The organism is Luteimonas sp. Soil_C_16 (assembly GCF_057657295.1).
Genome location: NZ_JBDGIS010000003.1, coordinates 394,319 through 449,040 on the forward strand (window position 1 = coordinate 394,319; position 54,722 = coordinate 449,040).

57 protein-coding genes and 1 tRNA gene (2 of these 58 running past the window's edge) are annotated in these 54,722 nt (G+C 68.5%); 25 read left to right on the forward strand and 33 right to left on the reverse strand.

Features of this window, described 5'->3' with window-relative positions; genetic code table 11:
- The 3 genes from AC3A5T_RS08280 to AC3A5T_RS08290 all read right to left on the reverse strand — a co-directional run.
- Positions 1–18, reverse strand: the beginning of a protein-coding gene (locus AC3A5T_RS08280) for an ABC1 kinase family protein (protein WP_487628143.1). 1,659 nt of this gene lie to the left of the window's left edge; only the first 18 of its 1,677 coding nucleotides appear in the window; its start codon is at positions 16–18; its stop codon lies off the left edge, out of view.
- A gap of 145 nt (positions 19–163) precedes the next feature.
- A complete protein-coding gene (locus AC3A5T_RS08285; protein ID WP_487628144.1) occupies positions 164–2,038 on the reverse strand; it encodes an ABC transporter ATP-binding protein in 1,875 nt (624 codons plus the stop codon).
- 42 nt (positions 2,039–2,080) lie between these two features.
- On the reverse strand, positions 2,081–2,725 hold the full coding sequence (locus AC3A5T_RS08290; protein WP_332077003.1) for a trimeric intracellular cation channel family protein: 645 nt from the start codon (positions 2,723–2,725) through the stop codon (positions 2,081–2,083).
- 148 nt (positions 2,726–2,873) lie between these two features.
- On the opposite strand from AC3A5T_RS08290, the gene AC3A5T_RS08295 reads away from it, so the two are divergent.
- A complete protein-coding gene (locus AC3A5T_RS08295) occupies positions 2,874–4,391 on the forward strand; it encodes a fumarate hydratase (protein WP_487628201.1) in 1,518 nt (505 codons plus the stop codon).
- Between the two features lie 55 nt (positions 4,392–4,446).
- Here the strand turns inward: AC3A5T_RS08295 and AC3A5T_RS08300 are convergent, their stop codons facing one another.
- From AC3A5T_RS08300 to AC3A5T_RS08320, 5 genes are all read right to left on the reverse strand, one after another.
- Positions 4,447–4,809, reverse strand: a complete 363-nt coding sequence (locus AC3A5T_RS08300) for a hypothetical protein (protein ID WP_487628145.1) — start codon at positions 4,807–4,809, stop codon at positions 4,447–4,449.
- A 29-nt stretch (positions 4,810–4,838) separates the two neighbouring features.
- A complete protein-coding gene (locus AC3A5T_RS08305; RefSeq protein WP_487628146.1) occupies positions 4,839–5,960 on the reverse strand; it encodes a sterol desaturase family protein in 1,122 nt (373 codons plus the stop codon).
- A gap of 101 nt (positions 5,961–6,061) precedes the next feature.
- On the reverse strand, positions 6,062–7,216 hold the full coding sequence (locus tag AC3A5T_RS08310) for a phospholipase A (protein WP_487628147.1): 1,155 nt from the start codon (positions 7,214–7,216) through the stop codon (positions 6,062–6,064).
- Positions 7,217–7,218: 2 nt separating this feature from the next.
- Positions 7,219–8,382 carry a mechanosensitive ion channel family protein gene (locus AC3A5T_RS08315; protein WP_487628148.1) on the reverse strand — a complete coding sequence of 388 codons (1,164 nt, stop codon included), beginning with the start codon at positions 8,380–8,382 and terminating at the stop codon, positions 7,219–7,221.
- 76 nt (positions 8,383–8,458) lie between these two features.
- Entirely contained in the window at positions 8,459–8,959 is a 501-nt protein-coding gene (locus AC3A5T_RS08320; RefSeq protein WP_487628149.1) for a DUF456 domain-containing protein, read from the reverse strand.
- 273 nt (positions 8,960–9,232) lie between these two features.
- Here AC3A5T_RS08320 and AC3A5T_RS08325 point away from each other — a divergent pair, with 273 nt between their 5' ends.
- Positions 9,233–9,442 carry a cold-shock protein gene (locus AC3A5T_RS08325; protein ID WP_487628150.1) on the forward strand — a complete coding sequence of 70 codons (210 nt, stop codon included), beginning with the start codon at positions 9,233–9,235 and terminating at the stop codon, positions 9,440–9,442.
- 68 nt (positions 9,443–9,510) lie between these two features.
- Here AC3A5T_RS08325 and AC3A5T_RS08330 read toward each other — a convergent pair whose 3' ends face one another.
- Together AC3A5T_RS08330 and AC3A5T_RS08335 are read right to left on the reverse strand one after the other, a co-directional pair.
- Entirely contained in the window at positions 9,511–9,996 is a 486-nt protein-coding gene (locus tag AC3A5T_RS08330) for a peptidoglycan-associated outer membrane lipoprotein precursor (protein ID WP_332077009.1), read from the reverse strand.
- Positions 9,997–10,153: 157 nt separating this feature from the next.
- The gene (locus tag AC3A5T_RS08335; protein ID WP_487628151.1) at positions 10,154–10,615 is read right to left on the reverse strand and encodes a hypothetical protein; all 462 of its coding nucleotides are present in this window, start codon (positions 10,613–10,615) and stop codon (positions 10,154–10,156) included.
- Positions 10,616–10,694: 79 nt separating this feature from the next.
- Between AC3A5T_RS08335 and AC3A5T_RS08340 the strand changes: the two genes are divergently transcribed.
- Entirely contained in the window at positions 10,695–11,498 is an 804-nt protein-coding gene (locus tag AC3A5T_RS08340) for a tRNA threonylcarbamoyladenosine dehydratase (RefSeq protein ID WP_487628152.1), read from the forward strand.
- 9 nt (positions 11,499–11,507) lie between these two features.
- Here AC3A5T_RS08340 and AC3A5T_RS08345 read toward each other — a convergent pair whose 3' ends face one another.
- Both AC3A5T_RS08345 and AC3A5T_RS08350 read right to left on the reverse strand, forming a co-directional pair.
- A complete protein-coding gene (locus AC3A5T_RS08345; RefSeq protein ID WP_487628153.1) occupies positions 11,508–12,275 on the reverse strand; it encodes a TatD family hydrolase in 768 nt (255 codons plus the stop codon).
- A gap of 8 nt (positions 12,276–12,283) precedes the next feature.
- Positions 12,284–12,523: a DUF6116 family protein gene (locus AC3A5T_RS08350; RefSeq protein ID WP_332077013.1), complete on the reverse strand. Its 240-nt coding sequence runs from the start codon at positions 12,521–12,523 to the stop codon at positions 12,284–12,286.
- A gap of 173 nt (positions 12,524–12,696) precedes the next feature.
- Here AC3A5T_RS08350 and AC3A5T_RS08355 point away from each other — a divergent pair, with 173 nt between their 5' ends.
- From AC3A5T_RS08355 to AC3A5T_RS08375, 5 genes are all read left to right on the forward strand, one after another.
- Positions 12,697–13,503 carry a glycine zipper 2TM domain-containing protein gene (locus AC3A5T_RS08355; protein WP_332077014.1) on the forward strand — a complete coding sequence of 269 codons (807 nt, stop codon included), beginning with the start codon at positions 12,697–12,699 and terminating at the stop codon, positions 13,501–13,503.
- 129 nt (positions 13,504–13,632) lie between these two features.
- A complete protein-coding gene (locus AC3A5T_RS08360; RefSeq protein WP_487628154.1) occupies positions 13,633–14,796 on the forward strand; it encodes an acyl-CoA dehydrogenase family protein in 1,164 nt (387 codons plus the stop codon).
- 39 nt (positions 14,797–14,835) lie between these two features.
- The gene (locus AC3A5T_RS08365; RefSeq protein ID WP_487628155.1) at positions 14,836–15,420 is read left to right on the forward strand and encodes a GNAT family N-acetyltransferase; all 585 of its coding nucleotides are present in this window, start codon (positions 14,836–14,838) and stop codon (positions 15,418–15,420) included.
- Positions 15,417–16,061 carry a glutathione S-transferase family protein gene (locus AC3A5T_RS08370; RefSeq protein ID WP_487628156.1) on the forward strand — a complete coding sequence of 215 codons (645 nt, stop codon included), beginning with the start codon at positions 15,417–15,419 and terminating at the stop codon, positions 16,059–16,061. Before AC3A5T_RS08365 ends, AC3A5T_RS08370 begins: the two co-directional genes overlap by 4 nt.
- Before the next feature lie 10 nt (positions 16,062–16,071).
- Positions 16,072–18,342, forward strand: a complete 2,271-nt coding sequence (locus AC3A5T_RS08375) for a thiamine pyrophosphate-dependent enzyme (protein ID WP_487628157.1) — start codon at positions 16,072–16,074, stop codon at positions 18,340–18,342.
- An 83-nt stretch (positions 18,343–18,425) separates the two neighbouring features.
- On the opposite strand, the gene AC3A5T_RS08380 is transcribed toward AC3A5T_RS08375, so the two are convergent.
- Positions 18,426–18,926: an OmpA family protein gene (locus tag AC3A5T_RS08380; protein ID WP_487628158.1), complete on the reverse strand. Its 501-nt coding sequence runs from the start codon at positions 18,924–18,926 to the stop codon at positions 18,426–18,428.
- 171 nt (positions 18,927–19,097) lie between these two features.
- Positions 19,098–19,958: a CAF17-like 4Fe-4S cluster assembly/insertion protein YgfZ gene (ygfZ, locus tag AC3A5T_RS08385; protein ID WP_487628159.1), complete on the reverse strand. Its 861-nt coding sequence runs from the start codon at positions 19,956–19,958 to the stop codon at positions 19,098–19,100.
- Positions 19,959–20,043: 85 nt separating this feature from the next.
- Here ygfZ and AC3A5T_RS08390 point away from each other — a divergent pair, with 85 nt between their 5' ends.
- The 9 genes from AC3A5T_RS08390 (at position 20,044) to lolD (ending at position 26,557) form a co-directional block, all read left to right on the forward strand.
- Complete coding sequence (locus AC3A5T_RS08390) at positions 20,044–20,151, forward strand: DUF1674 domain-containing protein (RefSeq protein ID WP_487628202.1); 108 nt, start codon at positions 20,044–20,046, stop codon at positions 20,149–20,151.
- An 81-nt stretch (positions 20,152–20,232) separates the two neighbouring features.
- Entirely contained in the window at positions 20,233–20,628 is a 396-nt protein-coding gene (sdhC, locus tag AC3A5T_RS08395) for a succinate dehydrogenase, cytochrome b556 subunit (protein ID WP_332077022.1), read from the forward strand.
- A complete protein-coding gene (gene sdhD, locus AC3A5T_RS08400) occupies positions 20,625–21,044 on the forward strand; it encodes a succinate dehydrogenase, hydrophobic membrane anchor protein (RefSeq protein WP_232135772.1) in 420 nt (139 codons plus the stop codon). The genes sdhC and sdhD overlap by 4 nt, the downstream gene beginning before the upstream one ends.
- A 7-nt stretch (positions 21,045–21,051) precedes the next feature.
- Positions 21,052–22,842: a succinate dehydrogenase flavoprotein subunit gene (gene sdhA / locus AC3A5T_RS08405; RefSeq protein WP_487628160.1), complete on the forward strand. Its 1,791-nt coding sequence runs from the start codon at positions 21,052–21,054 to the stop codon at positions 22,840–22,842.
- A gap of 14 nt (positions 22,843–22,856) precedes the next feature.
- Entirely contained in the window at positions 22,857–23,639 is a 783-nt protein-coding gene (locus AC3A5T_RS08410) for a succinate dehydrogenase iron-sulfur subunit (protein WP_487628161.1), read from the forward strand.
- Positions 23,640–23,846: 207 nt separating this feature from the next.
- On the forward strand, positions 23,847–24,104 hold the full coding sequence (locus AC3A5T_RS08415; protein WP_332077025.1) for an FAD assembly factor SdhE: 258 nt from the start codon (positions 23,847–23,849) through the stop codon (positions 24,102–24,104).
- Positions 24,105–24,108: 4 nt separating this feature from the next.
- Positions 24,109–24,522, forward strand: a complete 414-nt coding sequence (locus AC3A5T_RS08420; RefSeq protein WP_332077026.1) for a hypothetical protein — start codon at positions 24,109–24,111, stop codon at positions 24,520–24,522.
- A 69-nt stretch (positions 24,523–24,591) separates the two neighbouring features.
- Positions 24,592–25,833: a lipoprotein-releasing ABC transporter permease subunit gene (locus tag AC3A5T_RS08425; RefSeq protein ID WP_232150128.1), complete on the forward strand. Its 1,242-nt coding sequence runs from the start codon at positions 24,592–24,594 to the stop codon at positions 25,831–25,833.
- On the forward strand, positions 25,826–26,557 hold the full coding sequence (gene lolD, locus AC3A5T_RS08430) for a lipoprotein-releasing ABC transporter ATP-binding protein LolD (RefSeq protein ID WP_332077027.1): 732 nt from the start codon (positions 25,826–25,828) through the stop codon (positions 26,555–26,557). The genes AC3A5T_RS08425 and lolD overlap by 8 nt, the downstream gene beginning before the upstream one ends.
- A gap of 113 nt (positions 26,558–26,670) precedes the next feature.
- On the opposite strand, the gene AC3A5T_RS08435 is transcribed toward lolD, so the two are convergent.
- From AC3A5T_RS08435 to AC3A5T_RS08465, 7 genes are all read right to left on the reverse strand, one after another.
- Positions 26,671–27,537 (reverse strand): DMT family transporter, encoded by an 867-nt coding sequence (locus tag AC3A5T_RS08435; protein ID WP_487628203.1) that lies wholly within the window; start codon positions 27,535–27,537, stop codon positions 26,671–26,673.
- Positions 27,538–27,596: 59 nt separating this feature from the next.
- Positions 27,597–28,628, reverse strand: a complete 1,032-nt coding sequence (gene murB, locus AC3A5T_RS08440; RefSeq protein ID WP_487628162.1) for a UDP-N-acetylmuramate dehydrogenase — start codon at positions 28,626–28,628, stop codon at positions 27,597–27,599.
- An 8-nt stretch (positions 28,629–28,636) separates the two neighbouring features.
- On the reverse strand, positions 28,637–29,689 hold the full coding sequence (locus AC3A5T_RS08445; RefSeq protein WP_487628163.1) for a quinone-dependent dihydroorotate dehydrogenase: 1,053 nt from the start codon (positions 29,687–29,689) through the stop codon (positions 28,637–28,639).
- Positions 29,689–29,979 carry a DUF4190 domain-containing protein gene (locus tag AC3A5T_RS08450; RefSeq protein WP_332077030.1) on the reverse strand — a complete coding sequence of 97 codons (291 nt, stop codon included), beginning with the start codon at positions 29,977–29,979 and terminating at the stop codon, positions 29,689–29,691. Before AC3A5T_RS08450 ends, AC3A5T_RS08445 begins: the two co-directional genes overlap by 1 nt.
- 201 nt (positions 29,980–30,180) lie before the next feature.
- Positions 30,181–31,716: an L-piperidine-6-carboxylate dehydrogenase gene (gene amaB / locus AC3A5T_RS08455; RefSeq protein ID WP_487628164.1), complete on the reverse strand. Its 1,536-nt coding sequence runs from the start codon at positions 31,714–31,716 to the stop codon at positions 30,181–30,183.
- A gap of 102 nt (positions 31,717–31,818) precedes the next feature.
- Positions 31,819–31,895: transfer RNA gene (locus tag AC3A5T_RS08460), tRNA-Arg, on the reverse strand.
- Between the two features lie 71 nt (positions 31,896–31,966).
- The gene (locus tag AC3A5T_RS08465) at positions 31,967–33,805 is read right to left on the reverse strand and encodes a sensor domain-containing diguanylate cyclase (protein ID WP_487628165.1); all 1,839 of its coding nucleotides are present in this window, start codon (positions 33,803–33,805) and stop codon (positions 31,967–31,969) included.
- A gap of 178 nt (positions 33,806–33,983) precedes the next feature.
- Here AC3A5T_RS08465 and AC3A5T_RS08470 point away from each other — a divergent pair, with 178 nt between their 5' ends.
- Both AC3A5T_RS08470 and AC3A5T_RS08475 read left to right on the forward strand, forming a co-directional pair.
- Positions 33,984–35,504, forward strand: a complete 1,521-nt coding sequence (locus AC3A5T_RS08470; RefSeq protein WP_487628166.1) for a calcineurin-like phosphoesterase C-terminal domain-containing protein — start codon at positions 33,984–33,986, stop codon at positions 35,502–35,504.
- Positions 35,501–36,085 (forward strand): YdeI/OmpD-associated family protein, encoded by a 585-nt coding sequence (locus AC3A5T_RS08475; protein WP_487628167.1) that lies wholly within the window; start codon positions 35,501–35,503, stop codon positions 36,083–36,085. The genes AC3A5T_RS08470 and AC3A5T_RS08475 overlap by 4 nt, the downstream gene beginning before the upstream one ends.
- Before the next feature lie 399 nt (positions 36,086–36,484).
- Here the strand turns inward: AC3A5T_RS08475 and AC3A5T_RS08480 are convergent, their stop codons facing one another.
- From AC3A5T_RS08480 to AC3A5T_RS08510, 7 genes are all read right to left on the reverse strand, one after another.
- Complete coding sequence (locus tag AC3A5T_RS08480; RefSeq protein WP_487628168.1) at positions 36,485–37,354, reverse strand: C13 family peptidase; 870 nt, start codon at positions 37,352–37,354, stop codon at positions 36,485–36,487.
- A 25-nt stretch (positions 37,355–37,379) separates the two neighbouring features.
- The gene (gene mtnC, locus AC3A5T_RS08485) at positions 37,380–38,069 is read right to left on the reverse strand and encodes an acireductone synthase (RefSeq protein WP_487628169.1); all 690 of its coding nucleotides are present in this window, start codon (positions 38,067–38,069) and stop codon (positions 37,380–37,382) included.
- An 89-nt stretch (positions 38,070–38,158) separates the two neighbouring features.
- Complete coding sequence (locus AC3A5T_RS08490) at positions 38,159–38,713, reverse strand: 1,2-dihydroxy-3-keto-5-methylthiopentene dioxygenase (protein WP_332077037.1); 555 nt, start codon at positions 38,711–38,713, stop codon at positions 38,159–38,161.
- Between the two features lie 109 nt (positions 38,714–38,822).
- Complete coding sequence (locus AC3A5T_RS08495; RefSeq protein ID WP_487628170.1) at positions 38,823–39,470, reverse strand: methylthioribulose 1-phosphate dehydratase; 648 nt, start codon at positions 39,468–39,470, stop codon at positions 38,823–38,825.
- Positions 39,471–39,499: 29 nt separating this feature from the next.
- Complete coding sequence (locus tag AC3A5T_RS08500) at positions 39,500–39,748, reverse strand: hypothetical protein (protein WP_487628171.1); 249 nt, start codon at positions 39,746–39,748, stop codon at positions 39,500–39,502.
- Entirely contained in the window at positions 39,745–41,055 is a 1,311-nt protein-coding gene (locus AC3A5T_RS08505) for an amino acid permease (protein ID WP_487628172.1), read from the reverse strand. The genes AC3A5T_RS08500 and AC3A5T_RS08505 overlap by 4 nt, the downstream gene beginning before the upstream one ends.
- Before the next feature lie 96 nt (positions 41,056–41,151).
- Positions 41,152–42,663, reverse strand: a complete 1,512-nt coding sequence (locus AC3A5T_RS08510) for an amino acid permease (protein ID WP_487628173.1) — start codon at positions 42,661–42,663, stop codon at positions 41,152–41,154.
- Between the two features lie 198 nt (positions 42,664–42,861).
- On the opposite strand from AC3A5T_RS08510, the gene AC3A5T_RS08515 reads away from it, so the two are divergent.
- Entirely contained in the window at positions 42,862–43,458 is a 597-nt protein-coding gene (locus AC3A5T_RS08515) for an NUDIX hydrolase (protein ID WP_487628174.1), read from the forward strand.
- Between the two features lie 58 nt (positions 43,459–43,516).
- On the opposite strand, the gene serA is transcribed toward AC3A5T_RS08515, so the two are convergent.
- Positions 43,517–44,749, reverse strand: coding sequence for a phosphoglycerate dehydrogenase (gene serA / locus AC3A5T_RS08520; RefSeq protein WP_487628175.1), 1,233 nt, complete (start codon positions 44,747–44,749; stop codon positions 43,517–43,519).
- A gap of 131 nt (positions 44,750–44,880) precedes the next feature.
- Here serA and AC3A5T_RS08525 point away from each other — a divergent pair, with 131 nt between their 5' ends.
- The 3 genes from AC3A5T_RS08525 (at position 44,881) to AC3A5T_RS08535 (ending at position 48,448) form a co-directional block, all read left to right on the forward strand.
- Complete coding sequence (locus AC3A5T_RS08525) at positions 44,881–46,266, forward strand: FAD-binding oxidoreductase (protein WP_487628176.1); 1,386 nt, start codon at positions 44,881–44,883, stop codon at positions 46,264–46,266.
- A 74-nt stretch (positions 46,267–46,340) separates the two neighbouring features.
- The gene (locus tag AC3A5T_RS08530; RefSeq protein ID WP_332077701.1) at positions 46,341–46,640 is read left to right on the forward strand and encodes a DUF2388 domain-containing protein; all 300 of its coding nucleotides are present in this window, start codon (positions 46,341–46,343) and stop codon (positions 46,638–46,640) included.
- Complete coding sequence (locus AC3A5T_RS08535; protein ID WP_487628204.1) at positions 46,640–48,448, forward strand: DUF7844 domain-containing protein; 1,809 nt, start codon at positions 46,640–46,642, stop codon at positions 48,446–48,448. Before AC3A5T_RS08530 ends, AC3A5T_RS08535 begins: the two co-directional genes overlap by 1 nt.
- Positions 48,449–48,615: 167 nt before the next feature.
- Here the strand turns inward: AC3A5T_RS08535 and efpL are convergent, their stop codons facing one another.
- The 4 genes from efpL to AC3A5T_RS08555 form a co-directional block, all read right to left on the reverse strand.
- Positions 48,616–49,182, reverse strand: coding sequence for an elongation factor P-like protein EfpL (efpL, locus tag AC3A5T_RS08540; protein ID WP_232135741.1), 567 nt, complete (start codon positions 49,180–49,182; stop codon positions 48,616–48,618).
- Positions 49,179–49,760: an aspartyl protease family protein gene (locus AC3A5T_RS08545; RefSeq protein WP_487628177.1), complete on the reverse strand. Its 582-nt coding sequence runs from the start codon at positions 49,758–49,760 to the stop codon at positions 49,179–49,181. Before AC3A5T_RS08545 ends, efpL begins: the two co-directional genes overlap by 4 nt.
- Positions 49,760–50,530, reverse strand: a complete 771-nt coding sequence (locus tag AC3A5T_RS08550; protein WP_332077047.1) for an SDR family oxidoreductase — start codon at positions 50,528–50,530, stop codon at positions 49,760–49,762. Before AC3A5T_RS08550 ends, AC3A5T_RS08545 begins: the two co-directional genes overlap by 1 nt.
- 79 nt (positions 50,531–50,609) lie before the next feature.
- Positions 50,610–53,168, reverse strand: a complete 2,559-nt coding sequence (locus tag AC3A5T_RS08555) for a sensor domain-containing protein (protein WP_487628178.1) — start codon at positions 53,166–53,168, stop codon at positions 50,610–50,612.
- Between the two features lie 349 nt (positions 53,169–53,517).
- Here AC3A5T_RS08555 and AC3A5T_RS08560 point away from each other — a divergent pair, with 349 nt between their 5' ends.
- Positions 53,518–53,763: a FeoA family protein gene (locus AC3A5T_RS08560; RefSeq protein WP_487628179.1), complete on the forward strand. Its 246-nt coding sequence runs from the start codon at positions 53,518–53,520 to the stop codon at positions 53,761–53,763.
- On the forward strand, positions 53,760–54,722 hold the 5' portion of the coding sequence (feoB, locus tag AC3A5T_RS08565; protein ID WP_487628180.1) for a ferrous iron transporter B. The gene runs 894 nt beyond the window's last position; the window shows 963 of its 1,857 coding nt (coding positions 1–963); the start codon lies at positions 53,760–53,762; the stop codon falls past the right edge of the window. The genes AC3A5T_RS08560 and feoB overlap by 4 nt, the downstream gene beginning before the upstream one ends.

The window sequence follows — 54,722 nt, forward strand, 5'->3', positions numbered from 1 at the left end:
GCGGCTGGTGTCGGTCATTCGGTGCACTCCATTGGTCACCGGCAGCGTACGCAAGCCGGCGTCAACGGTGACTCACGGCCGCGGCGACTGTGTGAGCGCACGCGCCCGACGGGGCATCGCCCGGAACGCCCAATCGCGCGCGAGCGCGCGCCCACAGTCGCCGTCAGCGATATCCGGCGGCCTGCAGTTCGAACAGCTCTGCGTAGCGCCCGCCCTGCGTCATCAGCTCGGCATGCGTGCCGCTGGCTTCGATGCGGCCCTGTTCGAGCACGAGGATGCGATCGGCCATGCGCACGCTGGAGAAGCGGTGCGAGATCAACACGGCGGTGCGATCTTCCGACAGTTCCTTGAAGCGGCGGAACACTTCGAACTCGCTGCGCGCATCCAGCGCGGCAGTGGGTTCGTCGAGGATCATCACCTGCGCCTCGCGCATGTAGGCGCGGGCGATCGCGATCTTCTGCCACTGGCCGCCCGACAGATCGACGCCGGTCTTGAAGCGCCGGCCGATCAGCTGGTCGTAGCCGCCCGGCAGGCCGGCGATCAGCTCGTCGGCCATCGAACGGCGCGCGGCGTCCTGGATGCGCGCATCGTCGCCCATCGCTTCGATGCGACCGACGCCGATGTTCTCGCCGGCGGTCAGGTGATAGCGCACGAAGTCCTGGAAGATCACACCGGTGTTCGCGCGCAGCGCGTCGAGGTCGTAGTCGCGCAGGTCGCGGCCGTCGAGCAGGATCCGGCCCTCGTCGGGGTCGTAAAGACGCGCCAGCAGTTTGACCAGCGTGGTCTTGCCCGCGCCGTTCTCGCCGACCAGCGCCAGCACCTCACCCGCCTGCAGGGTGAAATCGAGATGCCGCACCGCCCAGCGTTCCGCGCCGGGATAGCGGAAGCCGACGTTCTCGAACACGAAGCCTTCGCGGATCGGCTGCGGGAACGGCACCGGGTCGATGGGGGAGGTGATCTCCGGTTCGATCGCGAAGAACGAGAACAGGTCGTCGAGATACAACGCCTGCCCGGCGACCTGCGAGAAGCCGACCAGCAGGCTTTCCAGCAACTGGCGCAGGCGGCGGAAACTGCCGGCGAGGAAGGTCAGATCGCCGATCGTGAAATCGCCGCGCACCGTGCGCCAGGCGATGTAGGCGTAGGCGACGTAGTAACCCAGCGTGCCGAGCGCGGCCAGCAGCGTGCCCCAGATCGCGCGTCGCCTTGCCAGCGAGCGGTTGGCCAGGAAGAAGCCGTCGGCGAGCGTGCGGTAGCGGTCGATCAGAAACCGGTGCAGACCGAAGATCTTGACCTCTTTCGCGGTCTCCAGACTCGCGCCGGTCTGGCGCACGTATTCCAGCTGGCGGCGTTCGGGCGTCCACTGGAAGTTGAGCGTGTAGCCGAGCGCATTGAAATGCGACTCGCCGATGAAGGCCGGGATCAGCGCGATCGCCAGCAGCAGGATCAGCCACGGCGCGTAGACCATCAGGCCGATCGCGAAACTCACGACCGTGATCGCGTCCTGCACCTGGCCGAACAGCTGGCCCATCAGGTTCATGCGCCCCATCGTCTGCCGGCGCGCGCGGTCGAGCTTGTCCTGCAGCTCGGGATCCTCGAAGTCTTCGAGATCGAGCGTCGCCGCGTGTTCCATCAGCCGCACGCTGGTCGCGTTGGTGAACAGCTCCGACAGCAGATTGTCGGCGTAGCTCACCATGCGGCCGAGCAGATCGGAGCCGATCGCCAGGCCGAATTCCAGCGCCAGCAGCCAGGCGAGATGGTCCAGCGCGCCACTGCGCCAGGCCGAGGCCAGATCGTCGAAGGCCACGCCCGCGCCGACGACGCGGATCGCCTCGTCGATGATCAGCTTGCCGATGTACAGCATCACCACCGGCAGAAACGCGCGGATCAGGCGCAGGCCGAGGCTGGTCAGCGTCAGGCCCGGACTGGTCTGCCAGATCAGCTTCAGGAACGGCCGCAGATTGCGCATCGCGTCGAAGCGTTCGCGCAGGCTCGGGCGTTGCGCGCTCGCGGCGGCGCGCTTGGGGGGGGATGTCGACATGGCCGATATCGTATGCGCGCGCGTGACAGACCGCTGCGACGGTCAGCGCATCGCGTCGGGCGGTTCGCCTTCGCCGCCGGACTGCAGCGCCACCGGCAGTTGCCAGCCGAAGCGCAGCGCCATCATCCGCAGGCCGAAACACAGCAGCGCGCCGGCGATCGCGCAGGGGGCGGGCGGCCACTGCAGCCAGTGTCCGATGGCGACCACGGCCGCGCCGGCCAGCGCCGCAACCGCATAGAGCTCGGCGCGCAGTACCAGCGGCACCTGCGCCATCAGCACGTCGCGGGCGATGCCGCCGCCGATGCCGGTCAACATGCCCAGCGCGGCGGCCATCGGCGGGTCGATGCCGAAATCCAGCGCCTTCTGCGTGCCGACGACGGCGAACAGCGCGAGCCCCATCGCATCGAACATCCGCACCGGCTGCTGCAGCCGCTCGATCAGCGGCGCCCAGACGAAGGTGATCAGGCCGGCGGCCAGCGTGATCGCCGGATAGCGCCAGTCGCTGAGGGCGGCAACCGGGGTGGCGCCGATCAGCACGTCGCGGGTCATGCCGCCCGCGGTCGCGGCGGCGAAGGCGAGCACCAGCACGCCGAACAGGTCCAGCCGGCGACGCACGCCGAGCATCGCGCCACTGAGGGCGAAGACGAAGGTGCCGACCAGATCCAGCACGAGTACGAGGATGTCCATGCGCACAGTGTGCGCGGCGCGCGCCGGACCTGCAGCCCCGGCCGGGACGTGCCTGCGGGCCGATGGCCTAGAATGGGCGGGTTTTCCGCCAGCCTTCGAGCCAGCCGTGACCGCCAGCCATTCCGCATCCCCGGTGTCGTCGACACCCGTGTCGATCCGCCAGGACGACTTCATCCAGTCCGTCGCCGATGCCCTCCAGTACATCAGCTACTACCACCCGGTCGACTACATCAAGAACCTCGCCGCCGCCTACGAGCGCGAGGCCTCGCCGGCCGCGAAGTACGCGATCGCGCAGATCCTGATCAATTCGCGCATGTGCGCCGAGGGCCACCGGCCGATCTGCCAGGACACCGGCATCGTCACCGTGTTCCTCGAAGTCGGCATGTCGGTGCGCTGGGACGACGCGACGATGGGCGTCGAGGACATGGTCCACGAGGGCGTGCGCCGCGCGTACAACCATCCGGACAACAAGCTGCGCGCCTCGGTGCTGGCCGATCCCGCCGGCAAACGCGTCAATACCAAGGACAACACGCCGGGCGTGGTCAACGTCAAGATCGTGCCGGGCAACACGGTAGACGTGATCGTCGCGGCCAAGGGCGGCGGCTCGGAGGCGAAGTCGAAGTTCGCGATGCTCAATCCGTCCGATTCGATCGTCGATTGGGTGCTCAAGACCGTGCCGACGATGGGCGCCGGCTGGTGCCCACCCGGCATGCTCGGCATCGGCATCGGCGGCACCGCCGAGAAGGCGATGCTGCTGGCCAAGGAAGCGCTGATGGAGCCGATCGACATCGTCGAGCTGCAGGCCCGCGGCGCGTCGAACCGCGCCGAGGAACTGCGCCTCGAGCTCTACGACAAGGTCAACGCGCTCGGGATCGGCGCGCAGGGCCTGGGCGGCCTGACGACCGTGCTCGACATCAAGGTCAAGGATTTCCCGACCCACGCGGCCAACCTGCCGGTCGCGCTGATCCCGAACTGTGCGGCCACGCGCCATGCGCATTTCACCCTCGACGGCAGCGGCCCGGTGATGCTCGATCCGCCGTCGCTCGCCGACTGGCCGGAGCTGACCTACAACCCGACCGGCGCGCGACGCGTCGATCTCGACACGATCACGCCGGAAGCGGTCACCACCTTCAAGCCGGGCGAGGTGCTGCTGCTGAGCGGCAAGCTGCTGACCGGCCGCGACGCCGCGCACAAGCGCATGGTCGAAATGCTCGACCGCGGCGAGACGCTGCCGGTCGATCTCAAGGGCCGCTTCATCTATTACGTTGGCCCGGTCGATCCGGTGCGCGACGAAGTCGTCGGCCCCGCGGGCCCGACCACCGCGACACGCATGGACAAGTTCACCGACCAGATCCTCGAACAGACCGGCCTGCTGGGCATGGTCGGCAAGGCCGAGCGTGGCCCGACCGCGATCGAAGCGATCAAGAAGCACCAGTCGGTGTATCTGATGGCGGTCGGCGGCTCGGCGTATCTGGTGTCGAAGGCGATCAAGGCCGCCAAGGTGCTCGCGTTCGAGGACCTCGGCATGGAAGCGATCTATGAATTCGAAGTGCAGGACATGCCGGTGACCGTCGCCGTCGATTCGGCCGGCACTTCGGTGCACGAGACCGGTCCGCGCGAGTGGAAGGCACGCATCGGCGGGATTCCGGTGGTCGAGATCGCCTGAGCCGTTCGAACGTTCGAAACACGACGGCGCCTGCGGGCGCCGTCGTCGTTTCCGGTCAGGGATCTAACATCTTCGCACCGCATTGCAGCGCGCACATCAAGCGGTCTTCGCGGCAATCCGCGGTGTTCGGCACCGAACCCTGGCATGCCCCCATGCTCTGCTTGGCCTCGCAGGCCTGCACGGTGCGATCGTCGACCGCACGGTCGACACAGGTCTGCACTGCACCACTGTTGTCGCAACTTCGCGCGATGCTCTCTGCCCGGCTTGCCTCATCGAAAGAACATCGGGCCAGCACCGCATCGCACGCAGCGATGCAGCTACGGCCTTCGGGCGATGTCGGCAGCAGCAGGCGCGGTTCGGTCGCGCAGGCTGCGAGCAGCCACAGAAAGAGCGTGCAGACAGCGGCACGGGTGGCCATGCGAAGCGTGTGCGTCATGCCCTGTGCCCTCAGTCCACGAACGTGTCGAAAGTCTTCTTCCGCCGGAACGGCATCAGATGCTGTTCGACGATGCCCTGCGGCACGGTCTCCAGTTTCATGACGCCGTATTCCTCGGGCCACTCCGCCTGGTCGCGTGGCAGCTTGAACGTGCCCATCAGCATGTCGATCAGCGGCAGATGGATCGCGTAGTTGACGTCGACGTAGTCCTGCTGCCGGGCGTGATGCCAGTGGTGATAGCGCGGCAGCACCAGCAGGTATTCGAGCCAGCCGAAACGCACGCCGATGTTGGCGTGGGCGATCACCGCCTGCAGGCCGACCAGGATCACGTAGGCATTGACTGCCGGTGTCGAGAACCCCAGCACCAGCAGCGGCAGCAGCACGAAACTGCGCGTGAGCACGATTTCGACGAAATGTATGCGCGAGCCGGCCAGCCAGTCCATCTCGCGGCTGGAATGGTGCACGGCGTGGAAGCGCCAGAGCCAGGGCACGTTGTGGTACGCGCGGTGCAGCAGCGCCTGGGCGAGATCGGCGACGAAGACCGCGATCAGGAACTGCGCCCAGACCGGCAGCGACTGGATCGCATCCTTGAGTGCGGGGAATGCCGCGAGCCCGGCGATCGTCGAGGTGGAGGCGGTGACCAGGATCAGGATGAACTGCACGAGCACGTGGCTCATGAAGAAGTAGGCGATGTCGGTGCGCCAGCCGCGGCGCAGCGGCGACATGCGCCGCTTGCCGAAGTAGCGCTCCAGCGGCACGAACACCAGCGCCGAGAAGAACAGCGAGATCACGAACCAGTCGAGGCCCAGCGAGTAGGGCGTCGCGCCGATGCTGTCGAACTGCACGTTGGTGCCGCCGAGCAGCACCGCGAGCGTCGCGCTGCCCACACCGACCGTCGCGATGCGGCGGTTGCGGTCGCGCAGGATCGCCAGCGTGCCGAGGATGAAGGCCGCGACCAGACCGACCAGCAGCAGGTGCCGGGCGAACCCTTCGTTGTAGACCGCGCGGAACTCGCGGCTGGTCAGCAGTTCCGGAAAGTGGAAACAGACCACGCCGAACACGCTGAGTAGACCCAGCAGGGCCGATGCATAGGCGAAGAACGAACGACGGGGGCGGGCAACGGCAGCGTCCATGCGGGCACCGGGCGGCGGGAGACGCTGCCGAGCATAGGACAGAACACGCCGTCGCCGCCCGGGTAGGGCGACGACGGCGTCAGGCCGTCAGTGGACCGGCTTCAGAACCAGTCGAGCAGCGAGATGCCCAGGCCGACGTACGTGGCCTTGTGGTTGTAGTCGATCAGGCTTTCGCCATAGCCGCTGAACACCTGCAGGTGGCCACGGAAATTGCGGTGGATCGGGAAGCCCCAGTCGAACTGCAGCGCACCGCGCGAACGCTCTCCGCCGCGCAGCGTGTGCCGGCCCATCAGCGTGTACACGTGACCACCGCGGACGTGGGTCAGGGTCATGTCGCCACGACCCATGTAATCCTCGATGTCCGGGTTGTCGTCCTCGCTGCCGTCGGAGATGCGCACCCACGGGCGCACCACGAGGGCCCAGTCCTCGCGATCGAATCCGAAGTTGAACATCACCCGGTTCCAGCTGCGCGACAGCGGATCGCCACGGCCGTTGGACTGGTGGTTGACGCCGATCGCGGCCATGCGGCCGTGCCAGCCGCCGGGGAGGCTGTAGCCGTTGCGGAACACCATCAGCACTTCGGGTTCGTAGTTGGTCTCGCGGAACGGGCGCGATTCCTCGGTGTTGTAGACCTGCCAGCGCGAGCTCTGGGTGTAGCCCATCCAGATGTCGCCATTGGTGCCGAACAGGTTCTCCACCGCCTTGGTCTTGAAGCTCAGCTGGAACTTCGCTTCCAGACTGTCGAGACCCTGCGGCGTGGTGACGGTGTTGTCGGGGTTGGGCGAAGACGGCGTCTGGTTGACGTCCGACGTCCAGAACGCAGGCAGCAGGTAGACCGGCTTGTAGGCGCGCAGGTTGAAGATGCCGAGCTTGGAATCCTTGGCCAGCTCCCAGCGGCTGTCGAGCAGCGAACCCTGGCCGGCATTCGCGATCGCATCGGTCAGACGTTCGCCACCATCATGGGAATACAGGCTGCGCGAAGCGGTGCCTTCGGCCAGCGCATCGGCGCGCACTGCCGGATTGCTGCGCAGCTCGCGTGCCACGGCGGCCTCGGTATCGGCCTGCTGCGGCGTGCGTGCGGCGCGGCCCGTCATCGCGTCGAAGCAGGCCAGACGCTGGGCGTCCTGTTCGAGCGCGACACAGGCGTCCATGCTCGCGGGCGCGTTCGGCGCGGCGGTCGGCACCTCGGGCGTCTGCGCGTGGGCCAAGCCCGTGGCTGCGGCCAGAGCGGCAGGAAGGAGATAAGCGGGTCGCATGATCAGGTCGCGTCCTTGAGCGTGAGGAGGTTGCTTTCGTCGGTACTCTGCACCTCGGCGACCTGGCGGTCGATATCCCGGTTGACCGAGGTATCGACGCCGGCGCTGGTGGCCGGCTCGTGGTCGACGGCCGCCGGTGTGGCGGCGTCCTCTTCCCGGGCCAGCACCACGTGTGTCGTGGTCTTCGGCCCTTGTATCCCGTCGCGCCAGAACGCGCCCTTCACAAGCCGGATCGCCTCGCTGCGGGTCTTGCCCAGATCGCTGTGGCGCTGGTCCACCCAGCCGAAGAAACGCAGCACGACACCGTTCGCGCCGTACTCGACCACCATCCACGACGGGCCGGGATCGGTGAGCACGCCGTCGATGCTGGCGATCTCCGCCATCGCGACCGCATGCGCTTTCCGGATCGACTGGCTGGCATCGATGTTGAAGGTGAAATCGAAGCGGCGTTTCGGGTTGCTGGTGTAGTTGAGGATCACCGCCTTGAACACCAGCGCATTGGGCAGGCGCAACTCGTTGCCCTCGAGCGTGATCAGCGTCATCGCACGTGCACTGAGCGCGGCGACCTTGCCTTCGTAGCTGTCAATCTTGACCATCTCGCCGGGTTCGAACGGGCGGCGCAGGCTCAGCAGGATGCCGGCGATGTAGTTCTCGGCGATGTCCTTGAACGCGAAACCCAGGGCCAGACCCAGCACGCCGGCCGAGCCGAGCATCGCGCCGACCAGTGCGGTGGCATTGAGCAGATCCAGCGCGATCAGGATGCCGATCAGCAGGATCACCGTGCGCACCGCGCGCCGGATCAGCCCGTCGAGATAGGGATTGCGCGTGCGCAGGCGCAGCCAGTGCAGACGCTGCGACACCAGGCCGCCGATCCACGAGGCGAGGAAGACGATCAGTGCCGCGGCGAGCAGCAGTGGCAGGTTCGCGACCAGGCGCAGCACGCGCGCTTCGGCCTCGTCGTAGACCTGGTCGACGCGGGTGCGCACGTCCACGTCTTCGACCACCGCGGCCGGCGCGGGGGTGGTCGCAACGGCGGCGTCAGGTTCTGTCGGCGTGCTCGGCGCGGCGGCGGCGACTGCGGCGGCCGGCGCGGCATGGATCGGGGCGGCGCATGCACATGCCAGCACGGCGAGGCAGGCGCCGAGAACGATGGCAGTCAGGCGCATGGGAGCGGGGTCGAGCGAAGCGGTATCGGGCATGTGGCGTGCGGACGTCGTGGACTGGAGCGCGACGATAGTGCACTCACCACCACCAGGCGAATGCGAAGACCGCGAGCATCAGCACCGCGAGTGCGAGCTTGAGCGCGACGCCGATCGCGATGCCGATCCACGTACCGACGCCAACGCGCGTCGCCTGGCCCAGCCCGCCGGGCCGCAGATCGCGACGGCTGATCAGTTCGCCGATGACGGCGCCGACGAAGGGGCCGGCGAACAGTCCCGGCAAGCCGAAGAACAGACCGACGAAGGTGCCGACGATCGTGCCGACGAGTGCGAGCCGGCTGGCACCGACCCGTTTCGCCCCGACCGCCGTCGCCCAGAAGTCGACCACGAACGACACCGCCGTCAGCACGCCCAGCGTGACCAGCGACCAGACGCCGATGCGCTCGAAACCATCCGCCCACGCGGCGAGCAGCATGCCGGCGAACATCAGGGGGACGCCCGGCAATGCAGGCAGCACGACGCCGGCCAGGCCGACCAGGACGAGCAGTGCCGCGAGCACGTAGAACAGGGTACTCAGGTCCACGTTGCAGCTCCTCGGAACGGGGTCGCAACCCGGTTCCGGCGGTCGCGAAAAGATGGGGTAACCCCGGATTGCATTTTCATAAACAGCGGGGTACTTTGCGATCGCTGTGTTTGTCAAGGTCACCGTGAACCGTGACCCTGCGTGAAGTAGATTCGTGTTGGCTCGTCCCACCCGGTCCGCTGCATCGTCGCACCCGTGTTCTCCTTGCAACCAGCCGCCGCATCCGGCGTTCCATCGATCAGTTATCGAATCGTTCCAGGGAGAGAGAGCAACATGGCAACTCGCGAAAACGGTACCGTCAAGTGGTTCAACGACGCGAAGGGTTTCGGCTTCATCAGCCGCGAAAGCGGTGAAGACGTGTTCGTGCACTTCCGCGCCATCCAGGGCACCGGCTTCAAGTCGCTGCAGGAAGGCCAGCAGGTCTCGTTCGAGGTCGTGCAGGGCCAGAAGGGTCTGCAGGCGGACGCTGTCACGCCGCTCTGATCCCGACGGATTCGAGCCAGAAAAAACCCGGCCTGCGCCGGGTTTTTTCGTGTGCGGTTGCCGGCCGGTCAGTAGGCGTAGGCCTGGCCGTTCTGCACGCGCACGTTCGAACCTTCGCGCAGACCGCCGATGTCGCTCTGCGAGAGCACAGTAGTGCGACCATCCTGCATGCGGACGTGGACGTTGTAGTGGGTGCCACCGCCCTCGGTGCGGTTCTGGATCGCATTGCCGGCCAGCGCGCCGCCGACCGCGCCCGCGCCGATCGCCACATTGCGACGGCCCTCGCTGTCGGTGTTGCGACGGGCGAGCTCCTTCGCGGCGACGGCGCCCACGACGCCACCGATCAGCGGGCCGGCGATGTTGGGATTGTTGTTGCCGCGGATGGTTTCTATCCGCGTGACGGTGCCGCAGTCGTAGCAGTTCGCAGGACGGCCGTAGCCGCTGTTGCCATACCCGCTATTGCCGTAGCCGCTGCCGTAGCCGGGCGAGGTCGCGCAGCCGGCGAGAGCGATGGATGCGGCCAGTGCGGCGGTTCCGATCAGACCAGTCTTCATGGGGCTAACCTCCGGTTGCGTTTGCAGCATGTGTAGGGAGCGCGGGTGTCTCGACCCGACGCGGCAACGCTAGGCATTGCCGCGTGAATGCCGCAGCAATTCCACGGCGTCTCGCGGAAACATGCAGCGCCCGTTCAGTCGGATCGCGCAGCCCGGCTCAGCCGCGCATGTCCTGATGGCAGGCGCCGCAGGTCTCGCCGATCGCGTCGATCGTCGTGCGCAATCCGGCGCAGTCCGCCGGCGGTGTCGCAAGCGCCGCATCGAGGGTGCGACGCGTGCCGGCGGCATGGGCGACGAAGCCGCGGTGATCGCGCAGGTCGGGGAACGCCGCCTCGAGATCGTTCGACAGCGCGCGCATCGTCTGCAGGTGCGCCAGGGCGTCGCTCGATGCGCAACGGTTCGACGCCAGATTCCCGGATAGCTGCGCCATCTGCGCCTGGTAGAGCTGCATCAGCACGGTGGGATACCGGTCCTGCCAGGTCTTGCGGGCGTCGAGTGTGCGCAGCAACACCACAACGACCACGAGGCCGACGAGCAGGCCGATCGCGAACACCACGAGATAGCCAGCCGCCGAGGACGGCGGACGGGGTGGTGTCGCAGTCGGAGGCGTCGTGGACATCGCGGATTCCTGGCGGGGCGCTGGGCGGCGCGACCTTAGCACGCGGTCGTGCACCGCCCGCCGCCGTTAAACTGTGCATATGGACGAAGACGCACGCGCACGATTTTCTGGTATCGAACGGCTGTACGGGCAGGGCAGCGTCACGCGCCTGCTGCAGCGGCATGTCGCGGTGGTCGGTCTGGGCGGCGTCGGCTCGTGGGTCGCCGAAGCGCTGGCGCGCACCGGGGTGGGTGCACTGACTCTGATCGATGCCGACGACATCTGCGTGTCGAACACCAACCGCCAGTTGCCCGCGCTCGCGGGGCAGTACGGTCGCAACAAGGCCGAGGCGATGGCCGAGCGCTGCCGGGCGATCAATCCGTCGATGGCGCTGCATGCCGTGCAGGCCTTCGTGACGCCGGCCAATCTGGAAGACATGCTGGGCGGCGGTTTCGATCTCGTCATCGATGCCTGCGACAGCTTCCGCAGCAAGGTCGAACTGATCGCCTGGTGCCGGAGGCGCAAGTTGCCGGTCATCACCGTGGGCGCCGCAGGCGGACGCATCGATCCGACCCTGGTGCGCGTGCGGGATCTGTCGCGCACCGAGCACGACGCGATGCTCGCGCTGATCCGCAAGAAGCTGCGCGCGGAGTTCAATTTCCCGAAGACGCCCAAGCGCTACTTCGGCGTGTCGGCGATCTATTCGCTGGAGAACGTGCGCTATCCGCAGGCCGACGGCACGGTCTGCGGCCTCCGCCCGCAGCTGGGGCCGGATGCGGCCCTCAATCTGGATTGCGGCAGCGGGCTGGGTGCCGCGACGCACATCACCGGCGCCTTCGCGTTCGCGGCCGTGGGCCGCGCGATCGAGCTGCTGCTCAAGCCGTCGGCCGACGTTGCAGCCTGAGCCCGCGCTTCAGTCCGCCGCGATCCGGAACAGGGCCAGCGCATTGCGCGAGGTCTGCGCGGCGACGTCGTCGGGCGTGAGTCCGCGCAACTGCGCGACCACGTCGCGGATACGGGTCAGCCGGGCGGGCTCGTTGCGCTGACCGCGGTGGTCGGCGTCGGGCTGATCGGGCGCATCGGTCTCGAGCAGCAGCTGTTCGAGCGGCATGTCCGCGACCACGCGATGCAGACGCTTCGCGCGGTCATAGGTCAGCGGTCCGCCGAGTCCGATCAGAAATCCGATCTTCCACAGCTGCGCGGCCTGCTCGGGGCTGCCGCTGAAGCTGTGGACCACACCGCGCAGACCGTCGAAGCGACGCAGCAGGCCGATGGTCTCTTCGACCGCGCGTCGTGCATGCACGATCACCGGTAGATCGCGCGCATGCGCGAGCCGCAGCTGGCCTTCGAAATAGTGCAGCTGCGCGTCGGCGTCGAGACCCGCGACGAAATGATCCAGCCCGCACTCGCCGATTGCGACCGGTCGTTCGCGGTCGACCCAGTCGGCGAGTGCATCGAGGTGCCCGGGCCGGTGATGGGGCAGGAATGTCGGATGCAGGCCATAGGTCGCGTGCAGGCCGGGCGCGGCCGCGCAGACCTCGCGCAGCTTCGGCCACGCCTCCGCATGCGTCGCCGGCACCACCTGATGCGCGACGCCTGCCTGCCGCGCGCGCGTCACCACGGCATCGCGATCGGGATTGAATTCCGGCGCGTCGAGGTGGCAATGGCTGTCGACCAGCATCGCGGTGTTCAGGAGCGGCGCGCCTCACCATCGAGCGGCGGACGCGGCGCTTCGTCGCCCGGCTTGGGCGTGCGCTTGCGCTTGGCCAGCATCACGGTCGCCAGACCCAGCAGCACCTCGTCGACCAGGATGATCGGATCGGGAATCAGCAGGTTCACACCGAACAACACGGCGGTGACCATGAAGATGCGCGGATAGCTCAGCCGCGACAGCCAGGCGATGAGCGGGGCGGACAGGACGTTGCGCACGGCAGGCTCCGGGGCGGATGACAGACAGCAGATGGACGCTAGCACGCCATTCCGCAACCCCGGTTTAGCGGATCGTCAGCCTGGCGGGCCAATTTCCGGCGGCTGTTCAGCATGTGGATGCTGCAATCGGCACCAAGAACGAAACAGGCCGTCCAGGTCGAAAGGAGAGAGCGATGAAGAGCAACACGATCGCGATTGCATTGGCATCCCTGCTCGTGGGTGGCGTGGCCGTCGGTGCGTATCACAACAGCCGCGACGCGGCCGGCCCGATCGCAGGTGCGGACGTCGCTGGCGCCATCGACGCGAAGACTGGCGAACCCGTCGGCGACGCGCGCGATGCGCTCGACTATGCGGATGTCGTCGACGTCCGCCCGATCACCGAGACCGGACAGCTCTATGCGACGGTGCTCGGCAGCGAGCCGATCCGCGAGACCATGACCAGCAGCTCCCCGCGCGAGGTCTGTGAGGACGTTGTGGTGCAGGAACGTCTGCCCGAGCGCGACGGCAACGTCGGCGGCACCGTCGTCGGTGCGCTGGTCGGTGGTCTCGTCGGCAACCAGATCGGCAGCGGCAACGGCCGCAAGCTGGCGACCGCTGCCGGTGCGACGGCAGGCGGCTTCGTCGGCAACCGTGTCGACCGCAACCACGTCGGTGGTCGCGTCGTCGAACGCGTCGACCGCCAGTGCCGCACCGTCCAGGACTCCTCGCAGTCCTCGCGTGTCGTCGCCTACAACGTGAGCTATCGCAATCCGGATGGCACCACCGGCTCGATGCGTACCGACGCCAAGCCCGGCAACCGCATCCTGCTGGGCGACGAAGAGCGCACGGTCGGTTATGACGTGACCTACGTCTACGACGGCACAGAGCGCACGATCCGCATGGACGAGCGCCCGGAAGAGCGTCTGCCGGTCATCAACGGCCGCATCATGACGGCGGCTCTGGACACGTCGGCCGAGACGTCGTCGGCGGCACGCCAGTAACGCGCCATCGTCTGATCGCGTGACCCGAAGGGCCGGCGAATGCCGGCCCTTCGCACGTCCGGGGTACGGCTCGGCACGCGACCGTTGCCGCCGATACAATCGGCCGATCACCCTCCGGGACGATCCGCCATGGCCCTGCATCCCTACGACCTGTACGACGTGCGTTCGCTGCTGTCCGACGAGGAGCGCGCGGTGCAGGACGCGGTGGCGCGTTTCACCGACGAGCGCGTGCTGCCGATCATCGGCGACTGCTTCGACCAGGCACGCTTCCCGAATGAGTTGATTCCCGAGATGGCCGGCCTCGGCCTGCTCGGCGCCACGCTGCCGGAGGAATACGGCTGCGCCGGGCTCAACTCGGTCAGCTACGGCCTCATCTGCCAGGAGCTCGAGCGCGGCGATTCCGGGCTGCGCAGTTTCGCCAGCGTGCAGTCCTCGCTGTGCATGTATCCGATCTTCGCCTACGGCAACGAGGAACAGCGCCGGCGATGGCTGCCGGACATGGCCAAGGGCGAGGTCATCGGCTGCTTCGGATTGACCGAAGCCCACGGCGGCTCCGACCCGGCGAACATGAAGACCCATGCGAAACGCGACGGCGACGACTGGGTGCTCAACGGCTCGAAGATGTGGATCACCAACGGGAATCTGGCCCACGTCGCGATCGTCTGGGCGCAGACCGAAGACGGTATCCAGGGCTTCCTCGTCGAGCGGGATTTCGCCGGTTTCACCGCGCAGGAGATCAAGCACAAGATGAGCCTGCGCGCCTCTGTCACCAGCGCGCTGTACTTCGACGGCGTGCGCGTGCCCGAGGCGAACCGCCTGCCGAACGTCAAGGGACTCAAAGGTCCGCTGGGCTGTCTGACGCAGGCGCGCTACGGCATCACCTGGGGGCCGATCGGCGCGGCGATCGCGTGTCTCGATGAAGCCTTGAACTACTCCAAGGAACGCATCCTGTTCGAACGTCCGGTCGCGGCGACGCAGAGTGCGCAGCTCAAGCTGGCCGACTGGGCGCGGCGCATCACCAGCGCCCAGCTGCTGTCGCTGCAGCTCGGCCGTCTGAAGGACGCCGGCACCATGCAGCCCACGCAGGTGTCGCTGGCGAAGTGGAACAACTGCCGCATGGCGATCGACATCGCACGCGAGGCGCGCGACCTGCTCGGCGGCGCCGGCATCACCACCGAGTACAGCCCGATCCGGCACGCGCTCAATCTCGAATCGGTGATCACCTACGAGGGCACGGAGACCGTGCACCAGCTGGTGGTCGGGCGTGAGCTGACCGGCATCAACGCGTTCTGAGATCGCGGCAGCCGGGCGTGGTGCGCACGCCCGGACCCAATGCTGCCGCCACGACGTTTCAGGAGACATGACGTGTCGTATCCGGATGTCCAGCTCGAAACCGAACGCCTGATTCTGCGCCTGCCGCGGCGTGAGGATTTCGAGCCCTATGCCGACTTTTCCGGCGACGAGGAGACCATGCGTCACCTCGGTGGCGTGCAGCCGCCGCCGGTGGCATGGCGCAGCCTCGCGGGACTGGTGGGCAGTTGGCAATTGCTGGGATTCGGCATGTTCTCGGTGATCGAGAAAGCCAGTGGAGACTGGATCGGCCGCGTCGGGCCGTGGCAGCCGTTCGGCTGGCCGGGCACCGAGGTGGGCTGGAGTCTCCGGCGCGCATCGTGGGGGCAGGGCTACGGGCCGGAAGCGGCCGCCGCGACGATCGACTGGGCGTTCGACACGCTGGACTGGGACGAGGTGATCCACACCATCGACCGGGCCAATACCGGTTCCAAGCGCGTCGCGGAGAAGCTGGGTTCGCGCTTCCTGCGCATGGGCCTGCTGCCCGCGCCGTTCGACGGCAACCCGGTGGAGATATGGGGACAGACGCGCGCGCAATGGCAGGCGGCCCGGGGGAACCGCGCATGATCGTCGTGTACGGCTACTCGCCGTCCGGCAACTGCCACAAGGTGCGCCTGCTGCTGGAGCAGTTGGGCCGGCCGTATACGTGGGTCGAGACCGACAGCAGTCGCGGCGAAACGCGCACGCCGGCGTATCTGGCGAAGAATCCGAACGGCCAGGTGCCGATGCTGGAACTCGACGACGGCCGCGTGCTGGTCGAATCGAACGCGATCCTGTGTTTTCTCGCCGCCGGCACGCCGTTGCTGCCGGGCGATCCCTGGCCGCACGCGCAGGCGCTGCGCTGGATGTTCTTCGAGCAGTACAGCCACGAGCCGGCGATCGCGGTCGCGCGTTTCATCCGCGGCTGGACCGATGCCGACTCTCCGCGCCGCGCGGAACTGCCTGCGCTGCAGGCGCGTGGCCACCGCGCGCTGGCGGTGATGGACGGCCATCTTGCCGGCGGCGTGGCGTGGTTTTCCGGCAGCACCTATGGCGTCGCCGACATCGCGCTGTTCGCCTACACCGCCGTCGCGCCCGACCGCGGCTTCGACCTGGCCCCGTATCCGGCGCTGCGCGACTGGCTCGCGCGCGTCCGCGGCACGCCCGGTTTCATCGACATGCCGGCGCCCGCGCCGGTCAACGCCGCGAGGCTCGCGGCCCCGGACTGAAGGTGACTCGATGTTCGCAGTCGTTCCCGATCCGATCCCGGCCCGCATGAAGGGCCTCAACCGCGCCGAGATCTGCGACGCGAATTTCCAGCAGTTCGTCCGCGAATGGGACGGCCCGCGCGACGCGGCGCCGGCCGACGGCGAGGCGATCCTCGCCGGTAGCGCGCTCGATACCCGCGGCTTTCGCGAATTGTTCGAGTCGCAGCTGATCAGCCGCCACCTGGACCTGATGGCGCGCGTGCTGCGCGTGCAGAACAAGGTCTTCTACACGATCGGCTCGAGCGGCCACGAAGGCAACGCGATGGTCGCGCGCGCCACGCGGCATACCGATCCCGCATTCCTGCACTACCGCAGCGGCGGCTTCATGGCCGAACGCTTCCGCAAGGTGCCGGGCATGGATCCGGTGATGGACTCGGCGCTGTCGTTTGCCGCGAGCGCGGACGATCCGGCCAGCGGCGGCCGCCACAAGGTCTGGGGCAGCAAGCCGCTGTGGGTGCTGCCGCAGACTTCGACCATCGCTTCGCACCTGCCCAAGGCGCTCGGCACCGCAATCGCGATCGAGCACGCGCGCCGCATTGGTCACGCACTGCCGGTGCCCGCCGACAGCATCGTCGTGTGCTCGTTCGGCGATGCGTCGAGCAACCACGCGACCGCGCAGACCGCGTTCAACGCTGCGGCGTACACCGCTTATCAGAAACTCCCGGCACCGGTGCTGTTCGTCTGCGAGGACAACGGCATCGGCATTTCGGTGAAGACGCCAGACGGCTGGATCGCGCGCAATTTCGCGCACCGGCCCGATCTCGACTATTTCGCCGCCGACGGGCTCGATCTGGCAGCGGGCTATGGCGATGTCGAACGCGCCGTCGCGCACTGCCGACGCACGCGACGGCCGACCTTTCTGCATCTGCGCACGACCCGGCTCATGGGCCACGCCGGCACCGACTTCGAGATTGAATGGCGCGCGCTGGCGGAGCTGTGCGCGGTCGAGGCCAGCGATCCGCTGTTGCGCAGCGCGGCGATCGCGCTCGAATCGGGACTGCTGTCGAAGCGCGAACTGCTCGATCTCTACGAAGCCATGCGCGTGCGCTGCTTCGCCGCGGCGGAAGCTGCCGACAGCCGGCCGCGGCTGACACGCCTCGACGATGTGATGGCACCGCTCGCGCCGTATTCGCCCGAACGGGTCCACGCCGAAGCCACGCGCGCGCCTAATGCCGCTGCGCGCCACGCGGCCTTCGGTAGCGAGGCCGCGTTGCCCGAACGTCAGCCGCCGAAGCATCTGGCGGTGCAGATCAACCAGGCGCTGCACGACCTGTTCGCGAAGTATCCCGAGGCGTTGCTGTTCGGCGAGGACGTCGCGCAGAAGGGCGGTGTCTACACCGTGACCAAGGGCCTGCAGAAAGCCTTCGGCGGACGGCGCGTGTTCAATACGCTGCTGGACGAAACGACGATTCTCGGCCTGGCGCAGGGCTTCGCCAACATGGGCATGCTCGCGCTGCCCGAAATCCAGTACCTCGCGTATTTCCACAACGCCGGTGACCAGATCCGCGGCGAGGCCGCGAGCCTGCAGTTCTTCAGCAACGGCCAGTATCGCAATCCGATGGTCGTGCGCATCGCATCCCTGGGTTACCAGCGCGGCTTCGGAGGGCATTTCCACAACGACAATTCGGTCGCGGCGCTGCGCGACATTCCCGGCATCGTCGTCGGCTGTCCTTCGCGCGGCGACGACGCGGCCACGATGCTGCGCACGCTCGCCGCGATGGCCCAGGTCGATGGCCGCGTCTGCCTGTTCCTCGAACCGATCGCGCTGTACATGACCAAGGATCTGTACGTCGCAGGCGACGGTGCCTGGTCGACGGCGTATCCGCCGCCGGACCAGGCGATGACGTTCGGCGAAGCGCGGGTCTACGACGCGGCAGCCACCGATCTCGTCGTGCTGACCTTCGGCAACGGCGTGCCGATGAGCCTGCGCGCGGCGCGTCTGATCGAGGCCGAGCGCGGCTGGAAGGTGCGGGTGGTCGACCTGCGCTGGCTGCTGCCGCTCAACGAAGGCGAGATCGCCCGCCACGTGGGCGAATGCGCACGTGTGCTGGTGGTCGACGAGGGGCGGCGCAGCGCGGGCGTGGGCGAGGGCATCGTCACCGCGATCGCGGAAGCGGGCTTCGGCGACACGCCGCTGCGGCGCGTGGTGGGCGCCGACACCTTCACACCGCTGGCGGGCGCGGCGTTCCTGGTGATTCCGTCGGAGGCGGACATCGTCGCGGCGGCATTGACGATGGTGTGAGGGATCCCGTCCAGGCGATGCGACACGGGCGTGGAACCGCCCCCTCCGCATGCGGGCGAGGGGCGGTCCGCGCATCCCTCGGATCAGTCCGCCAGACGCACCCGCACTTCCACGCGCCGGTTCGGCGCCAGGCAGGTGATCAGCGCCTGACCACGTTCGGACTTGCATTCGGTCACCGGCTCGACGTCACCGCGACCCACCGCGGTGATGCGGTCCGACGGCACGCCGTGTTCGACCAGATAACCGCGCACGGCTTCGGCGCGGCGGTTCGACAGGCGCAGGTTGCCCTGCGGGTTGCCGATGCGGTCGCTGTGACCGATCACGTGGACGATATCGAGCGTGCGTCCGGCCAGGCGGCCGGCGAGGGCATCGAGCGCCGCACGGCCGGCCGGGCTGATGTCGCGGATGTCGGCCTTGCCGAACGCGAACAGACCATCGGCATCGAGCTGTTCGACGAACGCGGTGGGCTCGGGTGGCGGCGGTGGCGGCGCGGGCGGTTGTGCCGGCTTTGAACTGGCGCAGGCGGCGAGTGCACACGCGACAACGGACGCGGCGAATGCCGCGGACAGCGAACTGTGCTTCATGACGACCCCTTGGATGCTTCCCCAGATCCATGTCGCCACACCGGCTGCGGCCCGTGCGGCGACGACTTCGACACTCCCCCGGGCGCGTGCGCCCCCTGTCGCGGCCGAGCATAGCAGCCGGATCACGACGGCCGGATGGCAGTTACGGTGGGCCGGAAAACACCCGTGGGATCAGCGGGCGAGGCCGTCCAGCAGCGGTGTGTCGACGGCATCGATCCCGCCGATCTGCAGCGGTGCGCCGGGCCGCTCGAGCGGCAGCACCGCCAGCGCGAGATCACCCGCGACCGACACGATCTTGCCCAGCGCCTGCTCGCCGGCCCGCACGTCGTCGCCCGGCGCGGCGCCGGCAGCGCTGCGCAGGACAGCCAGGCCGCGTTTCGCCTGTCCGAGGAAATGCGTGCGCGCGACGATCTCCTGTCCCGGGTAGCAGCCTTTGGCGACGCTGAAAGCGCGCAGGCGTTCCAGCGACAGCTGCTGCGGTGTCCACTGTTCGCGCTGGTCGGCGTCGAGGCGGGGCAGGCCGTGGGCGATGTCGAACGCCCGCCAGCGCAGCTTCGCTTCGGGATCGTGCGCGATGCCGGACGCGGTCTGGCGCAGCATCAGCGTGCGCGGTGCGGCCGTCGTGCCGACGTCCAGCTCGATGCCGGTGGTCCCGATCGCCGCGGTCGCGCCCTGTGCAATCGACGGCGCTGCGAACCGCCCCGATGCGGACACGTCGTCCGGCACCTCGATCGAGACCTTGCTGCGGAAGACGTAGCGTTTCAGCGATGTCGCCAATGCATTCACGTCGGCATCGAGCACGATGAGATCGAGTTGTTCTGCGTTGTGGCGGAGCACGGCGAGCAGGGCGATCACGCGGCCCTTCGGGGTCAACCAACCGCTCCACTGCCACTGTCCGTCGCCGAGCGCGGCGACGTCGCTCATGAACTGCGCTTGCGCGAATGCGATGCAATCGCGTCCGCGCAGCGTCAACGATGCGATGTCCGGAAGCGCGAATGCAGTCGCGGGCGTGGATTGCAGCTTGTCTGACATGCCTGTGGGAACTAAAATTGAACGAATGACCAATCCGGACATCATAGGCGAGCAGACGGACACACCGTCGTCGACGCCTGCGGAAATGCCTGTTCCGGCATCGCCGCCCGCAGAAGAGATCGGAGGCCGCGACGGCCTCGATCCCACGCGGTATGGCGACTGGGAAAAGAACGGTCGTTGCATCGACTTTTGATCCGTCACGTCGTGTCTGGCGGGCGGATCCGCAATACCAGCCACGCGGCGAGACGCCGCCAGCGAGGAGAGCACCACAACGATGGCACACCGTAACCGTCCCCTGTCACCGTTCATGCTCGGCACGCTGTATCGCCTGCAGATCACATCGGTGATGTCCCTGATGCACCGGGTCACCGGCATCATCGCCTCGGTCGGTGCATTCGGCCTCGCCTGGTGGTTGCTGGCGGTCGCCAAGGGCGGCGACGCCTACGCGAGCGCATCGGCCTGCCTCGGTTCGCCGCTGGGCACGCTTGCACTCGTCGCGTTCTCCTTCGCGCTGGTCTACCACCTGCTCAACGGCATCCGCCATCTGATGTGGGATGCGGGCATGGGCTTCGAACTGCCGGAGGTCTATCGCTCCGGTTACACCGTGATCACGCTCGCCGTCGTGCTGACGGCCGTGATCTGGTTCATTGCATTGCGGGGTGGCGCATGAGCGAGTCCAAGACGCCGGACCAGGCCGTGCAGCGGCCTGATTTCCGTACCCCGGTCGGTCGCGCACGCGGCCTCGGATCGGGCAAGACCGGTACCGGTCATTTCTGGTGGCAGCGTGTCACCGCCGTGGCGCTGGTGCCGCTGGTCGCGTGGTTCATCGGCACGCTGGTGTCGCTGGCCGGCGCCGATCTCGTCACCGTGCAGACGGTCATCGCGCGTCCGTTCAACGCGATCGCGTTCGCGCTGTTCGCCATCGCGATGTTCTGGCACGCCAAGCTCGGCCTGCAGGTGGTGATCGAGGATTACATCCACCAGCGCGCGCTGGAGGTCAGCCTCCAGCTCCTCGTCACATTCGCCTGCGCCGCTGGCGCGCTCGCATCGCTGTACGCGATTGCGCGCATCGCACTGCTGGGCTGAGAACCACATGACCAACGCTTACAAGATCACCGAACACACCTACGACATGATCGTCGTCGGCGCCGGCGGCGCCGGCCTGCGCGCGACCTTCGGCCTGGCCCACAAGGGTCTGCAGACCGCATGTCTGACCAAGGTCTTCCCGACGCGCTCGCACACGGTGGCGGCGCAGGGCGGCATTTCCGCCGCGCTCGGCAACATGGGCGACGACGACTGGCGCTACCACTTCTACGACACGATCAAGGGCTCCGACTGGCTGGGCGACCAGGACGCCATCCAGTACATGTGCCGCGAGGCCATCCCCGCGATCATCGAGCTCGAGCACCAGGGCGTGCCGTTCTCGCGCACCGAAGAGGGCAAGATCTACCAGCGCCCGTTCGGCGGCATGACCACGGAATACGGCAAGGGCATCGCCCAGCGCACCTGCGCCGCGGCCGACCGTACCGGCCACGCGATCCTGCACACGCTCTACCAGCAGTCGCTCGCGCATGACGCGCGGTTCTTCATCGAGTACTTCGCGCTCGACCTGATCATGGACGAGGACGGCGCCTGCCGTGGCGTGCTCGCACTCGACATGGCCGAGGGCACGTTGCATCTGTTCCGCGCCCAGGGCGTGGTGCTGGCGACCGGCGGCTATGGCCGCGCGTACTTCTCCGCGACCTCCGCGCACACCTGCACCGGCGACGGTGGCGGCATGGCGCTGCGCGCCGGCCTGGGTCTGCAGGACATGGAGTTCGTGCAGTTCCACCCGACCGGCATCTACGGCGCGGGCTGCCTGATCACCGAAGGCGTGCGCGGCGAAGGCGGCATCCTGCGCAACGCCAGTGGCGAGCGTTTCATGGAGCGCTACGCACCGAATGCCAAGGATCTCGCCTCGCGCGACGTCGTCTCGCGTTCGATGACGATGGAGATCCGCGAAGGCCGCGGCGTCGGCGAGCACAAGGATCACATCCATCTGGATCTGACCCATCTCGACCCGAAGGAAATCCACGAGAAGCTGCCGGGCATCGCCGAAAGCGCCAAGATCTTCGCCGGCGTCGACGTCGAGAAGCAGCCGATTCCGGTGATTCCGACCGTCCACTACAACATGGGCGGCATCCCGACCAACTACCACGGCGAAGTCGTGCAGTTGAAGGACGGCAATCCGGATGCGGTGGTCCCGGGCCTGTACGCGATCGGCGAAGCCGCCTGCGTGTCGGTGCACGGCGCCAACCGTCTGGGTTCGAACTCGCTGCTCGACCTGGTGGTGTTCGGTCGCGCGGTGGCCAACCGCTGCGCCGAGACGATCAAGCCGGGCGCACGTCACAAGCCGCTCGCCAAGGACGCCTGCGACAAGGCGCTGTCGAACCTTGACGGCCTGCGCAACGCCAGCGGCAGCACGCCGACCTCGGTGATCCGCGACAACATGCAGCGCACGATGCAGAACGACGCCGCGGTGTTCCGCACCAGCAAGACGCTGGCCGAGGGCGTCGACAAGATCCGCGAGATCCACGCCTCGTTCGCCGACGTCAAGGTCAGCGACCGCTCGATGGTGTGGAACTCGGATCTGATCGAGACCATGGAACTGCAGAACCTTCTGGGACAGGCGCTGGTCACCATCGTCTCGGCCGAGAACCGCAAGGAATCCCGCGGCGCGCACGCGCACGAGGACTTCCCGGACCGTGACGACGAGAACTGGCACAAGCACACGCTGTGCTGGGCCGACAATGCCGGCAACACGCAGATCGATTACCGCCCGGTGCACATGTACACGCTCGACGACGAAGTCGAAGTCGTGCCGCCGAAAGCACGCGTTTACTGAGCCGGGGAACCCAGATGGCAGAATTTTCGCTTCCGAAGAATTCCAAGGTGCAGCAGGGCCGGCACTTCCCGGCCACGGGCGCCAAGCGCACGCGCACCTTCAAGGTCTATCGCTGGAACCCCGATGACGGCCGCAATCCGTCGACGGACACTTACGAGATCGATCTCGACAAGTGCGGTCCGATGGTTCTCGACGCGCTGATCAAGATCAAGAACGAGATCGATCCGACGCTGACCTTCCGCCGCTCGTGCCGCGAGGGCATCTGCGGTTCGTGCGCGATGAACATCGACGGCACGAACACGCTGGCCTGCACCCGCGCGATCGAGGACTGCAAGAAGGCCGAGGTGCCGATCTACCCGCTGCCGCACATGGAAGTGGTCAAGGATCTGGTGCCGGACCTGACCCACTTCTACGCGCAGTACGCGTCGATCCAGCCGTGGATCCGCACGCAGAGCGCGGCGCCGCCGGACCGCGAGCGTCTGCAGTCCAAGGAAGACCGCGCCAAGCTCGACGGCCTGTACGAGTGCATCCTGTGCGCCTGCTGCTCGACCAGCTGCCCGAGCTACTGGTGGAACGGCGAGCGGTATCTCGGCCCGGCCGTGCTGCTGCAGGCCTACCGCTGGATCATCGACAGCCGCGACGAGGACACCGGTGCGCGTCTGGACGATCTGGAAGATCCGTTCAAGCTCTACCGCTGCCACACGATCATGAACTGCGCCCGGACCTGCCCGAAGGGTCTGAACCCGGCGAAGGCGATCGGCGAGATCAAGCAGCTGATGCTGGCGCGTCGCGGCTGATCGGCAGGCGCCTGGTCGGTGCGGTGCATCGACCGGGCGTGAGGCGCCGCCGGCTTCTGTCGGAATATCTATCCGTCATTCCGGCGAACGCCGGAATCCAGCGTCTTCGGCGTTCCCGGATACCGTTATCGCGAAGCAGAGACAGTGGATTCCGGCGTTCGCCGGAATGACGGGCTCGAGCGTCGCCTGTCAGGGATCAGAAAACGCATGACCTACGACGACGCCACCGAACTCCGCCGCCTGCGCTGGCGCAGCCGGCGTGGCATGCGCGAACTCGACCGGCTGTTCGAGCGCTGGCTCGACCGTTGCTGGGCGACGTCCACCGAGGCCGAGCGCGAGGTTTTCCGACGGCTGCTGGATTGCGAGGACGATAGGCTCTGGAAGTGGTTCCTCGGCCATGAGCGTTCTGACGATGCGCAGCTCGACACCCTCGTACAGTCGATCCGGCAGCTCCCGCCCGGCTGAGCCCTTGCCGCTGCGGCTGGTGTGGCGGCCTTCGATCGTGCTGCAGGCCGCGCTCGCGTCGATCGGCTTCTGTGCGTGCATCGCGTTGTGGCTGTCCGAACTGCCGATGATCGCGACCGTCTGCGCGATGCCGCTGGTCGTCGCCGCGACCGGGCACCGCATCGCCGTCGAGCGCCGCGCGCCGATACGCGCGCTCGTCATCGATGCCGCAGGCGCCGCGCACCTCGATGACGCCGTGCTCGACACCCCGCAACTCGAATGGCGCGGACCGCTGGCGATCCTGCGCTGGCGCGACGGGCGCCGCGCGCGTCGGCTGCTGTGGTGGCCCGATACGCTGCCGCCACCGGCGCGACGTGAACTCCGTCTGGCCGCATCCGCGCTCGTGACGCGACCGACACCGGATTCGATGGCACCATAGCGGCGCCCCGGGCGGGCGGCGTACCGGCCCGGCGGCCGCGGACGCCGCGGCCCCCATGACCGGACGTCCATGCTCAGACCCATTCCTGCCGCCATCGGCCTGCGTTATCTCAGGGCCAAGCGGCGCAACGGCTTCATCTCCTTCATCTCGCTGGCCTCGATCCTCGGCATCGCCATCGGCGTGACCGTGCTGATCACGACGCTCGCGGTGATGAGCGGCTTCCAGAAGGAAATCCGCGACCGCATGCTCGGCATGGTCGCGCACGCGACGATCAGCGCCGACGGCGACACGCTGTCGAACTGGCAGCGCGCGGTCGACGTCGCGCGCGAGGATCCCCGCGTTGCCGGCGCCGCGCCCTACGTCGACACGCAGGCGCTGCTGCGCGGCCGTCGCAACGAGCCGGCCGCGGTACGCGCGATCGTGCCCGAGGACGAGGCGCAGGTGTCCGACCTCACCACGTCGATGGTCATCGGCAAGCTCGAGGATCTGCAGCCGGGCACGTTCAACATCGTGCTCGGGCGCGAACTCGCGCTGTGGCTGGGCGTGGGCGTCGGCGACAGCGTCATCGTCACCACCGATTTCCAGGTCACGCCGATGGGCGCGGTGCCGCAGCTCAAGCGCTTCACGGTCAGCGGCATCTTCGAGGCCGGCTACCAGGACTTCGACCGGCGCCTGGCCGTGGTCAATCTCAGTGATGCGCAGCGGCTGCTGCGCATCGGCGACGGCGTCACCGGCGTGCGCCTGAAACTGCACGACATGGACCGCGCGCAGCAGGTCACGCGCGATCTCGTGCACAAGCTCGGCGGCGTGTACCGGGTGAGCGACTGGAGCATCGAGAACGCGAACATGTTCCGCGCGCTCAAACTCGAGAAGACGATGATCGGCATCCTGCTGTCGCTGATCATCGTCATGGGCTCGTTCAATCTCGTCGCCTCTCAGGTGAGCCTGGTGACCGACAAGCAGGCCGATATCGCGATCCTGCGCACGCTGGGGCTCACGCCCGGCGGCGTCATGCAGGTGTTCATGGTGCAGGGCACGATGATCGGCGTGATCGGCACGATCCTCGGCATCACCGGCGGACTGCTGTTGACCTTCAATCTCGAACATATCCTCGGCGCGATCGAGCGCCTGTTCGGCGTCGTGCTGATGCCCGAGGACGTCTATTACGTGACCGGCCTGCCGATCGATCTGCAGGTCAGCGACGTGGTGATGATCGCCAGCGTCGCGCTGGTGATGGCCTTCGTCGCGACGATCTATCCGGCGCTGCGCGCGGCGCGCACGGCACCGGCGGAGGCGCTGCGCTATGAGTGACACGATCCCGGTTGCACTTACGACCGCGCCCGACAGCGTCGTGCTCGCGGCCGAAGGCCTGGGCAAGACCTACGCCGAGGGCAAGTTGAACACACCGGTGTTCGACGGTCTGGACTTCGCGGTGCGCGCCGGCGAAACCGTCGCGATCCTCGGCGCGTCCGGCGCCGGCAAGAGCACCTTGCTGCATCTGCTCGGCGGGCTGGACACGCCGACCGCGGGCGAGGTGTACGTGTCCGGCCAGAAGATGAGCGCGTTGTCGAACGCGGCGCGCGGCACCCTGCGCAACCGGTCGCTGGGCTTCGTCTACCAGTTCCATCACCTGCTGCCGGAGTTCACGGCGCTGGAGAACGTCATGCTGCCGGCGCTGCTCAACGGCGCCAGCGATGCGGATGCGACGAAGCGTTCTCGTGATCTGCTGGAGACCGTGGGTCTCGGCCATCGCCTCGCCCACAAGCCGGGCGAACTGTCGGGCGGCGAACGCCAGCGCGCGGCCGTCGCGCGTGCGCTGGTGAACAAGCCGGCCTGCGTGCTCGGCGACGAGCCGACCGGCAATCTCGATGAGCGCACCGCGGCCACGGTGTTCGAGCTGATGCTTGAACTCAACCGCGCGCAGCACACCAGCCTCGTGCTGGTGACGCATGACCGCCGGCTCGCGCGCAAGCTCGACCGGGTCATGGAACTGCACCAGGGCAAGCTGCGCGAAGTGGCGAAAGACGACGTCTGAGTTCCCGTGCGGGACTGCGCTCCGGGAGCGGCCCGGCCGCGACGGGGCGTTCCGGGTGAGGCATCGCGGCCAGGGCCGCGCCCACACCGGAACACGCATTCCCGGATTGCCGGTTATTCGCTCGGCTTCGCCGCTTCAGCCGGGCGCTGCGTAGCCGCGCGGCGCGACAGCACCGCCTCGCGGTGCGCGATATAGCCGTTCGCGCCGAACACGATCGCCGCGCCGATCGCGGTCCACATGTCGATGACCTCGCCGAACAGCCACCAGCCGAACAGCACGACGATCGGCAACTGCACGAAGCTGATCGGCTGCAGCGCGGACACCTCGCCCAAGCGCAGCGCGCGCGTCCACAGCCACTGCCCCAGCGTGCCGAGCACACCGGTCGCGATCAGCCACAGCCAGACCGTCGGGCTCGGCCAGACCCACTGGAACAGGGCGGGCACCAGCGACAGCGGCACCCACAGCAGATAGGTGTAGAACACGATCGTGTCCGGCGGATCCAGCTTCGAGAGCTGTTTCATCTGGATCGCGACCAGCGCCGCGAGCAGGGCGCCGACCACCGGTACCAGCATCGCGGCCGAGAACGCGACGCCCGGCCGCAGGATCACCAGCACGCCGAGAAAGCCGGCGGAGACCGCCATCCAGCGCCGGATGCGCACGATCTCGCCGAGCCAGATCACTGCGGCGATCGTCGCGAACAGCGGCGCCGCATACGAGAGCGAAATCGCCTGCGACAGCGGAAGATGGCCGATCGCCCAGAACGCGCACAGCATCGAGCCGAGCCCGACCACGGTGCGGATCACGTAGCGACCCAGATTGCGCGTGCGCGGCAGGCCGGCGCCGGTGCGCAGGAGGATCGGCAGCAACGCGAGCAGGCCGAAGAAGTTGCGGAAGAATGCGACTTCGGTGGTCGGAACGGTGGCCGATGCGTAGCGGATCGCGATGGCCATCAGTGCGAACGCCGACGTGCTGCCGAGCATCAGCAGCGCGGCCTGTCCCTGTACGGTCGCGGGTCGCCAGCGGAGCAGGGCGCGTGCGTTCACCACGCCGCGCCGACGATCTTGGGTTCGGGTTCCAGCGCGACGCCGAAGCGCATCTGTACCGAGGCCGCGATACGTCGCGCCAGGCCCAGCAGTTCGGTGCCCTGCGCGTGGCCGTGGTTGACCAGCACCAGCGCGTGGCCGGGTGCGACGCCGGCATCGCCATCGCGATGGCCCTTCCAGCCGCAGCGATCGATCAGCCAGGCCGCCGACAGCTTGCGCAGGCCCTCATCGACCGCGAACACCGGGATGCCCGCATGCGCGGCGACCAGTGCGGCGGCCTGCGCGGCCGGCACGATCGGATTCTTGAAGAAGCTGCCGGCGTTGCCGATCACCGCTGGATCGGGCAGCTTGCTGCGCCGGATGTCGATGACGGCTTCGGCGACGTCGAGCGGGCGGGGCGCGGTGATGCCGCGCGCGGCCAGTACGTCGCGCAGGCCGGCGTAGTCGAGCACCGGCTCGGCGAAGCGGTGCAGCGCGAACTCGACGGCAGTGACGATCCAGCGATCCGGCACCTGCTTGAAGACGCTGTCGCGGTAGCCGAAGCGGCAGGCGTCGCGATCGAGCCGCACGAAATTGCGCGTGTCCTGGTCGAAGGCTTCGACCGCGACCACGTGTTCGCCGACCTCGACGCCGTAGGCGCCGATGTTCTGGATCGGCGCCGCGCCGACCGTGCCCGGAATCAGCGCCAGGTTCTCCATGCCGCCGAGCTCCTGCGCCAGCGTCCACAGCACGAAGCCGTGCCAGTCGGCGCCGGCAGCAGCGCGCACGACGACGCGCTCGCCGTCGTCGGAGACCACGTTGCGGCGCGCATCGACGATCGCGAGCGCATCGTCCGCGTCGCCGGCGAACAGCAGATTGCTGCCGCCGCCGATGACCAGCGGGCGCGCGTCGGCATCGAGCGCAGCGAGTGCCTGCGGCAGGGCCGTGGCATCGAGCACCTCGATCAGCCGTCGCGCACGTGCGGCCACGCCGAAGGTGTTGCGCGGGCGCAGATCGGCCGGCTGCAGCAGACGGAAGGAATCGGACATCACTGCGATCAGAGGCTGGGCAGGTTGCCGCGGCTCGGGGCTTCGCGCCGGCGGCGGATCGCCTCGACGCAGTCGCCGATCAGCGCCGGCCCGCGATAGACCAGACCCGAATACACCTGCACCAGCGATGCGCCGGCGGCCATCTTCTTCACCGCATCGGCGCCCGACAGGATGCCGCCCACGCCGACCAGCGGAATCTCGCTGGCGAGGCGGGTGCGCATCATCCGCAGCACGGTGGTCGACTTGTTCATCAGCGGCTCGCCGGACAGTCCGCCGGCCTCGTCGGCGCGGCGGTCGTCCTGCACGCTGATGCGCGAGATCGTGGTGTTGGTGGCGATGACGCCGTCGACGTGCAGGTCCGACAGCACCCGGGCCGCGGCCTCGATATCGTCGTCGCTCAGATCGGGCGCCACCTTCACCAGCAGCGGCACGCGCTTGCCGTGCTGCGCGGCGAGTCGCTCCTGCGCATCGCGCAACGTGCCGATCAGCCGGCGCAGCGCCTGCTCTTCCTGCAGTTCGCGCAGGCCGGCGGTGTTGGGCGAGGAGATGTTGACGGTGATGTAGTCCGCCAGCGGATACACGCGCTCCATGCAGAACAGGTAATCGTCGGCCGCCGATTCGTTCGGCGTGTCCTTGTTCTTGCCGATGTTGATGCCGAGGATGCCGGCGCGCTTCGCGCGGCTCACGTTGGCGACCAGCGCATCGACGCCCTGGTTGTTGAAGCCCAGGCGGTTGATCAGCGCGCGGTGGCGCGGCAACCGGAACATGCGCGGCTTCGGATTGCCGTCCTGCGGCCTGGGTGTGATGGTGCCGATCTCGACGAAGCCGAAGCCCAGCGCGAACAGCGCATCGATGTGGTCGCCGTTCTTGTCGAGCCCGGCGGCGAGGCCGACCGGATTCGGAAACTGCAGGCCGAAGGCTTCGGTGGGTAGCGGCTGCGGCGGTGTCGCGATCAGCGACGACAGGCCCACACGATGCAACGCGTCCATTGCCGTCAGGGTGAGCCCGTGCGCGCGCTCGGGATCGAGCCGGAACAGCAGCGGACGGGCGCTCGCGTACATCAGGACGCCGCCGCGATGAAGGCCAGCAGGCCGCCGAAGAACAGGAAGACGAACAGGAAGCCGACGACCGCCATCGCGACCATCAGATAGCCGAGCACCAGCCCCGCGACCGCGAGGCCATCGCCCTCGAGTGCGTCGGGGCGACGGCGGATCTCGCCGCGGGCCAGATGGCCGGTGACGATCGCGACGACGCTGCCGATGACCGGCAGCAGCGACCAGCCGAGCAGGCCGGCGACGAGACTGACGATCGCCATCGCACTGGTCTGGCGGAAGGCGACGGGCGCGTTCATGCGTATGGACCTCGTACCGGATCGGACACAGGCGACGCCGACACGCGGTCGCGCGTCGCAGCGGACATGCAGGCCGGAATTAGCGGCGCCATCGGCGGCGGTCCAGGGAAAGCGGGGGAAGACACGATTATTCAGACACCAGGGCGTCGCGCGCAAGCACGCAGGCGCCGCGGATCGGATCCGCGACGCCCGTGGTCGACCTCAGAGGTCGAACTTGATGCCCTGTGCGAGCGGCAGTGCGTCGGAGTAGTTGATCGTGTTGGTCTGGCGACGCATGTAGGCGCGCCATGCATCCGAACCCGATTCGCGGCCGCCGCCGGTTTCCTTCTCGCCACCGAATGCGCCGCCGATTTCCGCGCCGCTGGTGCCGATGTTGACGTTGGCGATGCCGCAATCCGAACCCCAGGCGGCGAGGAACTGCTCGGACGCACGCAGGTCGGTGGTGAACAGCGACGACGACAGGCCCTGCGGCACGTCGTTCTGCAGATCGATCGCTTCTTCCAGATCGCTGTACTTCATCACGTAGAGGATCGGTGCGAAGGTCTCGGTCTGCACCACTTCGGCATCGTTGGTCAGGCCGCTGACCAGCGCCGGCAACACGAAGTTGCCCTTGCGGTCCTCCAGCGCGCGGCCGCCGCTCTCGATCGTGCCGCCGCTGGCCTTGGCCTTGGCGATCGCGTCGAGATAGGCCTGCACGCCGTCGCGACTGTTGAGCGGGCCCATCAGGTTGGCGGCGTCGGTCGGATCGCCGATCTTCTTCTCGACCTGGCCGTAGGCGGTCTTGAGCTTGGCCAGCACGTCATCAAAGATCGACTCGTGCACGAACAGGCGACGCGTCGTCGTGCAGCGCTGGCCGGCGGTGCCGACGGCGCCGAACACGATCGCCGGGATCGCCAGCTTCAGGTCGGCGGTCGGGTCGACGATGATCGCGTTGTTGCCGCCCAGTTCCAGCAGCGAGCGCCCCATGCGCTTGGCGACGCGCTCGCCGACCTGGCGGCCGATCTTGGTCGAACCGGTGAAGCTCACCAGCGCGATGCGCTTGTCGTCGACGAAGGCCTGCGCGAGATCACTGCCGGCATCGTTGAACAGGAAGAAGATGTCCGGGAAGCCGGCCTTGTTCAGCGCTTCGTTGCAGATCTTCATCGACGCGATCGCGGAGAGCGGCGTCTTCGGCGACGGCTTCCAGATCGAGATGTTGCCGCAGACCGCGGCGACGAGCGCATTCCAGGCCCACACCGCGACCGGGAAATTGAACGCGCTGATGATGCCGACCACGCCCATCGGGTGCCACTGCTCGTACATGCGGTGACCGGGGCGCTCGGAATGCATCGTCAGGCCGTAGAGCTGGCGCGACAGGCCGACGGCGAACTCGCCGATGTCGATCATTTCCTGCACTTCGCCGTCGCCTTCCGGCTTCGACTTGCCCATTTCCAGCGCGACCAGCGAACCCAGTGCGTCCTTGTGCGTGCGCAGCGCGTCGGCGCACAGGCGCACGGCTTCACCGCGGCGCGGGGCCGGCGTCTTGCGCCAGATCTTGAACGCCGCCTGGGCGCGCTCGACGATCAGGTCGTAGTCGGCCTGGGAGCTGGCCTGCACGCGGGCGAGCACTTCACCATCGGTCGGGTTGACGGGTTCGAGAACGCCGGCATCGCGGGTCTTCGACCACTCGCCGTTGCCCAGATAGGTGCCCGATTCGGTGCCGGACAGGCCGAGCGCGGTGAGGACGGAATGGGTCATGGACGGAACTCCTTGTGAGCGGACGCCGCCGGTGTGGCAACCGGCCGACGTACGGTGGGAAGCGGCGCGACGCGGCGCAGGGCCGGTGGGGGAAGTCGCGGTTGGTGACCCCGGCCCGATTCGAACGGGCGACCTGTCCCTTAGGAGGGGACCGCTCTATCCAGCTGAGCTACGGGGCCGTGAAGCCGTACAGGATACCGGACTGCCGCAGCGCCACGAAACCGCGGTACCCGCCGGGGGCGGTGGCGGGTCAGCACAGGCCGGAGGCCAGCTCCACGCAATCGCGGCCGTTGGCCTTGGCGGCATACAGCGCGCGGTCCGCGCTGCCGAGGGCATCGTCGACGCCGCCTTCAGATGCCGGATCGACCACGTGCACGCCGATGCTGGCTGTGACCCGGATGCGCGTCTCGCCGCTGACGCAGGGTTCGTCGCCGAGCGCGTGGCGGATCGCTTCGGCGATTTCGCCGGCCGTGGACAGATCGCAGCCGGGCATCGCGGCCACGAATTCCTCGCCGCCGAACCGGGCCAGCAGGGTATCGTGCGGGCGCAGGATGCGACCGATGCGGCGCGCTGCCCAGCGCAGGCAGTCGTCGCCGGCCAGATGGCCGTGGCGGTCGTTGATCGACTTGAAGTGGTCGAGGTCGATCATCAGCACCGCGAGCGGCGCGGCGGTCTGCTTCGCCTGCTGCGCGAGCTCCCGGAAGGCCTCGTGGAACCAGGTGCGGTTGTAGAGGCCGGTCAGGCCGTCGCGCCGGCTCGAATCGCGCAGGCGCGCGTGCGCTTCCTCCAGCTGCAGCAGGGTGCTGCGCACTTCCTGGGTGCGCTGGGCGACCTTGCGTTCGAGTTTCTGGTTGGCCTCGGCGGTGATGCGCAGGTTCTCGTGGCGCAGCGCCGCGTAGCGATGGCCCAGTGCGATCGACAGCAGCAGCATCTCCAGCGCCGAACCGATCTGCACGCCGTATTCGGTGGCGAAGTTCTTCGGCAGCAGGCCGAACGCGAGCAGCGTGAACACCGCGGTGCCGAGCAGGAACATCGACCACGCGAGCAGCAGCAGCCAGGCCGGCGCATACCCGCGGCGCAGCACCACGATCGTTGCGATGACGATGCCGACCACGCCCAGCAGCACCGCCCGCGAGGCGACGGGCGTGGAAATGCGCAGCGGCAGCCAGATCGAGGCGATGCCGAACAGCACGAAGAACGCCATCAGCGCGAGCAGCAGCGCATTGCCGGGCGGCCAGCGTCGCGGCAGCTCGAGGAAGGTGCGCGAGAACTGCAGCATCGCGATCAACGCCAGGCAGATCGAGATCGGCACCATGTGGTCGGCCATCCACGACGAACTTGGCCACAGGTATTCGAAACCCAGGCCGTTGAGCGTGAACAGCACCAGGCCGAAGGCGGTGACGTGGCACAGGTACCAGAAGTAGCTCGCGTCGCGCAGCGACAGCCACAGCACCAGGTTGTAGAAGAACAGCGCCAGCATGATCCCGTAGTACAGCCCGATCGCCAGCTGCGCGTCGCGCGAGACTTCGGTAAACGCCTTCGGTGTGTAGAGCTGCAGCGGCACCTGCATCGAACTCTGGCTGCGCACGCGCACCAGCAGATCGACCGGCTCGCCGAGCGGCAGTTCGAAGCTGAAGTTCGGATGCCGGTAACGCACGCTGCGCGAGGCGAACGGGCGGTGGTCGCCGCCGGCGAAATGCAGCACGCGACCGTCGGCGTAACGCACGTGCAGATCGACTTCGTCGCTGAGCGGATACTCCTGCACCAGCATCCAGCGTGGTTCGTGCGCCTCGCGGTTGACTACGCGCGCATGGAACCAGAACGTGCCGCGCTGGAACCCGAAGGCATCGGCGCCCCCGGGCAGCGGGGCCATGCCGTCGGCGTCGACGCGGCGCCAGGCGGCGGCGAGATCGTCCACATCTTCGCGGTCGTGATAGTGGCCGAGCTGTGGCGCGAGCACGAAACGCTCGGTGCCGGGTTCGAGCACGACGTCCGCGCGTTCCAGCGCCGATGCCAGCAGCGGACAGCACAGGCAGGCCAGCAGCAGCCAGCTTCGCCACGCCCGCACCGTCCTGCCGATCAGCGTCATCCCTTCGCCCCGTGTTCCATGCAGTTGCGCATCGGCCGTGTCCATGGCCTCCGAACGCGGGAAGCGTAGACCAGCGGCCGGCCGAAATCATCCGGCGGCATAATTCCGCGATTCCTCTGCGACACAGGTGCTGCCGATGCCACCCATTCACCGTCGATCGTTTCTGCCGGCCGTGCTCGTGCCGCTGCTCCTGTCGACCGGCGTCGCGTTCGCCTGTGATGCGGGCCGCGTGGTCGGCGCGCAGGCCGATGGCGCCAGCGCAGGCGTAGCGGGGGTCCGCGTGTCGGATGGCCGCCGCATCGTCGAAACCGGTGCGGATGGGCGCTTCGAGGGCCTCGCGGGCGGCGACGCGCCGGTGTTCGTGATCAAGCCCGCGGGCTGGACGCTGCCGCGCGAAGGCGCGAATCCCGCGTTCTGGCGCGCGGCCGGCCGCGCCGGCGATGCCTGCACGTTCACGCTGCAGGCAGGCGAGGCAGCGGGCACGCTCGATGTCGCGGTGTTCGCCGATCCGCAGACCGGCACCGCGGCGGAGGTGGGCTACTACGATCGCGCGGTGGTCGAGGCGGCGCGCGCCGTCGGCCCGTTCGGGCTCGGCCTGATGCTCGGCGACGTCACCAATGACGATCCCGCGCTGTACCCGCTGATCGATCGCGCCACCGCGCGTCTCGACGCGCCGTGGCTGCATGCACCGGGCAACCACGATCTGGATTTCGATGCCAAGGACGACGTGGGGTCGACCGCGTCGTTCCGCGCCGCCTACGGCCCGGAGACCTACGCTTGGGAAACGCCGCAGGCGAACGTGCTCGTGCTGGACAACGTGATCTACCAGCCGGGCACGCGCCCGGCGTATGTCGGCGGATTGCGCGAAGACCAGTTCGCATTCGTCGAGGCCTATCTCGCCACGGCCTCGACCGATCGTCTGCTGGTCGTCGCCGCGCACGTGCCTTGGTTCGACACCGCACCCGCCGGCGCGCCCGAGACGATGCGCAGCGCGGATCGCGCGCGCTTGTTCGCGGCCCTGCAACGGCACCCGCGCGTCCTGCTGCTCACCGGCCATCGCCACACCCAGCAGCACGTCCGTCACGATGCGGCCAGCGGCTGGCACGGCGCGACGCCATTGCACGAATACAACGTCGGCGCCGTCAGCGGCGCGTTCTGGAGTGGCGCGCCCGATGCCGACGGCATTCCCGACGCGACGATGGCCGACGGCACGCCGAACGGCTTCGCGACGCTGCACATCGAGGCCGACGGCGACTATCGCCTGGCCTGGCATCCGGCGCGCGCGTCCGACGACCCGGCGACCACGCAGGCGATGGCGCTGCATGCGCCGCGCGTGCTGCGGCAGGGCGCGTATCCGGCGTGGGGCGTCTACGCCAACGTCTACATGGGCCAGGCCGACACGCGCGTCGAGTTCCGCGTCGGCGATGACGACTGGGCGCCGATGCGCCGTGTCGAACGCGCCGATCCGCGCCTGCTGCTGGAGAACGCACGCGACGATCTCGCCGACGCGCTGCGGGGCTTGGACCGCTCGCCCGAAGCGACGCCGTCGATGCATCTGTGGCGAGGCGCGCTGCCGACCGATCGCCAGGTCGGCGATCACGTTGTCGAAGTGCGCGTGTTCGATGCCTGGCAGGGCGAACAGCGCGCGCGCACGACGTATCGCCTCGATCTCTTCGACCCCACGGGTACCACGCGATGAGCGCCGTGCCGCCCGACGGTCTGCCGGTACAGGCGTTCGCCGACGAGGCGGCGTGGGAGGCCTGGCTCCGCGCGCATGCCGGTGCCGCCGGGCTGTGGCTGAAGATCGCCAAGCAGGGCAATGCGATGCCGTCGGTGACCTATGCGCAGGCGCTCGACGTCGCGCTGTGCCACGGCTGGATCGACGGCCAGAAGCGCGGCTTCGACGATGCGTGGTTCCTGCAGCGTTTCACACCGAGGCGCGCCCGCAGCCTGTGGTCGGCGCGCAACGTCGCACACGTCGAACGGTTGCACGCGGCCGGGCGTATCGGTCCGATCGGTCAGCGCGAGATCGACGCGGCAAAAGCGGACGGTCGCTGGGAGGCCGCCTATGCCGGCGCTGCGTCGATGGCGCCTCCGGACGAACTGCAGGCAGCGCTCGCCGCGACCCCAGGTGCGCAGATCGCATTCGACGCACTCGACCGGACCAATCGCTATGCGGTGTGCTTCCGGGTCGCGACGTTGAAGACCGCGGCCGGCCGCGTGCGACGCGCGCAGGCCCTGGCGGAGATGCTCGCGCGCGGCGAGTGTCCGCACGGCTGATCCGGCGGATCGCAAGCGTGACCGATCGCCTGGAACGCGTGTGGACGCCGCAACGCGACGGTCCTGCGTGTGGTTGACCTGGAACGCGCCCACAAAAAAACCCGCACGCGGCGGGTTCTTCGAAGATGACCGGCTGGCGCGCGACGGCTGGCGGGCGGGTCGTGCGCGTCGCTTGCTGGCGATGGCTGGCGTGCGGCGCGCTGCGATTCTATCGAGGCACCGCAGGGCAATGACGAAACGAGAATCACTCTCGGGACTTCGCCTGCCGCGCGCATCGATGGAGATGCGGGCGTGTGCTCGTGCGCGATGGCGCGCTCCCGGGACCGTCCGATCGCGCGCGAGCGCGCGCCTGCGGAAGGGCTGCGTCTGGCGTCTGCTCGGCGGCGTTGCGACGTTCGCTCAGGGCGCGATCGGGTACGGATACACCGCGGGCGGTGGGTCTGCCGGCAGCGTGGCCTGCCACCGCGCCAGCGTCTCGCCGATGCGCGCGCCGGCTGCGATCTGCGGCCCTGAGCGTTCGTAGCCGAGCTTGCGCTCGCGCTGCTTGATCGCGCGTGCCGCGAGCCGGTACGCGTTCGCGAAATCGCGGTCCGCGTTGAGCCCGTCGAGCAGCCAGGCGTGACCGAAGAACGTGATCGTCGATTCGCTGCCGCAACCGAACGACGGTCGATCGGGACGCGCGGCGGTCAGCACCAGCGTGTCGGCATTCTGGAGCGCGGGCACGAAGCCGCCCGAGTAACAGGCCGAGATCACGACCACGCGATGCACGATGCCGGAGGCGTCGAGCGCCGCGCGCAATGCGTCGGGCGTGATCGTGTCCTCGCTGCCGTCGGGCAGCGCCAGACCGAGTGCGTGATCGGGTGCGCCGTGCATCGTCAGATACAGCAGCAGCACGTCGCGCTCGCGGTCCATGTGCGCACCGATCGAGGACAACGCATGCCGCAGGTTCGCCGGGGTCGCGAGCGGGGTGCTCGCGCCCTTGAGGCTGTCGATGTGGTTGACCAGCGCGAGTGCACGCGTGCCTGCGCCGAGGCGCGGTGCGACCCGTTCGGTGAGAAAACGCACCTCGTTGCGGAACACGTCTTCGCCCGCATCGCCGGCCATGCCGACGACGTACAGCGCCGGCGCATCGCCGGTGCCGACCGGCATCGCCGCGACCGCGGCCTCGATCCGCGCATGGTCGCGGGTCGCCAGCGGTTCGGCCGCCTGCAACGAGGCGCAGGCGAGCAGGCACAGCAACGCCGTCGTCTGTATCCAGTGTCGAAGCATGGGCCGACCGGACGCCGGCCGCATGTCAGCGGATCGCGTCGATCTGATCGAACGCGGTCACGCGCGTGTGACCGTTCGCGGACGCTGCATCACGCGGCTGCGGATAATCGTCGAGCCGGTCGACCAGCACGGTGCGCATGCCGGCGTCGCGCGCGGCGTCGAGTTCCTCGACCACGTCCGACAGGAACAGGATTTCCGCCGGCGCGGCGTCGAGCGCATCGGCGATGCGCGCATAGCTCTCGGCCTCGCGCTTGCCACCGACCTCGGTGTCGAACCAGTTCGACACCACCCCGGTGAGATCGCCCGCGTCGCTGTGTCCGAAGAACAGTTTCTGCGCCGGCACCGAGCCCGAGGAGTACACCGCCAGCGTTTCGCCATCCGCGTGCCAGCGGCGCAGCGCGTCGGCGGCGTCGGGGTAGATGTGCGCGGTGAAGTCGGCGTCCTGGTAGCCGGCCGACCAGATCATGCCCTGCAGCGCCTTGAGCGCGGTGTGCTTGCGGTCGGCGTCGATCCAGCCCTGCAGCGTCTCGACGATCACCGCGTCGTCGCAGATCGCACCGTGCTCGGTCGCGACCACGTCGAGCCAGCGGCGCACCTCGGGATCATCGCGATGCGCGGCGACGAAGCCGGGCAGGGCACGGCGCGCATAGGGAAACAGCACGTCCTTGACGAACGAGATGCTGCTGGTAGTGCCTTCGATGTCGGTCAGGATCATCCGCGCGTCAGCCGGTGGTCGGGGGCGTCAGAGTGTAAAGCGAACCTGGGTCCCGACGACGCCGGAGTCATGTGCGCAGACGGGCGCGATCAGCGCGACCCGGGCTCGTAACGCGGAAACTTCTGCGCGATGTCCGAGCCGGTGAAATGGCCGATCCAGCCGTCCGGCTGCTCGAAGAAGCGGATCGCGACGAAGCGCGGCTCGCTGCCCATGTCGAACCAGTGGGTCACGCCGTCCGGCACGCCGATCAGATCGTCCTTGACGCATTCGATCTCGTAGACCTTGCCCTCGACGTGCAGGGTGAACAGGCCCGAGCCGTCGACGAAGAAGCGCACCTCGTCTTCCTTGTGGAAGTGTTCGTCGAGGAACTTCGCGCGCAGCTCTTCGCGCTTCGGGTTGTCGGGCGCGATGCTGATCACGTCGACGGACTTGAACCCGCGTTCGGCGCTGATGCGGTCGATGTCGGCCTTGTAGGCAGCGATCACCTCGTCCTGCGAGGCGCCGGCGCCCACCGGCTTGGCGGCCTGCCAGCGTTCGAAGGTGACGCCGATCGTCTGCAGTTCGCGGGCGATCGCGTCGCCGTCGCGGCTGTCGAACAGCGGCGTGTCGGGGGCGGTGGCATCGAAAATGCGGAGGCGGCTCATGGCGGTCTGGCTCGGCGCGTGCGGGGCCGTCCAGCCTAGCAAAGCCGCCTGTCCGCAACGTTGACCGCGGCGGAACGCCGTCGTTCCACCGCTGGTGCGGCCGGCGGCCTCAGTGCGACGCGCGCAGGCGGCGCAGCTCGAGTTCACAGTGCAGCAGGAACTCGAAGGCTTCCAGATGGCGGCGCGCTTCGGCCATGTCGCGGCCCCAGGCGTAGAGGCCGTGGCCGTCGATCAGATAGCCCCACATGGGGCCTGCATCGAGCAGCGACTCGACCTGCGCCGAGAGCACGGTCATGTCCTGGCTGTTGGGCAGCACCGGCACGTCGACCGCCATCTCGTGCGTGCTGTTGCCGGCGAAGGCCTTCAGCAGCTCGTAGCCTTCCAGGCGCACGTGGCCGTCGCCGGCGAACAGGCGCGAGGCGATGGTCTGGGTCGGCGAATGCGTGTGCAGGATGCAGCCGATCTCCGGGAACCGGCGATACAGCTGCGTGTGCAGCAGGGTTTCGGCAGACGGGCGGTGGTCGCTGCCGACGGCGCGGCCTTCGAAGTCGACGACCATGATGTCGTCTTCCTTCAGCTTGCCCTTGTCGCGGCCGGACACGGTGATCGCCGCATGGCGGTCATCGAGGCGGCGCGAGAAGTTGCTGCTGGTGGCGGGCGTCCAGCCGGACTGGGCGAGTTCGCGGATGTTGACGATCAGCTCGCCGGCGAGTTCGCGCAGGCGGTGGACGTCGTAGGGCGTGGGCGTATCGGACATGGCGCGGATTCTAACGCGCCCGTGTGGCGTCAGCGTCTGCCGCGCCAGGATGGCGGTTCGCCCTTCAGTGCGCAGATCGTGACCAGCAATGCGGTGGCCACCGCGACGCAGATGCCGAAGGCCAGCGGCGCGTCGCCCGGCGGGAAGCGTGCGGCGCAGCCGATCAGCGTGCCGACGTAGACCAGCAGCACCCCCCAGCCCTGCCAGCGCCGCGGCAGCCCCCAGCCGTAGCCGAACGTCTTGGCCGGAAACCAGAAGTCCTCGCGCCGGTCGCTCATGGCGCGGGCGGCGCTTCGCGACGACGCGAGGAGAAACCGCGGTACCCGGCCCATGCCAGCAGCGCGATGATCGCCGCGCCCATCAGCGTGTCGATCGGCGTAGACCAGACCAGCAGGCCGCACGCGATCAGCGCGCCCATGCCGAGCAGGCGTTCGCGTCGCCCGGCCGGATGCTGGCGGTTGCCCAACATCAGGCTCAGGCCGGCGGCGGCATAGGCCATGACCACGAGCGTCACCGCCATGTTGATGATGGTTTCGAACTGGCTGCCGACGGTGTCGGTCACGGTGATGAACGCGATCAGCGTCATCGACGACACCACGATCAGCAGGCCGGGGCCGGCCGCGCCGTTATTCAGCAGACGGCCGAAGATCGCCGGCAGGAACCCGCGTTGCGCGGCGCGCGCGCCGGATTCGCCGGTCACCAGCATCCAGCCGCCGAGCGTGCCGGTGGCCTTGAGCGCAGCGGCTGCGGCGATCACGGGAATCGCCCAGACGCCGAACATCTGCCCGGCGACGAGGGCGAACGGCGCGCTGGAGTTCGCGAGTTCCTCAACCGGCACGATGCCCATCATCAATACCGACGAGACCATGTAGACCACGCCGGCGAGCAGGATGCCGCCGAGCGTCGCGATCGGCACGTTGCGTTCAGGATTGCGCACGACGCCGGCGACCATCGCGCCGGTTTCCAGACCGATGAAGGCCCAGAACACCGTCGCCAGCGAGCCGATCGCCACGGCCGCATCGGACTGGCCGCTGACATTCCAGCCGGCGCGGTAGATGCCGGGATCGAAATAGGCCCAGCCGGCGATCAGGATCGCCGCGACCGGCAGCAGGCCGAATACGACGCAGAACGACTGGAAGCGCGCGATGTTGCGCGGACCGAGGAGGTTCAGCGCGAACATCGACCAGATCAGCAGCACCTGGCCGACGAGCTGCACGCCCGGCGTCTCGGCGACGGGCAGCAGGATCACCAGATAGCCGACCGCCGCGACCGCGATCGCGTTGTTGCCCACCCACGACGACAGCCAGTACAGCGTGGTCGCCAGGAACCCCATGTCGCGGCCGAGGCTCGGGCGGATGTAATCGTCCGGCGAGTTGAGATCCGGGTACTGCCGCGCGAGCCGCGCGAACGCGCCGCCGAGCGCGACCGCGAGCAGGGTGCCGATCAGCCACGAGAACACGGTCACCGCGCCCGAGCGCGCGAGCGTGGCCGGGAGCAGGAAGAAGCCGGAGCCGATCATGTTGTTGGCGACCATGAAGGTCGCCAGCACAGGACCGATTTTCTTGGCCGTGGAAGTCGTGGACATCGTGCGATCCGCGTGGAGGGCGGCGCGAGCGGCCGCAGGTCGGGAGGCGCCATGGACACACGGCCCGCGGAAGGCGGGCCGTGTGTCGGGGGCGGATCAGCGCGGCGGCAGTTGCTGACGGAGCTTGCTGTGCTTGTAGCCGTAGACGAAGTAGATCGTGAAGCCGATAACCGTCCACACCAGCAGCACGATCCAGTTCAGCAGCGGCATCGTCGCGACGAGGCCCAGGCACGCCAGCACGCCGAGCGTGCCGACGAGGAACACGGCCGGCACACGAAACGGGCGATGCAGGTTCGGCTGCGTGCGGCGCAGCACCATCACGCCCAGGCAGACGGTGGCGAACGCGACCAGGGTGCCCATCGAGACCACGTCGCCGAGCAGCTGGATCGGCAGGAACGCGGCCATGACCGCCGCGATCAGCGCGACCAGCACCGTGCCCTTGTGCGGCGTGCGGTACCGCTTGTGGACCGCGCCGAAGAAGCGCGGCAGCAGACCGTCCTGCGCCATCGAGAAGAAGATGCGCGGCTGGCCCATCAGCATCACTAGGATCACCGTGGTGAGGCCGGCGATCGCGCCGATCTCGACCAGCGTCTTCAGCCACAGCAGGCTCGGATACGCCTCGAGCGCGGTCGCGACGGGCTTGGCCGTGCCGAGCGTGGTGTACGGCACCATGCCGGTCAGCACCGCGGAGACCGCGATGTAGATCAGCGTGCACAGGAACAGCGAACCGAGGATGCCGATCGGCATGTCGCGCTGCGGGTTCTTGACCTCCTGCGCCGCGGTCGAGACCGCGTCGAAGCCGATGTAGGCGAAGAACACGATCGACGCACCGCGCAGCACGCCTTCCCAGCCGAAGCGGTCGCCGCCCTGGTTTTCCGGGATGAAGGGGAGCCAGTTTTCGGCGTTCACGTACTGCGCGCCGAAGGCCAGCAGCAGCAGGATCACCAGCACCTTGATCGACACGATGATCGCGTTGGCGGTCGCCGACTGGGTGATGCCCACGTAGCAGAGGATGCCGACCGCGCCGATGATCAGCACCGCTGGCAGGTTGAAGAGCGCGCCGGTGGTGACGAACTTGCCGAACTCGCACGCGCCGGCCACGGCCGCTTCATGCGTACAGAAGTTGATCGGCGCCTGCGTCAATGCCGCGGGCAGATGGACGCCGAGGCTGTCGAGAAAACTGACCGTGTAGCCCGACCAGCCCACTGCGACCGTGGACGCGGCGAACAGATACTCGAGCACCAGACTCCAGCCGACGAACCAGGCCAGCGCTTCGCCGAGCGTCGCGTAGGTGTAGCTGTAGGCGCTGCCCGAGGCCGGGATCATCGCCGCGAACTCCGCGTAGCACAGGCCCGCCATCGCGCAGGCGAAGCCGGCGATGACGAAGCTCAGCATGATCGCCGGGCCGGCGTGGTTGGCTGCCGCGGTCCCGGTGATGACGAAGATGCCGGCGCCGATGACCGCGCCCAGGCCCAGCATCACCAGATGCTTGGCGGTCAGTGTGCGCTTGAAGCCGACTTCGCCGCCGAGGCTGCCTTCGACCGGCTCGCCCGCATCGACGCGCGGCTGCGCCGCGATCGGCTTGGTAATCATCAGGTTCTTGAACATCGGTGTCCCCGGTTGGTCGTTCGGTGCGGTCCGCGACGACTGACGGACGTGCCGTCGAGTCCCCCGCGGCCACGCGGCAATCGCCGTACCATGCCAAACGCTGCCTTCCGGCACAAGCAACGCAACGGCGGCTTGTGCGCACGCGTGGGAACGCCGATGCTGCCGCTCCCGTCACGCCGCGCTGCAGCAAATCCGCCGATGTCGAACCCGTCCACGCCCGATCTCGAACGCCTGTCCGTCCTGCCCACCGCGGTGCAGACGCTGGCCCGCGCATTCGCCGATTTCGGCGTCCTGCAGCCTGCCCAGCAGGCACTGGCGGGAGAGTTCGGCGATCTGCTCGGCGATGCCGAAGATCCGTTCGAGCGCGCGCGACTGGGGGGGCATTTCACCGCCTCGGCGCTGGTGGTCAGCGGCGACGGCACGCGCACGCTTCTGACCCATCACCGCAAGCTCGGCATGTGGCTGCAGCCCGGCGGACACGCCGACGGCGACCGCGACCTGGCGCGTGTGGCACTGCGCGAGACCGAAGAGGAAACCGGACTGGTCGGCGTGACCGTGCAGCCGGGCATCTTCGATCTCGACCGGCACTGGATTCCCGAACACAAGGGCGTGCCCGGGCATTGGCACTACGACGTGCGCTACGTCGTGCGCGCAGGCAGCGACGAAACGTTCGCGGTCAGCGAGGAATCCCACGCGCTGGCCTGGGTGCCGCTGCGCGACGTCGCCGATGACGAGGCCTACGACGCCTCGCTGCGTCGGATGGCACGCCGCTGGCTGGACGTGCCGGCGGCCTGAGCATCGCCCTACAGAACGGGTGGAGCGCGGCGAAACCCGTCACAGCGCTTGCGGTCGGCTAATACAGCACGCGCGTCCGCATCGTCCCGTCGATCTTCTGCAGCTCGCTGCGCAGATGCGCGGCCTGGTCCTCGGTCGCGGCGACGTCGATCACCACGTAGCCCACATTCGCGTTGGTGCGCAGGTACTGGCCGTCGATGTTGATCGCCTCGCGCGAGAACACCTCGTTGATCTTCGACAGCACGCCGGGCACGTTGCGGTGAAGGTGCAGCAGGCGATGGCTGCCGATGTGCTCGGGCAGGGTGACTTCGGGGAAGTTGACCGCCGACAGCGTGCTGCCGTTGTCGCTGTAGCGCACGAGCTTGGCCGCGACCTCGATGCCGATGTTGTCCTGCGCCTCCAGCGTGCTGCCGCCGACGTGCGGGGTCAGCAGCACGTTGTCGTGGCCGAGCAGCGGTGATTCGAACGCATCGTCGTTGCCCTTGGGCTCGATCGGGAACACGTCGATCGCGGCGCCGCCGACCTGACCGCTGCGCAGCGCGGCATCGAGCGCGTCGATGTCGACGACGGTGCCGCGCGAGGCGTTGATCAGATGCGCGCCGGGTTTCATCGCATGGATCTCGGCCGCGCCGAACATCAGCTTCGTCGACGGGGTTTCCGGCACGTGCAGGGTCACCACGTCGCTGCGCGCGAGCAGATCCTCCAGGCTCGTCGCGCTGCGCGCATTGCCCAGCGACAGCTTGGTTTCGATGTCGTGGAACAGCACCTGCATGCCCAGCGATTCGGCGAGCACGCCGACCTGGGTGCCGATGTGTCCGTAGCCGACGATGCCCAGCGTCTTGCCGCGCGCCTCGTGGCTGCCGAGCGCCGACTTGCTCCAGCCGCCGCGGTGGCATTCCGCGTTCTTCTGCGGGATGCCGCGCAGCAGCATGATCGCTTCGGCGACGACGAGTTCGGCCACCGAACGCGTATTGGAGTAGGGCGCGTTGAACACCGGAATGCCGGCCAGCTCGGCCGCGTCCACGTCGACCTGGTTGGTGCCGATGCAGAAGCAGCCGATCGCCATCAGCCGGCGCGCGTCGGCCAGCACGTCGGCGCTCAGATGGGTGCGCGAGCGGATGCCGATGATGTGCGCGTCGGCGATCTTCGCCCGCAGCTGGTCTTCGGGCAGCGATTTGGGGTGGACTTCGACCTGCGAGTAGCCGGCGGCGTGGAAGGTGTCGACGGCGCTCTGGCTGACGCCTTCGAGCAGCAGGACGCGGATGTCCTGCCGGGGAAACGAGGTCTTCATCGGGTTGGATTCGCGCGTGGGGGACAGCGCGGGCCATGGTGCCAGAATCGCGCCGGGCGTGTTGCGCCGCAGCGCTGGACGCGTCCCGGACGCGCTGGCACGCTGGCGTCCCGTTCGACCGGCCCCCGACGATGTCCGATTCCCGCGTTTCCAGTCTCCAGGCCGCCGTGCCCGCCCTGCGCCTGCTGACCGAGCCTGCGGATCTCGCGCATTACGGTGTCGACTGGACCCGGCGCTGGACGCCGGCGCCGCTGGCGATCGCGCTGCCGTCGAGTATCGAAGAGGTGCAGGCGACGATGCGCTGGGCGCACGCGGAAGGCGTGGCGGTAGTGCCCTCGGGCGGCCGCACCGGTCTGTCGGGCGGCGCGGTCGCTGCGAACGGCGAACTGGTGCTGAGCCTGCAGCGCATGAACAAGGTGCTCGGTTTCGAGCCGGCCGATCGCCTGCTGACGGTCGAGGCCGGCATCGCGCTCGAAGCCGTGCACGAGGCCGCGCGCGCGCACGACCTGCAATACCCGGTGGATTTCGCCGCGCGCGGTTCGTGTTCGATCGGCGGCAACATCGCGACCAATGCCGGCGGCATCCGCGTAGTGCGCTACGGCAACACGCGCGAATGGGTGGCCGGGGTCAAGCTGGTGACCGCGACCGGCGAGCTGCTCGATCTCAATCGCGGCCTGGTCAAGAACTCCAGCGGCTACGACCTGCGGCATCTGGTGGTCGCGTCCGAAGGCACGCTCGGTGTCATCGTCGAGGCGACGCTGCGGCTGGCGCCGCCGCCGCCGGAGACGCGGGTCATGCTGCTCGCGCTGCCGTCGTTCGAGGTGCTGATGGAAGTCTTCCAGGCGCTTCGATCGCGCCTGCCGCTGGAGGCGTTCGAATTCTTCACCGACCGCGCGCTACACCACGTCGTCGCGCATGGCGCACAGCCGCCGTTCGAGGCGGTGTATCCGTACTACGTGGTCGCCGAGTTCGCCTGCGAGGGCGAGGCCGGCGAGGTGCAGGTGCTGTCGGCGTTCGAATACTGCATGGAGCAGGGCTGGGTCGAGGATGGCGTGATCAGCCACGGCGACACCCAGGCCGCGGCGCTGTGGCGTCTGCGCGAGGGCATCACCGAAAGTCTCGCCCCGCACGTGCCGTACAAGAACGACGTGTCGGTGCGCATCTCGGCGATGCCGGCGTTCCTGGCGCGCACGCAGGCGCTGCTCACGGCCGAGTACCCGCAGTTCGACGTGGTCTGGTTCGGCCACATCGGCGACGGCAACCTGCACATCAACGTACTCAAGCCGGCCGACATGGCGAACGCCGATTTCGTCGTCGAGTGCGAGCGCGTGACCAAGCTGCTGGCGGCGACGCTGGCCGAACACGGCGGCAGCATCTCGGCCGAACACGGCATCGGCCTGGTCAAGAAACCCTATCTGGGATCGACGCGCAGCCCGGCGGAGATCGCAGTGATGCGGGGCATCCGCCAGGCGCTGGATCCGGCCGGCATCCTCAATCCCGGCAAGCTGTTCGATTGAGTCCGGTTCAGCCCGCTGCCACACGCCGACGCTAGAGTGTCGGCTGCCGTTCCCGTTCGGAGATGCCCCGCATGATGGTCCGTACCGCACTCGTTCTTCTGCTGACCGGGCTGTCCGCGTCGGCCTTCGCCGGCAGTTTCGCCGGCACCAGCGCAGGCGCGTCGTCCGGCGGATCGTCGGCGTCGTCGGGCAGCTCGTCCGGCGACGACAAAGTGGTGCTGCAGGCGCGCGAGGACGCCGCCGGTTTCGTCGCCAGCGACGGCCGCATCCGCGGCGCGCGTCTGGAAGCGGCATTGCGTCATCTGCGTGAGACGCAGAGCGCCGCGCGCGATGCGTCCGACCTCGCACTCGCCCAGGCGATCCTGGCGCGTTGATCCGGCGGGCGCGCTTGCCTCTGCGTGCCGCCTTGTGTGTTGTCGCCTCGCTGCTGGCGCCGGTCGCGTCGGCGGCCGGCTGGTCGGTCGCACAGCAGACGGCTGGCGCGCCACTGACGCCTGCCGAGTCGACGCGTGCCGATGCTGCGATCGCCGACGCACAGGCGCGACTGCCGCCGGACTGGCGGAGCGCGCCCGCGCTCGATGTCGTCATCGACTGGCGCGACGATCTGCCTGACGACGTCCACGGCCGCACCTTCGGTCCGCATCTGCGGCTGCGCCGCGCACTGCTGGATGACGCGGCCGCAGCGCCCCTGCGTGCCGCGCTGCTGCACGAGTTCGCACATCGCTACGACCGCTCGACCCACGGCGGCCTGTCGCGCGATCCACGCCTGCTCGATCTCGCCGGCTGGCCGCAGCGGCCGCTGCGCTTCGGCCTGCGCGTGCGCGACAACGCGATGGGCGACCGCAGTCCCGACGATTACGAGCGCACGTCGCCCGCCGAATTCGTCGCGGTCAATCTCGAACATTTTCTGCTCGACACCGAGTACGCCTGCCGGCGCCCCGCGCTCCATGCGTACTTCGAAGCGCACTTCGACTGGGCGCCGCCGCAGGCCGATTGCGCGCAGGATCTGCCGTTCGTCGAGGCGGAGCCGGGCGCCGACGCCGCGCCGCTGCTCGCGCTGGATCCGGCGCGCGTCCATGCCGTCGATTACCTGCTCGCCGAAGGCAACGCCCAGCCGATGAGCCGCTGGGGCCACAGCATGCTGCGGCTGGTGATCTGCGCGCCCGGCCGCGCGCCCGGGCCGGACTGCCGCTTGGATCTCGCCCACCACCGCGTGCTGTCGTTCCGCGCCTTCGTCGACGACGTGCAGATCTCGAGCCTGCGCGGGCTGACCGGGCGCTATCCCTCGCGCCTGTTCGTGCTGCCGCTCGACCAGGTCATCGACGAGTACACGCGCAACGAACTGCGCGGTCTGCAGTCGATCCCGCTGCATCTGTCGCCGGACGAAATTGCCTCGTTGCTGACCCAGGCCGCGAACCTGCACTGGAGCTACGACGGGCGTTACTACTTCGTCGGCAACAACTGCGCGGTCGAGACCTGGAAGCTGCTGCAGACCGGCGTGCCACGACTCGCCGACGCGCGACTGCGCAGCATCACGCCGACCGGGTTGCTGCGGAAACTCGTGCGCAGTGGCGATGCGGAAGTGAGCGTGCTCGACCGCGAGGATGCCGTGCGTGCCGGTTACTACTTTCCGTCAGCGGATGCGGAATACCAGACGCTGCTGGACGTCGCACGTGCGGCGCAGCCCTTGCCGGTCGCACGCGTCGACGACTGGCTGGACCTGTCGGCGGATGCGCGCGCGCCCTGGCTCGCGGACGCGCAGTTGCGCGATGGCGCGGCGCTGCTGGTGCTCGAACACGCCGCGCGACGACGGGAAGAACTGCGGTTGCGCGATGTGCTCAAGCGTCAGCTGCTCGATCCGCGGCGCGCGGCCGATGCGGCGCCGGCCATCGCGACGCTGCGTGCAGTGCTGGCGGCGGGGAACAGCCTCAGTCGGCCGGCGCAGTTGCTGTCGAGTGGATACGGGTTGCCACAGGCGGCGGAACGCGAGTTGCTGCAGGAGGATGTCGCGATGCGCGCGCAAGGCCTGCGTGGCCTGCGTGGGCAGCTGGAAGATGAAGCGCGCGCGGCATTGGCGCCCGATGCACAGGCGCGAATCGCGGCGCTGGACCGGAATGTGGATGCGCTGGGTGCGCGGCTGCGCATACTGCATCGGGAGGCCGGTGGGCTGCAGCTGGACTGAGTGGGCAGCAACGGGTTTTCGCTGCGCTCTATCCATCCTGCGAACGCTGCTGGTCGGCTTCACTCGATCCTTGAGACGTCATGACGTCACGAACAGCACGCGCGTGGCGTCACGGTCAATCGGTACCGGTGCACTCCGTTGACGGAGCGCACCGGAACAGCGTGTCTTCAGTCCGCGCGACCGCCGAATTCGCCGGTACTGGTGCTGACCAGGATCCGCTCGCCGTTGGTGATGTATTCCGGAACCTGGATTTCGATGCCGGTGTTGAGCTTTGCCGGTTTCGGGCGCTTGGTCGCGGTGCCGCCCTTTAGTTCGGGCGGCGTCTCGATCACTTCCAGCACCACGTTCGGCGGCAGCTGCAAGCCGACCGGCTGCTCGTCGATGATCTGCACGTAGCAGCCCGACAACGCATCGGTGATGTAGCCGCTGGCGTCGCCCACGACGTCGGCGTCGAGCGTGTAGGGCGTGTAGTCCTCGTCATCCATGAATACGAACGCGTCGCCGTCCTTGTACGAGAACGTCGCTTGCCGGCGCTGCAGCTCGACTTCCTTCAGATCGTCGTCGCCGCCGATGTTGAGGTCGAACTTGTTTCCGCCCGGCACGCTGTAGAGCGTGAATCGCATCTTGAGTCCGCCACCGCGACCCTGCGGGGCGCTGCGCTCGATGTCACGCACCTGATAGACGGTGCCGTTGTGTTCGATCACGTTTCCTTTCTTGACGTCGTAGGCTTTCATCGTTGTTCGCTGCTGGATGGAGAGGACGCCGCCGCGTCCGCGGCAGCCGGAGTGCGGAGATAGAGCCGCAGGTTGGGATAGTCGATCACGGCGCCGCCGCGTTCGAGGATGTCGGCGCCGATCACGCCGTCGACCGGCGCTTCGCCCCGCTGCGAGAACGCGGCATTGACGTGGTCGAGCGCGAGGAAGTGCACGGTGAACGCGTCGTCGCGGTAGTCGCCGATGCGCAGGCGGTTGCCGGGCAGGGCGCTGATCGCCATGCCCGTGCCGCCGGCGCCGGTCGCCTGGCCGCCGGCCATGACGTCACGCCCTTCGTCGAAGCGCGACTGCGCCGCGCGGTCGATGACGGTGCGGCCTGCGCCGGTGTCGAGGATGAAAGTGCCGGCCACGTCGTTGACGCGCACATCGACGGTGAGATGCGAATCGCCATGCCGCGTCATGGGCACGGCCGTGTAGCCGGCTGGCGTCAGCGCAGCGGCGAGCGCCGTCGGCGCGGGTTCGCGCGCGGCCACCGGCAGGCCGCCCAGCAGCGCAGCCAGCCCACACACGATCGCCGATGTCCGAATGGCCGTGCGCATCACTTCGGCGCGAGGCGCACCGCACCGTCGAGTCGGATGGTTTCGCCGTTGATGTAACGGCTGCCGACGATATAGGCGACGAGCTCGGCGAATTCCTCCGGGCGGCCCAGGCGCGACGGGAACGGGATCGAGGCCGACAGCGACTGCTGCACTTCTTCCGGCATGCCGTCGACCATCGGCGTCCAGAAGATGCCCGGCGCGATCGTGTTGACGCGGATGCCGAAGCGCGAGAGTTCGCGCGCCATCGGCAGGGTCATCGCGACCACGCCGCCCTTCGACGCCGAGTACGCCGCCTGACCGATCTGGCCTTCGTACGCCGCGACCGATGCGGTGTTGACGATCACGCCGCGCTCGCCGTCTTCGCCCGGGTCGTTGCCCTGCATCGCGGCGGCCGCGGCCTTGGCCACGTTGAAGCTGCCGACGAGATTCACCATGACCGTGCGGCTGAAGGTCTCCAGCGGCATCGGCGCCTCGCGGCCGAGCACGCGGCCGGCGCCGAGGATGCCGGCGCAGTTCACCGCGACGTTGAGTCCACCGAGGAACTCGCGCGCAGCGGCGACGTTCGCGACCACGCCGGCTTCGTCGGTCACGTCGGTGCGCAGGTAGCGCGCATTGCTCTCGCCGAGGGCGGCCACCGCTTCGGCCCCCTTGTCGTCGTTGACGTCGAACAGCACGACCTTGCCGCCGCCGGCGACGAGATGGCGGGCCACGGCGAGGCCGAGGCCGGAGACGCCACCGGTGACGAGGGCGCGGACGGAATCGGGCGTCATGTGCGGATCCTTGGACGGAAAACCCGCAGTTTAACCGGCCGGCCGCGTGCGCCGGTCGGGCCGGCGCCGATGGGCGTGTTCAGACGGACGCGGCGGACGCGCCGTGCAGACGCCGGGAGAATTCGTCCGGTGCGAGTCCCGGCGCGAACAGGAAGCCCTGGCCGACCGTGACGCCGAGATCCAGCAGGAACCGTCGCTGCGCTTCGGACTCGATGCCTTCGGCGACGAGCCCCAGGCCGAGACTGCGCGCGATGCCCGCGACCGCCTGGCACACGGCGACGTCCGAGCGGTCGCCCGGCACGCCGCCGACGAACAGCTGGCTGAGCTTGAGCCCGTGGATCGGCAGCCGGCGCAGATAGTTCAGACCGCTGTAGCCCTCGCCGAAATCGTCGATGCTCAGCTGCACGCCCATGTCGCGCAGCGCGGCGAAGGTGCGCAGCGTGTCGGGCGCATCCTCGATCAGCACGCGCTCGGTGAACTCCAGTTCCAGCGCGCTGCCCGGCAGCGCGAACTCCGCGAGCACGTCGCGCACGTGCGCGGCGAGATCGTCGCCGAGGAACTGGCGGTAGGACACGTTCACCGCCACGCGCACCACGCCGAGCCCGGCATCGCGCCACGCCGCGCTCTGCCGGCAGGCCTCGCGCAGCACCCAGGCGCCGATGCGGACGATGTCGCCGGTGCTCTCGGCATGGTCGATGAAATGGTCGGGCCGCATCTCGCCCAGCTGCCGGTTGCGCCAGCGGATCAGCGCTTCGGCGGCGATCACGCGCCGGCTGCGCAGATCGACCTGGGGCTGGTAGACGAGATGGAACTCGTCGTTGTCGATCGCGCGGCGCAGATGCGTTTCCACGCGCAGCCGGTCCTGCTGGGTCTGCGCGAGCGCAGGCGTGAACAGCTGCCAGCCGTTGCGGATGCGCCGCTTGCTCTCGTACATCGCCGCGTCGGCGTTCTGGATCAGCGTCTGTGGCCGGTCGCCATCGTCGGGCGCGCGCGCGATGCCGATGCTCGCGGTGATCGAGAATTCTTCCTTGTCGAACCGGAAGGCGTCACCGAAGGCATCGAGAATCGCGTTGGCGACGCGCTCGGCATGACTGGCGCAGGCGCCGGCATCGCAGACCACGAGGAACTCGTCGCCCCCGAAGCGGGCGATGCTGCCCGACGCGCCGACCGCCTGGCCGATGCGGTGTGCGGCGGCGATCAGCAGTTCGTCGCCGGCGGCATGGCCGAGCGCGTCGTTGACGAACTTGAAGCGGTCGAGATCGATGTAGAGCACGGCCACGCCGGCGCGCGCGGGATCGGCCATGCGCGCTTCGAGCTCGCACAGGATCGCGTCGCGGTTGAGCAGGCCGGTCAGCGGATCGGTGCGCGCCTGTGCCCGCAGGATCGCCTCGTCGTGCTTGTCGCGCGCGATGTCCTGCAGCGTGCCGGTCAGCCGCGAGGTCGCCGGATCGCCCTGGCGCGGTCCGCCAATGGCGCGCACCCAGAACGCGCTGCCGTCGCTGCGCAGGCCCTGCAGTTCGATGTCGAAGCCTGCCGCGTTGAGCATCGCCGCGCCGAGCGCATCGCGCAGGCGGTTGCGGTCGGGCAGCTGCAGCAGGCCCACCAGTGCCTCCATCGTCGGCGGTGGCTGGTCGGGATCGATGATCTGCGCGGCTTCGGCGGTGAGGTAGAGCCGGTCGGTGCCGCAATCGAGTTCCCAGCCGCCGATGTGCGCCAGCGCCTGCACGCGGTCGAACATCGCGCTGTCGCGCTTGAGCGCACTGACGTCGGAGAACAGCGAGAGCACCTGGTGCGGCCGGTCGCCGCCGGGCGGGTACTGCGGCACGGCGGTGACCATCAGCCAGTACAGCTCGCGGCGCATGCGGTGGTACAGGCCGACCAGGGTGCTTTCGACGATGCGGCCGTCGCGCAGCGCCCGCACAGGCGGCAGCGCGTCCCAGGGCATCTCGTCGCCGTCGGGCGCGATCGCGACCCACTCGCCGAGATTGGACATGTCGCCGAGCGAGGTGCCCTGACGGATGCCGAGCAGGCGCAGCGCTGCGGCATTGCCGTAGACGAAGCGGCCTGACACATCGTGGATCGCGATGCCGCGGTCCATGACGTCCATCAGCTCGCGGTAGCGCACCTCGGCCTCGCGGCGCTCGCTGAGATCGCGCGCCACCGCGACCAGGCACGGCCGGCCCTCGTGTTCGAATCCCGCGGTGTGCACCTCGACCGGAAACCGCGAGCCGTCGCCACGCATGTTGGTGACTTCGATGACGTAGGTGCGGCCGCGATGCACGGCGTCCCAGACCGGTGCGAGGTGGTCGCGCGGCAGGTCCGGGTTCAGCACTTCGATGGGCTGGCCGACGATGTCGGACCGCGGCCGGCCGTAGGCCTGTTCGCCGGCGCGGTTGAGGTCGAGCACGATGCCGTCGGCGTCGAGGATGCTGACCGGATCGGGCACCGCGTCGAACAGCGCGTGGTAACGCAGCGCCGCCGCATCGGCCTCGGCGCGCGCGGCCGCGAGACCATCGCGTGCGCGGGCGAGCAGGGCGCGGACATCGTCGGGCAGATCGGGATCGTCGGCCGCCAGCGACAACGCGTCGGGCAGCGCCAGCGCGCGCGCTCCGTGCTCCAGCAGTCCGGTGTGTCCCATGCCCGATCGGTGCGTCATGTGCGCGGCGCGAGCGCCACTCCGGATGCAGGGGAGACGACATGGGTTGTAGCGCCGTCGCGCGGAAACGTCCACACGTCCGCCGCCCCATCCGGGACGAGCGTGGTGTCCGGCGGGCAGGCGTCGTGATCCATGTCGTGCAAGGAGAACGGGCGATCCCCGGGCGATCGGCCATGCCGTCCACTGTCGGACGACCCCGGGCGTGCGTCGACGACGGGTGCGGCATTCCGGTGACGAAACGGACTGGATCCGCAACGCGCTGCCACGACCCGGTCTCCAGCGCCCGTCCCGAGCGTAGAATTGCGAACCATTCTCGATACCAGATCGCCCCGTGAATCTCTGCCAGCTGCCGCGCCGCAAGCCTGCCCTCGTCGAAGACATCGACACCGTCGGCGCCGTCGACCCCATCGCGCGCCGGCTCGGCGAGCTCGGCTTCGTGCCGGGCGAGCCGGTCGAGGTGATGGCGGCCGGACCGTTCGGCGGCGATCCGCTGCTGGTGCAGATCGGTTACACCCGCTTCGCGTTGCGTCGCAGCGAAGCGGCGCGGGTGCGCGTGCGGACGGCGCCTGCGGCATGAGTACCGCGCGCGTGGCACCGCGTTTCGCCCTGGTCGGCAGTCCCAATGCCGGCAAGACCGCGCTGTTCAATCTGCTGACCGGCAGCCGCCAGAAGGTGGCGAACTACGCCGGTGTGACGGTCGAGCGCAAGGAAGGCCGCATGCACGGGCCGAACGGAGAGGGCTGGGCGCTGCTCGATCTGCCCGGCGCCTACAGCCTGCAGCCGGCGAGCCTGGACGAGGCGATCACCCGCGACCTGTGCCGCGGCTTCTACCCCGGCGAACCCGCGCCCGATGTGCTGGTGTGCGTGGTCGACGCGACCAACCTGCGCCTGCATCTGCGCTTCGTGCTGGAGCTGCGCACGCTCGGCGTGCCGATGGTCGTGGCCCTGAACATGGCCGACGCCGCGCAGCGCCGCGGCATCGGGATCGACCGCGCGGCACTGGAAGCGAAACTCGGCGTGCCGGTCGTCGAGACCGTCGCGATCCGCCGCGATGGCGCGCAGGCCCTGCTGCAGCGACTGGCCGAAGTCGCCGCGCATCCGCGGACGCCACCGGCGGGCGATGGCACCCTCGACCTGCACGCGGAAACGCGTGCGCTGCTCGCCGACGCGGTGACGATGCCGCGCCGCACCGCGCGCATCGACGACGCGCTCGATCGCTGGCTGCTGCATCCGGTGTTCGGCCTGCTGGCGCTGGCGACGATCATGTTCCTGATCTTCCAGGCCGTGTACGCGTGGGCGACGCCGGTGATGGATCTGATCGATGCCGGCACGTCCGCGCTCGGCGCCTGGGTCTCGACGACACTCCCGCCCGGGCCGCTGACCAGCCTGCTCGCCGACGGCATCATCGCCGGCCTCGGCGGCGTGATCGTGTTCTTGCCGCAGATCCTGATCCTGTTCCTCTTCATCCTCGCGCTCGAAGAATCCGGCTATCTGCCGCGCGCCGCCTTCCTGCTCGACCGCGCGATGAAGGGCGCG

Bases quoted from the DNA above. Each gene is read 5' to 3' on its own strand.
- AC3A5T_RS08425 (WP_232150128.1), top strand. From the start codon at position 24,592: ATGCTCAGACCCATTCCTGCCGCCATCGGCCTGCGTTATCTCAGGGCC.
- AC3A5T_RS08515 (WP_487628174.1), top strand. From the start codon at position 42,862: ATGTCGAACCCGTCCACGCCCGATCTCGAACGCCTGTCCGTCCTGCCC.
- efpL (WP_232135741.1), bottom strand. From the start codon at position 49,182: ATGAAAGCCTACGACGTCAAGAAAGGAAACGTGATCGAACACAACGGC.
- AC3A5T_RS08360 (WP_487628154.1), top strand. From the start codon at position 13,633: ATGGCCCTGCATCCCTACGACCTGTACGACGTGCGTTCGCTGCTGTCC.
- AC3A5T_RS08500 (WP_487628171.1), bottom strand. From the start codon at position 39,748: ATGAGCGACCGGCGCGAGGACTTCTGGTTTCCGGCCAAGACGTTCGGC.
- AC3A5T_RS08305 (WP_487628146.1), bottom strand. From the start codon at position 5,960: ATGGACGCTGCCGTTGCCCGCCCCCGTCGTTCGTTCTTCGCCTATGCA.
- AC3A5T_RS08530 (WP_332077701.1), top strand. From the start codon at position 46,341: ATGGTCCGTACCGCACTCGTTCTTCTGCTGACCGGGCTGTCCGCGTCG.
- AC3A5T_RS08285 (WP_487628144.1), bottom strand. From the start codon at position 2,038: ATGTCGACATCCCCCCCCAAGCGCGCCGCCGCGAGCGCGCAACGCCCG.
- sdhD (WP_232135772.1), top strand. From the start codon at position 20,625: ATGAGCGAGTCCAAGACGCCGGACCAGGCCGTGCAGCGGCCTGATTTC.
- AC3A5T_RS08355 (WP_332077014.1), top strand. From the start codon at position 12,697: ATGAAGAGCAACACGATCGCGATTGCATTGGCATCCCTGCTCGTGGGT.
- AC3A5T_RS08290 (WP_332077003.1), bottom strand. From the start codon at position 2,725: ATGGACATCCTCGTACTCGTGCTGGATCTGGTCGGCACCTTCGTCTTC.
- AC3A5T_RS08465 (WP_487628165.1), bottom strand. From the start codon at position 33,805: ATGACGCTGATCGGCAGGACGGTGCGGGCGTGGCGAAGCTGGCTGCTG.
- AC3A5T_RS08480 (WP_487628168.1), bottom strand. From the start codon at position 37,354: ATGCTTCGACACTGGATACAGACGACGGCGTTGCTGTGCCTGCTCGCC.
- AC3A5T_RS08365 (WP_487628155.1), top strand. From the start codon at position 14,836: ATGCTGCCGCCACGACGTTTCAGGAGACATGACGTGTCGTATCCGGAT.
- AC3A5T_RS08340 (WP_487628152.1), top strand. From the start codon at position 10,695: ATGGACGAAGACGCACGCGCACGATTTTCTGGTATCGAACGGCTGTAC.
- AC3A5T_RS08315 (WP_487628148.1), bottom strand. From the start codon at position 8,382: ATGCGCCTGACTGCCATCGTTCTCGGCGCCTGCCTCGCCGTGCTGGCA.
- AC3A5T_RS08445 (WP_487628163.1), bottom strand. From the start codon at position 29,689: ATGTACGCGAGCGCCCGTCCGCTGCTGTTCCGGCTCGATCCCGAGCGC.
- sdhA (WP_487628160.1), top strand. From the start codon at position 21,052: ATGACCAACGCTTACAAGATCACCGAACACACCTACGACATGATCGTC.
- serA (WP_487628175.1), bottom strand. From the start codon at position 44,749: ATGAAGACCTCGTTTCCCCGGCAGGACATCCGCGTCCTGCTGCTCGAA.
- AC3A5T_RS08555 (WP_487628178.1), bottom strand. From the start codon at position 53,168: ATGGGACACACCGGACTGCTGGAGCACGGAGCGCGCGCGCTGGCGCTG.
- murB (WP_487628162.1), bottom strand. From the start codon at position 28,628: ATGTCCGATTCCTTCCGTCTGCTGCAGCCGGCCGATCTGCGCCCGCGC.
- AC3A5T_RS08335 (WP_487628151.1), bottom strand. From the start codon at position 10,615: ATGTCCACGACGCCTCCGACTGCGACACCACCCCGTCCGCCGTCCTCG.
- AC3A5T_RS08300 (WP_487628145.1), bottom strand. From the start codon at position 4,809: ATGGCCACCCGTGCCGCTGTCTGCACGCTCTTTCTGTGGCTGCTCGCA.
- lolD (WP_332077027.1), top strand. From the start codon at position 25,826: ATGAGTGACACGATCCCGGTTGCACTTACGACCGCGCCCGACAGCGTC.
- AC3A5T_RS08495 (WP_487628170.1), bottom strand. From the start codon at position 39,470: ATGTCCGATACGCCCACGCCCTACGACGTCCACCGCCTGCGCGAACTC.
- amaB (WP_487628164.1), bottom strand. From the start codon at position 31,716: ATGACCCATTCCGTCCTCACCGCGCTCGGCCTGTCCGGCACCGAATCG.
- AC3A5T_RS08450 (WP_332077030.1), bottom strand. From the start codon at position 29,979: ATGAACGCGCCCGTCGCCTTCCGCCAGACCAGTGCGATGGCGATCGTC.
- AC3A5T_RS08325 (WP_487628150.1), top strand. From the start codon at position 9,233: ATGGCAACTCGCGAAAACGGTACCGTCAAGTGGTTCAACGACGCGAAG.
- AC3A5T_RS08435 (WP_487628203.1), bottom strand. From the start codon at position 27,537: ATGCTCGGCAGCACGTCGGCGTTCGCACTGATGGCCATCGCGATCCGC.
- AC3A5T_RS08415 (WP_332077025.1), top strand. From the start codon at position 23,847: ATGACCTACGACGACGCCACCGAACTCCGCCGCCTGCGCTGGCGCAGC.
- mtnC (WP_487628169.1), bottom strand. From the start codon at position 38,069: ATGATCCTGACCGACATCGAAGGCACTACCAGCAGCATCTCGTTCGTC.
- AC3A5T_RS08550 (WP_332077047.1), bottom strand. From the start codon at position 50,530: ATGACGCCCGATTCCGTCCGCGCCCTCGTCACCGGTGGCGTCTCCGGC.
- AC3A5T_RS08510 (WP_487628173.1), bottom strand. From the start codon at position 42,663: ATGTTCAAGAACCTGATGATTACCAAGCCGATCGCGGCGCAGCCGCGC.
- AC3A5T_RS08380 (WP_487628158.1), bottom strand. From the start codon at position 18,926: ATGAAGCACAGTTCGCTGTCCGCGGCATTCGCCGCGTCCGTTGTCGCG.
- ygfZ (WP_487628159.1), bottom strand. From the start codon at position 19,958: ATGTCAGACAAGCTGCAATCCACGCCCGCGACTGCATTCGCGCTTCCG.
- AC3A5T_RS08390 (WP_487628202.1), top strand. From the start codon at position 20,044: ATGCCTGTTCCGGCATCGCCGCCCGCAGAAGAGATCGGAGGCCGCGAC.
- AC3A5T_RS08370 (WP_487628156.1), top strand. From the start codon at position 15,417: ATGATCGTCGTGTACGGCTACTCGCCGTCCGGCAACTGCCACAAGGTG.
- AC3A5T_RS08475 (WP_487628167.1), top strand. From the start codon at position 35,501: ATGAGCGCCGTGCCGCCCGACGGTCTGCCGGTACAGGCGTTCGCCGAC.
- AC3A5T_RS08545 (WP_487628177.1), bottom strand. From the start codon at position 49,760: ATGCGCACGGCCATTCGGACATCGGCGATCGTGTGTGGGCTGGCTGCG.
- AC3A5T_RS08375 (WP_487628157.1), top strand. From the start codon at position 16,072: ATGTTCGCAGTCGTTCCCGATCCGATCCCGGCCCGCATGAAGGGCCTC.
- AC3A5T_RS08330 (WP_332077009.1), bottom strand. From the start codon at position 9,996: ATGAAGACTGGTCTGATCGGAACCGCCGCACTGGCCGCATCCATCGCT.
- AC3A5T_RS08525 (WP_487628176.1), top strand. From the start codon at position 44,881: ATGTCCGATTCCCGCGTTTCCAGTCTCCAGGCCGCCGTGCCCGCCCTG.
- AC3A5T_RS08490 (WP_332077037.1), bottom strand. From the start codon at position 38,713: ATGAGCCGCCTCCGCATTTTCGATGCCACCGCCCCCGACACGCCGCTG.
- AC3A5T_RS08345 (WP_487628153.1), bottom strand. From the start codon at position 12,275: ATGCTGGTCGACAGCCATTGCCACCTCGACGCGCCGGAATTCAATCCC.
- AC3A5T_RS08410 (WP_487628161.1), top strand. From the start codon at position 22,857: ATGGCAGAATTTTCGCTTCCGAAGAATTCCAAGGTGCAGCAGGGCCGG.
- AC3A5T_RS08310 (WP_487628147.1), bottom strand. From the start codon at position 7,216: ATGCGACCCGCTTATCTCCTTCCTGCCGCTCTGGCCGCAGCCACGGGC.
- AC3A5T_RS08505 (WP_487628172.1), bottom strand. From the start codon at position 41,055: ATGTCCACGACTTCCACGGCCAAGAAAATCGGTCCTGTGCTGGCGACC.
- sdhC (WP_332077022.1), top strand. From the start codon at position 20,233: ATGGCACACCGTAACCGTCCCCTGTCACCGTTCATGCTCGGCACGCTG.